The organism is Halosimplex halobium (assembly GCF_051414055.1).
Taxonomy (GTDB): domain Archaea; phylum Halobacteriota; class Halobacteria; order Halobacteriales; family Haloarculaceae; genus Halosimplex; species Halosimplex halobium.
Genome location: NZ_JBLKNX010000019.1, coordinates 53,513 through 106,472, shown reverse-complemented (window position 1 = coordinate 106,472; position 52,960 = coordinate 53,513). Strand labels below are relative to the sequence as shown.

60 protein-coding genes and 1 pseudogene (2 of these 61 cut by a window edge) are annotated in these 52,960 nt (G+C 70.4%); 35 read left to right on the top strand and 26 right to left on the bottom strand.

The genetic code is table 11. The features are described from left to right. Nucleotides 1-1,917 carry the 5' portion of a 3-hydroxyacyl-CoA dehydrogenase/enoyl-CoA hydratase family protein gene (locus ACMGFG_RS19360; RefSeq protein WP_436931954.1) on the bottom strand. It extends 48 nt beyond the left edge of the window, so 1,917 of the gene's 1,965 nt are visible here — the first part of the coding sequence; the start codon lies at nucleotides 1,915-1,917; its stop codon lies off the left edge, out of view. 114 nt (nucleotides 1,918-2,031) lie between these two features. Here ACMGFG_RS19360 and ACMGFG_RS19355 point away from each other — a divergent pair, with 114 nt between their 5' ends. The 5 genes from ACMGFG_RS19355 to ACMGFG_RS19335 all read left to right on the top strand — a co-directional run bounded on the left by ACMGFG_RS19355 (nucleotide 2,032) and on the right by ACMGFG_RS19335 (nucleotide 5,677). Next, a complete protein-coding gene (locus ACMGFG_RS19355) occupies nucleotides 2,032-3,240 on the top strand; it encodes an acyl-CoA dehydrogenase family protein (RefSeq protein WP_436931953.1) in 1,209 nt (402 codons plus the stop codon). A 276-nt stretch (nucleotides 3,241-3,516) separates the two neighbouring features. Next, entirely contained in the window at nucleotides 3,517-3,882 is a 366-nt protein-coding gene (locus tag ACMGFG_RS19350) for a hypothetical protein (protein WP_436931952.1), read from the top strand. Further along, nucleotides 3,879-4,220 (top strand): 2Fe-2S iron-sulfur cluster-binding protein, encoded by a 342-nt coding sequence (locus ACMGFG_RS19345; RefSeq protein ID WP_436931951.1) that lies wholly within the window; start codon nucleotides 3,879-3,881, stop codon nucleotides 4,218-4,220. The genes ACMGFG_RS19350 and ACMGFG_RS19345 overlap by 4 nt, the downstream gene beginning before the upstream one ends. 7 nt (nucleotides 4,221-4,227) lie before the next feature. After that, the gene (locus ACMGFG_RS19340) at nucleotides 4,228-4,530 is read left to right on the top strand and encodes a hypothetical protein (RefSeq protein ID WP_436931950.1); all 303 of its coding nucleotides are present in this window, start codon (nucleotides 4,228-4,230) and stop codon (nucleotides 4,528-4,530) included. A 61-nt stretch (nucleotides 4,531-4,591) separates the two neighbouring features. Continuing rightward, the gene (locus tag ACMGFG_RS19335) at nucleotides 4,592-5,677 is read left to right on the top strand and encodes a S66 peptidase family protein (RefSeq protein ID WP_436931949.1); all 1,086 of its coding nucleotides are present in this window, start codon (nucleotides 4,592-4,594) and stop codon (nucleotides 5,675-5,677) included. A gap of 41 nt (nucleotides 5,678-5,718) precedes the next feature. Here the strand turns inward: ACMGFG_RS19335 and ACMGFG_RS19330 are convergent, their stop codons facing one another. The 5 genes from ACMGFG_RS19330 to ACMGFG_RS19310 all read right to left on the bottom strand — a co-directional run bounded on the left by ACMGFG_RS19330 (nucleotide 5,719) and on the right by ACMGFG_RS19310 (nucleotide 8,621). Further along, nucleotides 5,719-6,084 (bottom strand): TFIIB-type zinc ribbon-containing protein, encoded by a 366-nt coding sequence (locus ACMGFG_RS19330; protein ID WP_436931948.1) that lies wholly within the window; start codon nucleotides 6,082-6,084, stop codon nucleotides 5,719-5,721. Nucleotides 6,085-6,156: 72 nt separating this feature from the next. Continuing rightward, nucleotides 6,157-6,987: a 3-methyl-2-oxobutanoate hydroxymethyltransferase gene (gene panB / locus ACMGFG_RS19325; RefSeq protein ID WP_436931947.1), complete on the bottom strand. Its 831-nt coding sequence runs from the start codon at nucleotides 6,985-6,987 to the stop codon at nucleotides 6,157-6,159. A 294-nt stretch (nucleotides 6,988-7,281) separates the two neighbouring features. Beyond that, nucleotides 7,282-7,836: a GNAT family N-acetyltransferase gene (locus ACMGFG_RS19320; RefSeq protein ID WP_436931946.1), complete on the bottom strand. Its 555-nt coding sequence runs from the start codon at nucleotides 7,834-7,836 to the stop codon at nucleotides 7,282-7,284. Then, a complete protein-coding gene (locus ACMGFG_RS19315) occupies nucleotides 7,833-7,997 on the bottom strand; it encodes a hypothetical protein (protein WP_436931945.1) in 165 nt (54 codons plus the stop codon). Before ACMGFG_RS19315 ends, ACMGFG_RS19320 begins: the two co-directional genes overlap by 4 nt. 114 nt (nucleotides 7,998-8,111) lie before the next feature. Further along, nucleotides 8,112-8,621, bottom strand: coding sequence for a hypothetical protein (locus ACMGFG_RS19310; RefSeq protein WP_436931944.1), 510 nt, complete (start codon nucleotides 8,619-8,621; stop codon nucleotides 8,112-8,114). 214 nt (nucleotides 8,622-8,835) lie between these two features. Here ACMGFG_RS19310 and ACMGFG_RS19305 point away from each other — a divergent pair, with 214 nt between their 5' ends. Next, the gene (locus tag ACMGFG_RS19305) at nucleotides 8,836-8,979 is read left to right on the top strand and encodes a hypothetical protein (protein WP_436931943.1); all 144 of its coding nucleotides are present in this window, start codon (nucleotides 8,836-8,838) and stop codon (nucleotides 8,977-8,979) included. Between the two features lie 3 nt (nucleotides 8,980-8,982). On the opposite strand, the gene ACMGFG_RS19300 is transcribed toward ACMGFG_RS19305, so the two are convergent. Then, nucleotides 8,983-9,144 (bottom strand): hypothetical protein, encoded by a 162-nt coding sequence (locus ACMGFG_RS19300; RefSeq protein ID WP_436931942.1) that lies wholly within the window; start codon nucleotides 9,142-9,144, stop codon nucleotides 8,983-8,985. Nucleotides 9,145-9,266: 122 nt separating this feature from the next. Here ACMGFG_RS19300 and ACMGFG_RS19295 point away from each other — a divergent pair, with 122 nt between their 5' ends. Further along, entirely contained in the window at nucleotides 9,267-9,998 is a 732-nt protein-coding gene (locus ACMGFG_RS19295) for an HFX_2341 family transcriptional regulator domain-containing protein (RefSeq protein WP_436931941.1), read from the top strand. Between the two features lie 115 nt (nucleotides 9,999-10,113). After that, complete coding sequence (locus tag ACMGFG_RS19290; protein WP_436931940.1) at nucleotides 10,114-10,665, top strand: protein-tyrosine phosphatase family protein; 552 nt, start codon at nucleotides 10,114-10,116, stop codon at nucleotides 10,663-10,665. Nucleotides 10,666-10,739: 74 nt separating this feature from the next. Here the strand turns inward: ACMGFG_RS19290 and dgoD are convergent, their stop codons facing one another. Continuing rightward, entirely contained in the window at nucleotides 10,740-11,867 is a 1,128-nt protein-coding gene (dgoD, locus tag ACMGFG_RS19285; RefSeq protein WP_436931939.1) for a galactonate dehydratase, read from the bottom strand. Between the two features lie 190 nt (nucleotides 11,868-12,057). Between dgoD and ACMGFG_RS19280 the strand changes: the two genes are divergently transcribed. From ACMGFG_RS19280 to ACMGFG_RS19265, 4 genes are all read left to right on the top strand, one after another. Further along, nucleotides 12,058-13,281, top strand: coding sequence for an HD domain-containing protein (locus tag ACMGFG_RS19280; RefSeq protein WP_436931938.1), 1,224 nt, complete (start codon nucleotides 12,058-12,060; stop codon nucleotides 13,279-13,281). Nucleotides 13,282-13,383: 102 nt separating this feature from the next. Further along, nucleotides 13,384-14,415, top strand: a complete 1,032-nt coding sequence (locus ACMGFG_RS19275) for an amidohydrolase family protein (RefSeq protein ID WP_436931937.1) — start codon at nucleotides 13,384-13,386, stop codon at nucleotides 14,413-14,415. Between the two features lie 93 nt (nucleotides 14,416-14,508). Further along, nucleotides 14,509-14,865 (top strand): four-helix bundle copper-binding protein, encoded by a 357-nt coding sequence (locus tag ACMGFG_RS19270; RefSeq protein WP_436931936.1) that lies wholly within the window; start codon nucleotides 14,509-14,511, stop codon nucleotides 14,863-14,865. Nucleotides 14,866-14,991: 126 nt separating this feature from the next. After that, entirely contained in the window at nucleotides 14,992-15,489 is a 498-nt protein-coding gene (locus tag ACMGFG_RS19265) for a universal stress protein (protein WP_436931964.1), read from the top strand. 33 nt (nucleotides 15,490-15,522) lie between these two features. Here ACMGFG_RS19265 and ACMGFG_RS19260 read toward each other — a convergent pair whose 3' ends face one another. The 4 genes from ACMGFG_RS19260 to ACMGFG_RS19245 form a co-directional block, all read right to left on the bottom strand. After that, nucleotides 15,523-16,482, bottom strand: a complete 960-nt coding sequence (locus ACMGFG_RS19260; protein ID WP_436931935.1) for a biotin--[acetyl-CoA-carboxylase] ligase — start codon at nucleotides 16,480-16,482, stop codon at nucleotides 15,523-15,525. A gap of 72 nt (nucleotides 16,483-16,554) precedes the next feature. After that, nucleotides 16,555-17,388: a hypothetical protein gene (locus tag ACMGFG_RS19255; RefSeq protein WP_436931934.1), complete on the bottom strand. Its 834-nt coding sequence runs from the start codon at nucleotides 17,386-17,388 to the stop codon at nucleotides 16,555-16,557. Beyond that, the gene (locus tag ACMGFG_RS19250) at nucleotides 17,385-18,716 is read right to left on the bottom strand and encodes an outer membrane protein assembly factor BamB family protein (RefSeq protein ID WP_436931933.1); all 1,332 of its coding nucleotides are present in this window, start codon (nucleotides 18,714-18,716) and stop codon (nucleotides 17,385-17,387) included. The genes ACMGFG_RS19255 and ACMGFG_RS19250 overlap by 4 nt, the downstream gene beginning before the upstream one ends. Before the next feature lie 60 nt (nucleotides 18,717-18,776). Further along, nucleotides 18,777-20,624, bottom strand: a complete 1,848-nt coding sequence (locus tag ACMGFG_RS19245; RefSeq protein ID WP_436931932.1) for an acetyl-CoA carboxylase biotin carboxylase subunit — start codon at nucleotides 20,622-20,624, stop codon at nucleotides 18,777-18,779. 192 nt (nucleotides 20,625-20,816) lie between these two features. Between ACMGFG_RS19245 and ACMGFG_RS19240 the strand changes: the two genes are divergently transcribed. The 5 genes from ACMGFG_RS19240 (at nucleotide 20,817) to ACMGFG_RS19220 (ending at nucleotide 25,908) form a co-directional block, all read left to right on the top strand. After that, the gene (locus tag ACMGFG_RS19240) at nucleotides 20,817-22,670 is read left to right on the top strand and encodes an L-aspartate oxidase (RefSeq protein WP_436931931.1); all 1,854 of its coding nucleotides are present in this window, start codon (nucleotides 20,817-20,819) and stop codon (nucleotides 22,668-22,670) included. Nucleotides 22,671-22,730: 60 nt separating this feature from the next. Further along, nucleotides 22,731-23,873, top strand: coding sequence for a pyruvate dehydrogenase (acetyl-transferring) E1 component subunit alpha (gene pdhA / locus ACMGFG_RS19235; protein ID WP_436931930.1), 1,143 nt, complete (start codon nucleotides 22,731-22,733; stop codon nucleotides 23,871-23,873). Between the two features lie 111 nt (nucleotides 23,874-23,984). Next, nucleotides 23,985-24,143, top strand: coding sequence for a DUF1059 domain-containing protein (locus ACMGFG_RS19230; protein WP_436931929.1), 159 nt, complete (start codon nucleotides 23,985-23,987; stop codon nucleotides 24,141-24,143). 101 nt (nucleotides 24,144-24,244) lie between these two features. After that, nucleotides 24,245-24,916, top strand: coding sequence for a DUF4166 domain-containing protein (locus ACMGFG_RS19225; RefSeq protein ID WP_436931928.1), 672 nt, complete (start codon nucleotides 24,245-24,247; stop codon nucleotides 24,914-24,916). Next, nucleotides 24,913-25,908 carry a YndJ family protein gene (locus ACMGFG_RS19220; RefSeq protein ID WP_436931927.1) on the top strand — a complete coding sequence of 332 codons (996 nt, stop codon included), beginning with the start codon at nucleotides 24,913-24,915 and terminating at the stop codon, nucleotides 25,906-25,908. Before ACMGFG_RS19225 ends, ACMGFG_RS19220 begins: the two co-directional genes overlap by 4 nt. 7 nt (nucleotides 25,909-25,915) lie before the next feature. Here ACMGFG_RS19220 and ACMGFG_RS19215 read toward each other — a convergent pair whose 3' ends face one another. From ACMGFG_RS19215 to ACMGFG_RS19195, 5 genes are all read right to left on the bottom strand, one after another. Further along, a complete protein-coding gene (locus tag ACMGFG_RS19215; protein WP_436931926.1) occupies nucleotides 25,916-26,041 on the bottom strand; it encodes a hypothetical protein in 126 nt (41 codons plus the stop codon). 62 nt (nucleotides 26,042-26,103) lie between these two features. Beyond that, nucleotides 26,104-26,244: a DUF5615 family PIN-like protein gene (locus ACMGFG_RS19210; protein WP_436931925.1), complete on the bottom strand. Its 141-nt coding sequence runs from the start codon at nucleotides 26,242-26,244 to the stop codon at nucleotides 26,104-26,106. Next, nucleotides 26,241-26,546: a DUF433 domain-containing protein gene (locus ACMGFG_RS19205; protein ID WP_436931924.1), complete on the bottom strand. Its 306-nt coding sequence runs from the start codon at nucleotides 26,544-26,546 to the stop codon at nucleotides 26,241-26,243. The genes ACMGFG_RS19210 and ACMGFG_RS19205 overlap by 4 nt, the downstream gene beginning before the upstream one ends. Before the next feature lie 104 nt (nucleotides 26,547-26,650). After that, nucleotides 26,651-27,946 (bottom strand): hypothetical protein, encoded by a 1,296-nt coding sequence (locus ACMGFG_RS19200; protein ID WP_436931923.1) that lies wholly within the window; start codon nucleotides 27,944-27,946, stop codon nucleotides 26,651-26,653. A gap of 132 nt (nucleotides 27,947-28,078) precedes the next feature. Then, nucleotides 28,079-29,629, bottom strand: coding sequence for an acyl-CoA carboxylase subunit beta (locus ACMGFG_RS19195; protein ID WP_436931922.1), 1,551 nt, complete (start codon nucleotides 29,627-29,629; stop codon nucleotides 28,079-28,081). A 141-nt stretch (nucleotides 29,630-29,770) separates the two neighbouring features. Between ACMGFG_RS19195 and ACMGFG_RS19190 the strand changes: the two genes are divergently transcribed. Both ACMGFG_RS19190 and ACMGFG_RS19185 read left to right on the top strand, forming a co-directional pair. Further along, nucleotides 29,771-31,111: a DUF7537 family lipoprotein gene (locus ACMGFG_RS19190; protein WP_436931921.1), complete on the top strand. Its 1,341-nt coding sequence runs from the start codon at nucleotides 29,771-29,773 to the stop codon at nucleotides 31,109-31,111. Nucleotides 31,112-31,210: 99 nt separating this feature from the next. After that, nucleotides 31,211-31,837, top strand: coding sequence for a uracil-DNA glycosylase family protein (locus tag ACMGFG_RS19185; RefSeq protein WP_436931920.1), 627 nt, complete (start codon nucleotides 31,211-31,213; stop codon nucleotides 31,835-31,837). A gap of 15 nt (nucleotides 31,838-31,852) precedes the next feature. Here the strand turns inward: ACMGFG_RS19185 and ACMGFG_RS19180 are convergent, their stop codons facing one another. Beyond that, complete coding sequence (locus ACMGFG_RS19180) at nucleotides 31,853-33,220, bottom strand: sodium-dependent transporter (protein WP_436931919.1); 1,368 nt, start codon at nucleotides 33,218-33,220, stop codon at nucleotides 31,853-31,855. 79 nt (nucleotides 33,221-33,299) lie between these two features. Between ACMGFG_RS19180 and ACMGFG_RS19175 the strand changes: the two genes are divergently transcribed. Continuing rightward, nucleotides 33,300-33,527, top strand: coding sequence for a hypothetical protein (locus ACMGFG_RS19175; protein WP_436931918.1), 228 nt, complete (start codon nucleotides 33,300-33,302; stop codon nucleotides 33,525-33,527). An 18-nt stretch (nucleotides 33,528-33,545) separates the two neighbouring features. Next, a complete protein-coding gene (locus ACMGFG_RS19170; protein WP_436931917.1) occupies nucleotides 33,546-33,932 on the top strand; it encodes a hypothetical protein in 387 nt (128 codons plus the stop codon). A gap of 26 nt (nucleotides 33,933-33,958) precedes the next feature. Here ACMGFG_RS19170 and ACMGFG_RS19165 read toward each other — a convergent pair whose 3' ends face one another. Then, the gene (locus tag ACMGFG_RS19165) at nucleotides 33,959-34,684 is read right to left on the bottom strand and encodes an SDR family oxidoreductase (RefSeq protein ID WP_436931916.1); all 726 of its coding nucleotides are present in this window, start codon (nucleotides 34,682-34,684) and stop codon (nucleotides 33,959-33,961) included. 87 nt (nucleotides 34,685-34,771) lie between these two features. Between ACMGFG_RS19165 and ACMGFG_RS19160 the strand changes: the two genes are divergently transcribed. Continuing rightward, nucleotides 34,772-35,419 carry a glycerophosphodiester phosphodiesterase gene (locus ACMGFG_RS19160; protein ID WP_436931915.1) on the top strand — a complete coding sequence of 216 codons (648 nt, stop codon included), beginning with the start codon at nucleotides 34,772-34,774 and terminating at the stop codon, nucleotides 35,417-35,419. Between the two features lie 3 nt (nucleotides 35,420-35,422). On the opposite strand, the gene ACMGFG_RS19155 is transcribed toward ACMGFG_RS19160, so the two are convergent. After that, nucleotides 35,423-36,526 (bottom strand): aminotransferase class V-fold PLP-dependent enzyme, encoded by a 1,104-nt coding sequence (locus tag ACMGFG_RS19155; protein ID WP_436931914.1) that lies wholly within the window; start codon nucleotides 36,524-36,526, stop codon nucleotides 35,423-35,425. A 611-nt stretch (nucleotides 36,527-37,137) separates the two neighbouring features. On the opposite strand from ACMGFG_RS19155, the gene ACMGFG_RS19150 reads away from it, so the two are divergent. From ACMGFG_RS19150 to ACMGFG_RS19140, 3 genes are all read left to right on the top strand, one after another. Further along, nucleotides 37,138-38,223, top strand: a complete 1,086-nt coding sequence (locus ACMGFG_RS19150; protein ID WP_436931913.1) for a glutamate--cysteine ligase — start codon at nucleotides 37,138-37,140, stop codon at nucleotides 38,221-38,223. A 161-nt stretch (nucleotides 38,224-38,384) separates the two neighbouring features. After that, nucleotides 38,385-39,056 carry a winged helix-turn-helix transcriptional regulator gene (locus ACMGFG_RS19145; protein ID WP_436931912.1) on the top strand — a complete coding sequence of 224 codons (672 nt, stop codon included), beginning with the start codon at nucleotides 38,385-38,387 and terminating at the stop codon, nucleotides 39,054-39,056. An 82-nt stretch (nucleotides 39,057-39,138) separates the two neighbouring features. Then, a complete protein-coding gene (locus ACMGFG_RS19140) occupies nucleotides 39,139-39,723 on the top strand; it encodes a phosphopantetheine adenylyltransferase (protein WP_436931911.1) in 585 nt (194 codons plus the stop codon). Nucleotides 39,724-39,755: 32 nt separating this feature from the next. Here the strand turns inward: ACMGFG_RS19140 and ACMGFG_RS19135 are convergent, their stop codons facing one another. After that, nucleotides 39,756-40,064 carry a cyclin family protein gene (locus tag ACMGFG_RS19135; RefSeq protein WP_436931910.1) on the bottom strand — a complete coding sequence of 103 codons (309 nt, stop codon included), beginning with the start codon at nucleotides 40,062-40,064 and terminating at the stop codon, nucleotides 39,756-39,758. 513 nt (nucleotides 40,065-40,577) lie between these two features. Between ACMGFG_RS19135 and ACMGFG_RS19130 the strand changes: the two genes are divergently transcribed. From ACMGFG_RS19130 to ACMGFG_RS19115, 4 genes and pseudogenes are all read left to right on the top strand, one after another. Beyond that, nucleotides 40,578-40,784 (top strand): DUF7331 family protein, encoded by a 207-nt coding sequence (locus tag ACMGFG_RS19130; protein ID WP_436931909.1) that lies wholly within the window; start codon nucleotides 40,578-40,580, stop codon nucleotides 40,782-40,784. Between the two features lie 78 nt (nucleotides 40,785-40,862). Then, nucleotides 40,863-41,324, top strand: coding sequence for a DUF7322 domain-containing protein (locus ACMGFG_RS19125; protein ID WP_436931908.1), 462 nt, complete (start codon nucleotides 40,863-40,865; stop codon nucleotides 41,322-41,324). A 77-nt stretch (nucleotides 41,325-41,401) separates the two neighbouring features. Continuing rightward, nucleotides 41,402-41,854, top strand: coding sequence for a DUF7346 family protein (locus tag ACMGFG_RS19120; RefSeq protein WP_436931907.1), 453 nt, complete (start codon nucleotides 41,402-41,404; stop codon nucleotides 41,852-41,854). Between the two features lie 118 nt (nucleotides 41,855-41,972). Beyond that, a pseudogene (locus ACMGFG_RS19115) lies at nucleotides 41,973-42,272 on the top strand (YihY/virulence factor BrkB family protein); the annotation flags it as partial. Nucleotides 42,273-42,276: 4 nt separating this feature from the next. On the opposite strand, the gene rad50 reads toward ACMGFG_RS19115, so the two are convergent. The 3 genes from rad50 to ACMGFG_RS19100 all read right to left on the bottom strand — a co-directional run bounded on the left by rad50 (nucleotide 42,277) and on the right by ACMGFG_RS19100 (nucleotide 46,769). Continuing rightward, complete coding sequence (rad50, locus tag ACMGFG_RS19110; protein ID WP_436931906.1) at nucleotides 42,277-44,976, bottom strand: DNA double-strand break repair ATPase Rad50; 2,700 nt, start codon at nucleotides 44,974-44,976, stop codon at nucleotides 42,277-42,279. Beyond that, entirely contained in the window at nucleotides 44,973-46,361 is a 1,389-nt protein-coding gene (mre11, locus tag ACMGFG_RS19105) for a DNA double-strand break repair protein Mre11 (RefSeq protein ID WP_436931905.1), read from the bottom strand. Before mre11 ends, rad50 begins: the two co-directional genes overlap by 4 nt. A gap of 141 nt (nucleotides 46,362-46,502) precedes the next feature. After that, nucleotides 46,503-46,769: a MarR family transcriptional regulator gene (locus tag ACMGFG_RS19100; protein ID WP_436931904.1), complete on the bottom strand. Its 267-nt coding sequence runs from the start codon at nucleotides 46,767-46,769 to the stop codon at nucleotides 46,503-46,505. A 262-nt stretch (nucleotides 46,770-47,031) separates the two neighbouring features. Between ACMGFG_RS19100 and pan1 the strand changes: the two genes are divergently transcribed. Beyond that, entirely contained in the window at nucleotides 47,032-48,243 is a 1,212-nt protein-coding gene (pan1, locus tag ACMGFG_RS19095; RefSeq protein ID WP_436931903.1) for a proteasome-activating nucleotidase Pan1, read from the top strand. 58 nt (nucleotides 48,244-48,301) lie between these two features. Then, entirely contained in the window at nucleotides 48,302-48,769 is a 468-nt protein-coding gene (locus tag ACMGFG_RS19090; protein ID WP_436931902.1) for a hypothetical protein, read from the top strand. 39 nt (nucleotides 48,770-48,808) lie between these two features. Here the strand turns inward: ACMGFG_RS19090 and ACMGFG_RS19085 are convergent, their stop codons facing one another. Both ACMGFG_RS19085 and ACMGFG_RS19080 read right to left on the bottom strand, forming a co-directional pair. Continuing rightward, nucleotides 48,809-49,510: a metallophosphoesterase family protein gene (locus ACMGFG_RS19085; RefSeq protein ID WP_436931901.1), complete on the bottom strand. Its 702-nt coding sequence runs from the start codon at nucleotides 49,508-49,510 to the stop codon at nucleotides 48,809-48,811. A gap of 67 nt (nucleotides 49,511-49,577) precedes the next feature. Further along, the gene (locus tag ACMGFG_RS19080; protein ID WP_436931900.1) at nucleotides 49,578-50,195 is read right to left on the bottom strand and encodes a GNAT family N-acetyltransferase; all 618 of its coding nucleotides are present in this window, start codon (nucleotides 50,193-50,195) and stop codon (nucleotides 49,578-49,580) included. A gap of 121 nt (nucleotides 50,196-50,316) precedes the next feature. On the opposite strand from ACMGFG_RS19080, the gene ACMGFG_RS19075 reads away from it, so the two are divergent. The 4 genes from ACMGFG_RS19075 to ACMGFG_RS19060 all read left to right on the top strand — a co-directional run. After that, on the top strand, nucleotides 50,317-50,472 hold the full coding sequence (locus ACMGFG_RS19075) for a hypothetical protein (RefSeq protein WP_436931899.1): 156 nt from the start codon (nucleotides 50,317-50,319) through the stop codon (nucleotides 50,470-50,472). A 125-nt stretch (nucleotides 50,473-50,597) separates the two neighbouring features. Further along, nucleotides 50,598-51,761 carry a thiolase family protein gene (locus ACMGFG_RS19070; RefSeq protein WP_436931898.1) on the top strand — a complete coding sequence of 388 codons (1,164 nt, stop codon included), beginning with the start codon at nucleotides 50,598-50,600 and terminating at the stop codon, nucleotides 51,759-51,761. Between the two features lie 144 nt (nucleotides 51,762-51,905). Further along, entirely contained in the window at nucleotides 51,906-52,613 is a 708-nt protein-coding gene (locus ACMGFG_RS19065) for an SDR family NAD(P)-dependent oxidoreductase (protein WP_436931897.1), read from the top strand. A 48-nt stretch (nucleotides 52,614-52,661) separates the two neighbouring features. After that, nucleotides 52,662-52,960, top strand: the 5' portion of a protein-coding gene (locus ACMGFG_RS19060; RefSeq protein ID WP_436931896.1) for a DoxX family membrane protein. 133 nt of this gene lie beyond the right edge of the window; only the first 299 of its 432 coding nucleotides appear in the window; the start codon lies at nucleotides 52,662-52,664; its stop codon lies beyond the right edge, outside the window.

Genomic DNA, 52,960 nt, shown 5'->3' with positions numbered 1-52,960 from the left:
GCCCTCCCACACGTCGTCGGTGGTGAACAGCTGGCCGAAGGCGGAGGCCTCGTACTCCAGGCCGGCGTCGGTGTCGTCGCGGCCGGCGAGCATCGCGCGCTTGGTGAGCTTCTGGGCGATGGGCGGCCCGGCCGCGAGGTCGCGGGCGAGTTCCCACTTGCGGTCGTCGTACTCGTCCGGACTCACGACCTCGTTGACGAAGCCGTAGTCGGCCATCGTCTCCGGGTCGTAGTCGTTCTTCGCGGTGAAGATGATCTCCTTGGCGCGGCCCTCGCCGACGATCTCCGCGAGGCGCTGCGTACCGCCCCACCCCGGGATGAGCCCGAGGTTGTGCTCGGGCTGGCCGAACTGGCCGCTCTCGCTTGCGATCCGCATGTCGGCCGCGGTGGCGAGTTCCATCCCGCCGCCGAGGCAGTAGCCGTCGATGGCGGCGACGACGGGCATCCCGACCTCCTCCAGGCGGCCGAAGACGCGCTGGCCCTTCCGGGACATCTCGCTGGCGTCGAGGCCGCTCTCGGGCGCGGCGCTGGCGGCGTCGAACCCGGCGGAGAACGCCCGGTCGCCCGCGCCCTCGAGGAGCACCGTCCGGATCTCGTCGTCGGCCTCGAACTGGTCGAGCGCGGCGTCGAGCTCGTCGATCATGTCGACGGTGATCGTGTTCATCCGCGCCGGGCGGTCGAGCCGGATGTGGCCGACAGCGCCGTCGGTCTCGACGACGATCTGCTCGTACTCGACGGTCTCGCCCTCGTCGTCACTCCCGTAGAAGCCGCCCTCGTCGGCGGCCGCGCGGAGGCCGTCCGAGACCTCGTAGCGAGCCGCGCCGGTCTCCTCGTGGAGGTCCTCGAGCGTCTCGACGAGGTCGTCGAGCCCGTAGGCGTCGGCGCGCTTGCCCGGCCCCTCCGGGAAGCCCGCGCCGAGCATCATCGCCTCGTCGACGTCCGAGACGGGCGCAACGTCGTTCTCGACGAGCTTGCCGACCTCGTTGGCCATGACGGCCAGGAGTCGGGCCTCCACGTCGTCGCGGCCCTCGTCGGCCGGGATCTCGACGCCGCCGTCCTCGTAGTCGTAGAAGCCCTTCCCGGTCTTCTTGCCGAGTTCCTCGGCCTCGACCTTCTCCTCCAGCAGCGGGCACGGTTCGTAGGCGTCGCCGAGCACCTCGTGGAGGTATTCGAGGACGTGGAGGGTCACGTCGTGGCCGACCTGGTCGCCGAGTTCGAACGCGCCCATGGGCAGGCCCATGTCGAAGGAGGTGGTCGAGTCGACCTCGGCGACGGTGGCCACGTCGTCGTGGACGAGCCAGCAGGCCTCGTTCATCTGCGGGACGAGCACCCGGTTGACGATGAACCCCGGCGAGTCCTTGCGGACGCGGACGGGCGTCTTGTCGAACGCCTCGGCGAGTTGCTCGACCGCGTCGAGCGTCTCGTCGGCGGTGTGGTCGCCGCGGATGACCTCGACCAGCGCCATCCGGACCGGCGGGTTGAAGAAGTGCATCCCGCAGAACTGCTCGGGCCGCTCGGTCACCTCGGACAGTTCGGTGACCGAGAGGCTGGACGTATTGGTGGCGAAGATGGCCTCGTCGGGCGCGTACTCCTCCAGCTCCCCGTACACGTCCTTCTTCACGTCCATCCGCTCGGGGACGGCCTCGATGACCACGTCGGCCTCGGCGACGGCGGCCTCGAAGTCGACGAGCGGTTCGACGCGGTCCAAGGCGGCGTCGGCCTCGTCCTCGGAGATCTGGCCGCTCTCGGCGAGCTTGCCGAGCGACCACTCGATGTTCTCGTAGCCGTCCTCGACGAACTCCTCCTTGATGTCCCGCATCGTCACGTCGTAGCCCGCCAGGGCCGCGACCTCGGCGATCCCGTGGCCCATGTTGCCGGCGCCGAGTACCGCGACCTGCTCGATGTCCTCGAAGTTCATGACGTGTGCATCCTCGCTCGGCTCCCGTTTCAAGGTTTCTCTCGGCCGTAAACGCTCGACTAGTTGATCGTTGATTACGAAGGGTTATGTATGCGAGACGATGACAAACAGGGTATGGACTTCGCACTCACAGACGAGCAAGAGCAGGTCCGCGACGAAGTCCGTCGGTTCGCCGACAACGAGATCCGGCCGGTCGCCACCGAGTACGACACCGAGGAGAAGTTCCCCCACGACCTGGTCGAGGAGGCCGCCGAGTTGGGACTCGTGGGCGCCAACGTCCCGCTGGAGTACGGCGGCGTCGGCTACGACTACCTGACCAACATCCTCATCGTCGAGGAGCTGTTCGCCGCCGACCCCGGGATCGGTCTCTCCATCTCGTCGGCGGCGTTCGGCGCCGACGCCCTCGTCGAGTTCGGCACCGAGGAGCAGAAGGAGGAGTATCTCCGCCCCGTGGCGGAGGGCGAGGCCATCATGGGCTCGGCCATCAGCGAACCCGACGTGGGGTCGGACGTGTCCAGCGTCTCCACGAGCGCCGAGAAGGACACCGCTGAGCAAAGCTCAGCGAGCTCTGGGACGCCCGAGGCGTCCCAGAACGGCGACGAGTGGGTCATCGACGGCAACAAGATGTGGATCACGAACGGCTCCGTGGGGGACTTCTTCGTCGTCCTCTGCGAGACCGACCCCGACGCCGAGGGTCGCTACAATGGCTTCTCGCAGATCATCGTCGAGTCAGATCGGGAGGGGTTCGAGGCCGAGAAGATCACCGGGAAGCTCGGGATCCGGGCTTCCGACACTGCGGAGCTGCTGTTCGACGGTGTGCGCGTCCCCGAGGAGAACCTGCTCGGGACTCGCGGCGCGGGGTTCCTGCAACTCATGCAGTTCTTCGACGAGACCCGCACGGCGGTGGCAGCCCAGGGCGTCGGCATCGCCAGGGGCGCCGCCGAGCGCGCGCTCGACTACGCCCAGGAGCGCGAGCAGTTCGACCGCCCCATCAGCGAGTTCCAGGCCATCCAGCACAAGCTCGCGGACATGCACACCAAGACGGAGGCCGCGCGCCAGCTGACCTACAAGTCCGCCTGGAGCGTCGACCACGCCGACGACCAGCTCACGAAGCTCGCATCGATGGCCAAGGAGTACGCCTCCCGGATCGCCGTCGACGTGGCCGACGAGGCCGTCCAGATCCACGGCGGCGCCGGCTACGTCAACGACTTCGACGTCGAACGGTTCTACCGCGACGCCAAGATCACCCAGATCTACGAGGGCACTACCGAGATCCAGAAGAACATCATCGCCCGCGAACTGCTCGGCAAGGGCATGGTCTGACTCCCCGACCCCCGGTGACTACCGAGAAACTTCCCGAATGGCGCGCGCTGTCGCGCGCTTTCATGCGCGCGACTGTAACCGCGCGAGGGATGAGAGAGCGAGCGGAGCGAGTGAGCGAATCGGCTGGGGAGGTTCGTGGCTGTCTGCGGTGCTGTGGGGGCGGTGCAGTCGCTGTGCGGGTGCGGTCCCTGGCGGACTGAAAGGGCGAGGCGCGCTCGCGCTTGTGTAGTCGCCTGAGCGACCGCTATCCGCGCGGGCGGTGCCGAGAGCGCGGATATGTCGCTCAGCGACCGCGAGCGCGGCGAGGGCGTTCAGCGCCTGCTGTCCCTGGCGGTCGAGTCTATGCAGAGCGAGCGCGGCGAGGGCGTTCAGCGCCTGCTGTCCCTGGCGGTCGAGTCTATGCAGAGCGAGCGCGGCGAGGGCGTTCAGCGCCTGCTGTCCTCTGCGATAGACACAGCAGCTAGCGAGCGCGCCGAAGGCGTTCAGCGCACACCGTCGACTGCCGTCACTATCGTACCCGTCTCTTCCAGGACAAACCTACCAGAGACACCCGTTCAGCTCGCCACTCGGGTCGAGCGCCGTCGTGGCGCCGTACGCCGGCATAAAGAGTTTAGGCGGAGAGTGTCGAATCGGGGGCCATGACCGAGTACACCGTGGAGTTCGCGGGGACCGGCGAGGAGATCACGGTCTCCGACAAGGAGACCATCCTGAGCCGGTGCATCGAGGAGGGCATCGCCCAGGAGTACTCCTGCCGCGTCGGGATGTGTCTCGCCTGCTCGGCGAGGATCGAGGAGGGCGAAGTCACCCAGCCCGCGGCCCGCGGGCTCACGGAGGAGGAAGCGGAGAACTACGCGCTGACCTGCATGGCCCGCCCGCAGTCGGATCTCGTCCTCGACCGGGGCAAGTACCCGCCGAGCATCGAAGACGACGTGGCCCGGGCCGCGGGCGCCGACCCCGACGCCGCCTCCGCCGACGACTGACCGTCCCATGAAGGTCCTCCGCGTCGTCGGCGTCGCCGTCCTCAGTATCGTCGACGCGCTCGTCCCCTCCGTCGTCGCCGCGCTCACCGTCCTCTTCGTCTCGGCGGACCCGTGGGTCGACGCCGCGAACCCCTGGGTCCTGTCGGCCGGTGCCGGCGTCGTCGCCTTCCTCGGCACGCTCGCCGTCGGGTTCTCGATGACGCTGCTCGGTCACGGCCCGTTCCCGGTGACGCGCCTCACGAAGCGGCTCTGGGAGTGGTGGCACCGCCCCTGGTTCGCCGGTCGCAACCGGCGCGGCCGCGGCCGATAGCCGTGCTAACGTGTCCCACAACAGCGCAAACGGTTTTCCCGTCGCACCCGGGGAGTCGGATATGAACAGCGACGCTCCCGGGGAGTTCGTCACGCCGCCGCCGGCAAAAGCGGGCGACCGGGTCGCCGTGGTCGCGCCCTCCGGCGGCGCGGCGACGGTGTTCCCGGACGTGCTGGACCTGGCGCTCGAACGCCTGCGCGACCGCTTCGACCTCGACCCGGTGGTCTTCGAGACCGCAGAGGCCGACCCCGGCGAACTCCGCGAGCACCCCGAGTTGCGCGCCGCGGACGTACACGAGGCGTTCCGCGACCCCGACATCGCGGCCGTCTTCGCCACCATCGGCGGCGACGACCAGGTCCGGGTGTTGCGACACCTCGACCCCGAAGTCCTGCGGGCGAACCCGACCCGCTTCTTCGGCATGAGCGACAACACCTGCCTCGCCAGCTACCTCTGGACGCAGGGGGTCGTCTCCTACTACGGCGGGCAGTTGCTCAACAACGTCGCGACCGCCGGGGACGTCCCCGAGTACACCGAGCGATACCTCCGCCGGGCCCTGTTCGACGAGTCGCTGGGCGAACTGGAACCCGCCGAGGCGTGGACCGACGACGTAGTCGAGTGGGGTAGCGACGCGTTCCCCGACGCCGAACCCGAGTACGAGGACAGCGACGGCTGGCGGTGGGAGGTGCCGGACGGGCGGGAGGAAGACGCGGTCTCGGGCCGGCTCTGGGGCGGCTGTCTCACCGTCCTCCAGTGGTTGCTGGCCGCCGACCGGGCGGTTCCCGACCCAGCGGATCTGGATGGGGCCGTCCTCGCGCTGGAGACTTCCGAGGAACTCCCGAGCGCCGACGACGTGCGGCGGATCCTGACCTGCTTCGGCGAACGTGGCCTGCTGGAGCGGTTCGACGCCGTCCTCGTCGGCCGCCCGCAGACCCGCAGTCGCGAGGCCGACCGGACCGACGCGGAACGCACCCGCTACCGCGAGGACCAGCGCGCGGCGGTCCGCAAGTGGGTCCGCGAGTACAACCCCACCGCGCCGCTCGTCTTCGACCTCGACTTCGGCCACACGAACCCCAGCGTGCCGATACCGATGGGCGGGCGCGTCACGGTGGACGCGGCCGACCGGACCGTCGAGTTCACCGGCCGCTGACGGTCCCGTGGCTCCGGACGCCGCCGGACCGCGGTCGCCGGTCAGAACTCCTCTTCGCCCCCGCCGAACTCCTCTTCGCCGCCCCACTCCTCTTCTTCTTCCCATCCCTCCTCGTCTTCCCACTCTTCGTCCTCGCCGCCGCCCAGCGCCGAGGTCACTGCGCCGAGCAGGCCCTCTTCCTCCTCTTCCTCGTACTCCTCCTCGTCGTCCAGGTCCACGTCGATGTCGTGGTCGGAATGACTGTGGCCGTGTTTGTGGTGTTTCGATCCGGTCAGCTCCTCCAGTTCCCCGGGGTCGAGCCAGACGCCGCCGCAGTCCGGGCAGTAGTCGACCGTCACGTCGTGTTCCTCGCGCTGTTCGAACTCCGCGCCGCACTGGGGACAGTCCAGCGAGCGGTCGAGCACCATGGCAGCGACTATCATGACGGAGAACCAAACAGTTTTCGCCCGTGATACGACCCCGGAGAGGGGGGTGGGGGCTCACTCCTCGTCGACGGGGTCGAAGGCGTTGTCCCGCGTCGGGAACTCCCCGGTCTCGACCTCGTCGACGTACTGTTCGACGGCGCGGCGGATCTCCGAGTCGAGGTCGGCGTACTCCTTCGCGAGGCTGTACCCCGCGCCGCCGAGCCCGAGCACGTCCGAGACGACGAGCACCTGCCCGTCCACGTAGCGGCCCGAGCCGATGCCGATCGTCGGGACCTCGACGGCCTCGGTGACCTCCCGGGCCACCCCCTCGCTCACCGTTTCGAGGACGATCGAGAACGCGCCCGCCTCCTCCAGTCGCTTCGCGGTCTCGACCAGCGCCTCGCCCGGCGACGAGGTGTCGGTGTCCCGACCCTGGACGTAGGCGCCTCCGATCTGGTGTTTGCGCTGGGGCGTGAGGCCGACGTGGCCCTGAACGGGAATGCCGAGTTCGGTCAGCCGGTCGACGATATCGACCGTCGTCTCGCCGTAGGGCGCGGTCTCCAGTTTCACGGCGTCGGCGCCCGCCTCCTTGAGGAAGCGGCCGGCGTTCTCCACCGACTCCTCCATCGACGTGCCGTAGGTGAGGAAGGGCAGGTCCGCGATCACGAACGCCTCCTCGGTGCCGCGGACGACCGCCGCGGTATTCGACAGGGCCTCCTCCAGGGTGACCGGGAGCGTGTCGTCGTAGCCGAGGTGGTTGTCCCCGGCGCTGTCGCCGACGAGGATCATGTCGACGCCCGCGGCGTCGACCTGTCGGGCGATCGGCGCGTCGTAGGCCGTCAGCATCGTCAGGGGCGTCCCGTCCTCGTACTTCTCGTAGAGGTCCGGAATTGTCGTGCGAGACATCGCGATTGGTCGCTCTTCGACGGCCAGCGGCTTATCAGTTGCCGGAGTCGGAACGGCGGCGTCCGGTTCGTAGTGCGCGTTGAGTAGCCGTCTCCGTCCGACGTGTCGTGAAGGTCGTAGGGCGACCGGAAGACAGCGAGTGCTGAACGCCCTCGGCGCGCTCGCACCGCCGCCGACGAGGACGCCCGCAGGAACCGGAGGGACCGACGCACACCCGGGGGTGGGGCGGGTCGGGAGAAACACCCACCGGGACCGGCGGCGAGCCCGCTCGTCACCGGACGACACGCCGTCCGGTCACGCGTCGACGCGGCGCCAGTACAGCGCCAGGTCGAGCGTCACGTCGTCGAACTCGACGGTCTCCTCGCCGACGCAGGCGTAGCCGAGCGACTCGTAGAACCCGCGGGCCTGCTCGTTGTCCGCGCCGGTGTTGAGGACCAGCGCGCGGTAGCCGCGCCGGCGGGCCCGCCGGGCGAGTTCCTCGACGATCCGGGTCCCGATCCCCCGGCCCTGCATCGAGGGGTCGACCCGGACGCGGGAGAGTTCGCCGGTGCCGGCCGCCGCGTCGAAGCGTTCGGCCATCCAGCCCGCCAGCGGCTCGACGGCGCCGGTGGCGACGATCTCCCCGTCGTCTACGTCTGCATCGCCCGCTCCGCCGGCGAGTTCGGCGACGAGGAACTCACCGCCGGCGTCGAGGTAGTGGCCGCGCACGTCCGCCAGGTCCGTGTCGGGCGCGTCGACGACCCACTCGGGCGTCTCGGCCATCGCCTCGCGGTTCAGCTCGCGGACCCGCTCGCCGTCGCCGGCGCGGTACCGGCGGACCGTCAGGTCGGCGGGCTCGACCATGCTCATGCCGAGGCGACCGCCGCGTCGCCGTAGACGGGGAACCGCTCGCACAGGTCGGCGACCGTCTCGGCGGCGGCGTCGGCGACCGCGTCGTCGTCGGGCGAGTCGAGCACGTCGGCGAGGTCGTAGACCGGTACGTCGTCGACCGGTGAGAGATCCGTCGGCATGTCCGAGTGGTCCGGCGGTCCCGGCTTAGCTACTGTGCTGACACGGACCGGTTCGACGCGATAGGCGACACAGTCGATACAGTCGACACGGCGAGTCGCCCGACCGCGGCCCGGTCACTCCAGGAAGTACTCGATGTCGTCGACGGCGTCGCCGTGGGCGTGGTAGGCGTCGTCGGGCACCTCGGCGAACCACGCCAGGTCGAGGTCGGACCACTCGCCGAACGTCGGGTCGTCGGCGACCGGTTCGCCCGTCACGGGCTCGGTGCCCACGACGGCGTCGTAGCTCGTCGCCGTCCGGTCGGTGTCGCTCCGCAGCTCGTGGGTGACCGCGCTGACCCGGAGCACCTCGGCGGCCGCGGGTTCGCGGCCCGTCAACGCCGCGGCGATCTCCCCGGCGCGGTCGAGCCAGTCGGCGCCGCCCGGAACCGCCCCGTAGGGCAGCCGCCAGCCGTGCGGGCTGTCCATCAGCAACACCGCGCCGGCGTCGTTCGTGACGCCGACGGCGACCAGCCCCTCGACTGCCGAGAAGTACTCGAAGGCGTCCGCGCCGTCGGTCGTCCTCGCTTCCGTGTACTCCACGTCGGGGTCGTCGCGCAGCGTCGACGGGTCGCGCAGCTCGTCCATACCGCGGCGTTGTCGGGCGGGGTATTTGGGCGTTGGTACCGCCGCCGGAGAACCCTCGTCGGACCGCAAACGACCGGAGCGGCGCTGCACGACCGGAGCTAACTGGTAACAACCGACAAGGCAGACCAGCCCGTACCCACCGTCGGAACCAGACGTATGGCGACACACCGGGAGCCACGAACCACGAATCGAGGCGGAACTCGGAGCGGTCGCGATGGCTGAAGTGACCGAACTGACGGGGGAGCGGGGGAGGACCTACGTCTGTCGGACCTGCGAAGTCGAGTTCGTCATCCCCAGAGACGAGACCGCGGTCTGCTGTCCGATCTGCCGGATGAACCGCATCCGGGCGGTCGACTGACCGTCACTCGACCTCGGCCAGCGAGTCGAACGCGCCCCAGCACTCGCAGTCCAGGTCCTCGATCGAACTCACCTCGTCCGGCAGGTCCGAGATCGGCATCCCGTCGTCGAATCGGTCGCAGTCGTCCGTGTGGACCGAGAAGTCGTCGCTCGACATGACCGGCATACAACGGACTGAAGCGCCATCTCGTCAAGAATCCCGCGTATCGTTATCAGTCTGTGTAATAGCCACTTCTATGTCGACTGTGTCGGGACAATCGTTTTGAGGGCGGGGCGAGACACCCGGGTATGGAAGTCGCGGAGCGGGTCCACCTGATCCCGGTGGGCTACGAGAACGACCGGATCGTCCTGCCGGCCGTCGAGTTGCGCGCCGACCGCGTCGTCCTCCTGCGCTACGAGGACGAGACGGACCACCCCTCCTACGTCGAGACGGTCCGCGGGCGGCTCGACGACGAGGGTATCGACCACGAGACGGTGTCGTGCAACATCTTCGACTTCTACGACTCCATCGGGACCGTGGCGGAGCTGGCGACCCGCTTTTCCGACCACGAGGTGTACGTCAACCTCGCCTCGGGGTCGAAGGTGACGGCCATCGGCGGCATGATCGCCTGCATGGCGACCGGCGCGACCCCCTACTACGTCCGCGCCCAGCGCTACGCCGCGGAGACCGACGGCGACGTGGCCGAGGGCATCCGCGAGATTACCGAACTGCCCACCTACCCGATGCAGAGCCCCGAGCCACAGCACGTCGCGGTCATGGATCACCTCGACCGCGAGGACGGCGCCCGGAAGCGCGACCTCATCGACTTCGGCAAGAACGAGGGGCTTCCGTTCATCGCCGAGCGCGACGCCGCCAACCGCAAGAGCGAGTACCGCCTGCTCGACAGCCACGTCCTCGGGCCTCTGGCCGACAACGGCTACGTCGCCCTGGAAGAGGTCGGCCGCTCGACCCGCGTGTCGCTGACCGAGAGCGGCCGCAACACGCTCCGTGCGTTCCGCTATCTCGTCGAGGACGACTGATCCGTCCGACCGCCGCCCGCCACCCGGCCTGTCACACCGGCGCATGCAGTTGTCAGACGTGAGAATTGCACCGCGCAACTCAAGAGGGGGTGACGAGTGGTACGACTACGACCAGATGCCAGACGTTCACAACCGCGAGTCCGGGTCGGACGCCCACCGGCTCGCCCCCGCTGCACCGGACGAGGAGCACGTCTTCGGTGCCTGCAGCCCCGGCTGGCACACCGCGGCCGACCGGAGCGACGCCCTCGCCGACTGGATCGCCGTCGTCCGCGCCAGGGACATCGAACGGGTCTGCTCGCTCCTCCCCGGGGACCACTCGCCCGCCGACGCCGAGGTCGACGGGTACGCCGACGCGTTCGGCGCGGAAAACGTCCTCCACGCGCCGATCCCGGACGGCCGGCTCGCCTCCCCCGCCCGCCTGAAACAGGAAGTGCTGCCGTTCCTCGACGAGGCCGTCGCGGCGGACGAGCGGGTCGTCGTCCACTGCCTCGACGGGACGGGGCGCACCGGCCAGGTGCTCGCCGCCTGGCTCGCCCACGACCGCGGCTACGAGCCCGAACGAGCCGTCGAGACCGTCGAGGAGATGGGCCGCCAGCCCCGCGAACCCGTCCGCGAGGGTAACGCCTCCGAACAGGAACTGCGCGACCTGTTGGCGGTCGTCCGCTGAGCGGCCGGGCGCAGATCCCACCGACCCGTCCCAGAGGTGATGTCAGTTAAATCTCGTAACGGTGAGCACCCGGGCTACCACTCGGAAATACTCCCGTCCTCACGGCGCACGACCGGCGCGTCCCACGCGTCCTCGGTCGCCATCTCGCGCACGAAGTCCTCGTCGACCTCGATGCCGAGTCCCGGGTCGCTGGGGAGGTCGACGTACCCCTCGTCGTCGTGCTCGAAGACGCTCATGTCCGTGAGGTAGTTCGGTACGTCCTCGTTCAACACGATCTGCTCCTGGACGATCGCGTTCTGCGTGCAGGCGTCCACCTGGAGGCTCGCCGCGAGCGCGACCGAGCTCAGCGGCGAGTGCGGCGCCAGCGCCACGTCGTACGTCTCGGCCATACTCGCGATCTTCCGGAGTTCCGTGATCCCACCGGCGTGAGAGATGTCCGGCTGGATGACGTCGACGGCGCCGCTCTCGAGGAGGTTTTTGAACTCCCAGCGTCCGTACAGCCGTTCGCCGGTCGCGATGGGGACGGCCGTTCGCTCGGCGAGGTCCGGAAGCAGGTCGTTCTTCTCCGGGCCGAGGAGCTCCTCGTAGAACATCGGGTCGAACTCCTCCAGTTCGCCGACGAGTCGCTTCGCCATCGGTTTCGACGGCTTCCCGTGGAAGTCCAACATCAGATCCACGTCGTCGCCGACGGCTTCGCGCATCGTCCGCACGTTCTCGCGGGCCTCCTCGACGGCCGGGGTCCGGTCGATGTGTTCGAGGTCGACGCCGGGCCCGCTCTTGATCGCGCTGAACCCCTCCTCGACGCGGCTTCGCGCGGCCTCTCCGAGGTCGTCCCCGCCGACGTGGGCGTACAGTTTGATCCGTTCGCGGGCCTTTCCGCCGAGCAGTTCGTAGACGGGCTCCCCGAGCGCCTTCCCCTTGATGTCCCAGAGCGCCTGATCGATGCCCGAGAGCGCGCTCATCAGGACCGCCCCGCCGCGGTAGAAGCCGCTGCGGTACATCTGCTGCCAGAGCAGTTCGATATCGTAGGGGTCCGCACCGAGGACGTAGCTGTCCATCAGTTCCCGAACGGCCTCGGCGGCCGTCTGCGCCCGCCCTTCGAGAACCGGCTCACCCCACCCGGCGAGGCCGTCGTTCGTCTCGACCTTCAGCAGCAGCGAGCGCGGCGGGACCTCGAACAGCTCGTAGTCCGTCACTTCCATACGTCGGACCCGGAGTGGATCCCTAAATAGCTACGTGCTGTCGGTCCCGTTTACCCAATCAACCACCGGGAGACTGTGGTCGAGGGACACGTCCCCGCGGAGCCTGACTGTCGTCGAGGGACACGTCCCCGCGGGGCCTGACTGTCGTCGAGGCGGACCCTTATGTCCGATGGCGCACAACTCCGGAGCGATGACGACGATCAAGGACAGCGTCCACGACCACATCGCGGTCGAGGGCGTCGCGGCGGCGCTGCTGGACACGCCGCCCGTCCAGCGGCTCCGGCGGATCAAGCAGCTCGGGACGGTCACGTTCGTCTACCCCTCCGCCAACCACACCCGCTTCGAGCACTCGCTGGGCGTCTACCACCTCGCCAGCGAGGCGCTGGCCCACCTCGGCATCGAGGGCCGGCAGGCCGAACGGGTCCGCGCGGCGGCGATGCTCCACGACGTGGGCCACGCCCCCTACAGCCACAACATCGAGGGCATCATCCACCGCCGGACCGGCAAGTACCACGACGACGTCCACGACCTCGTCGCCGACGGGCCCGTGGCGCGAGCGCTGAGCGACCACGACCTCGACCCGGGCGCCGTGGCCGACCTCGTGGCGGGCGACGGCGAACTCGGCCAGATCGTCTCGGGCGAACTCGATGTCGACCGGATGGACTACCTCGTCCGGGACGCCCACCACACGGGCGTCTCCTACGGGACCATCGACGCCGAGCGGCTGGTGCGCGCGCTGCGGTTCGTCGACGGCGACCTCGTCCTGGACGAGGGCAACGTCCAGACCGCCGAGAGCCTCCTGCTCGCCCGGGCGCTGATGAACCCGACCGTCTACAGCCACCACGTCGCCCGCATCGCCAAGGCCATGCTCCGGCGGGCGACCCAGCGGCTGCTCGCCCACACCGACATCGACGCCGAACAGTTGCGGCGGATGGACGACTGCGAACTGCGCGTGGCGCTGCGGGAGTGCGACGCGACCGCCGCGCTCGCCCACCGGCTCGACCGCCGTGACCTGTACAAACGGGGCGTCTGGGCGGAGATGGAAGCCGTTCCCGAGGACCTGCTCGACGCCGACCAGGAGGCCGTCCACGACCACGAGCGCGCGGTGGCCGAGGCGGCCAACGTCGACCCGGACGCCGTGATCCTCGACGTGCCCGGCCGCCCGTCGATGAAGGAGTCGTCGAGCCGCGTCCTCGTCAACGGCGAGGTGCGCCGGCTGAGCGAGCAGTCGACGCTGGTCGGCGCCCTGCGGGCCGCCCAGCGCGACCAGTGGCGGCTGGGCGTCTACGCCCCCGCCGAGACGGCCGAACGGGTCGGCAACGCCGCCGTCCGGACGCTCGGGCTCGACCTCGACGACACCCGGGTCCGCGACGTGCGCCCCGGCGTCCACGCGACCCTCGACGATTTCAATTGACGGTGTCGCCGTCCGCGGATCCGCCCGCGCCGACCCGCCCCGACCCGCCCCGACCCGACCCGCCCCGACGGCTTTAACTGACGCCTCGGGCGACTCACAGTTATGAGTTCCACGACGTTCGAGGGCACGGTCCTCCGCGGGCGCGAGTTCGAGCCCGTCGAGGGCCGTGTCGTCGTCGAGGACGGCGAGATCACCGCTATCGAGGAGGCTCCGACCCACAGCGACGACGTCGTCCTCCCGGCGTTCGTCAACGCCCACACCCACATCGGCGACTCCATCGCCAAGGAGGCCGGTGGCGGCCTCTCGCTCGAGGAGCTGGTCGCGCCGCCCGACGGCCTCAAACACCGGCTGCTCCGCCAGGCCAGCACCGAGGAGAAGGTCGAGGCGATGCGCCGATCGCTGGAGTTCATGGTCGACGCCGGGACGGCGGCCTGCATCGAGTTCCGCGAGGGCGGCGTCGCGGGCGTCGAGGCGTTCGAGCGGGCAGCCCACGGGCTGTCCATCGATCCGATGGTCATGGGTCGGGAGACGATCGAGGCGATGGAGGCCGCCGACGGGTTCGGCGCCAGCGGCGCCAACGACGCCGACTTCTCGCGCGAGCGGACGGCGACCGCCCGCGCCGGCAAGCCCTTCGGCATCCACGCCGGCGAGGTCGACGCCTCCGACATCAACCCCGCACTCGACCTGGACCCGGACTTCCTCGTTCACATGGTCCACGCCGGGGAACTCCACATGGACCGCGTCGCCGACAGCGAGATCCCGGTCGTCGTCTGCCCGCGATCGAATCTCGTCACCGACGTGGGGTTCCCCCCGATCGAGGAACTGCTCGAGCGGACGACCGTCGCGCTCGGGACGGACAACGTCTTCCTGAACAGCCCGTCGATGTTCCGCGAGATGGAGTTCACAGCGAAGCTCGCCGACGTGAGCGCCAGCGAGGTGCTGCGGATGGCGACGGTCAACGGGGCCGAGATCGCCGACCGCAACTGCGGGCTGGTCGAGCCCGGCCGCGACGCGAAACTGCTGGTGCTCGACGGCGACTCCGACAACCTCGCCGGCGCACAGGATACGGTCCGTGCCGTCGTCCGCCGCGCCGGCGTCGCCGACGTGACAGACGTGTACCTCGCCGGGGAGTGACCGGCCGACAGCTGCCCCGGACGCCACCGACCCGGTCGCCTTTGAGATTCAGGCACCGGACTGACACGGGATTCGGCCGTAGTCCCGAACGCAATGTCACTTGCCGACACCGTCTCCAGGATCGACCGGCTGAGCGACGAGCAGCGCGAGTGCATCGAGAACTGCAACGAGGCGACCGAGGTCTGCGAGTGGTGCGCCGACGAGTGTCTCGGCGACGCCGACATGGAGGAGTGCGCCCGGCTCTGCCGGGACGTGGCCGACCTCGCGTCGCTGCACGCCCGGTTTCTGGCGCGGGACTCGCAGTTCAGTAGCACGCTCGCCGAGGCCTGTGCCGACGCCTGCGAGGCCTGCGCCGAGGAGTGCAGCCAGCACGACGCCGACCACTGCCAGGTCTGTGCCGACGTGCTACAGGAGTGCGCGGAGTCCTGCCGGAAGCTGGCCGGCGCCTGACCGCCGGACAGCGAGTCGCCCTCTCGCCGTTCTCGTTCTCCCGACCGCCCCCGCCGCGCTTCCCGACCGTAGCCTCGACCCTGCCGAAGTGTTATACCGCCGTATGTGGTACGTACTATCATGGGGATGTACGACACGATCCTGCTGCCGACGGACGGCTCGGCGGGCATCGAGCGGGTGGTCGACCACGCGGGGGAACTGGCGCGGGTCCACGACGCGACGATCCGGGCGCTGTACGTCGTCGACGCGACGAGTTTCACCGGGCTCCCGATGGAGACCTCCTGGGAGGGGGTCCGCAACGTCCTGGAGTCGGAGGGCGAGACGGCGCTGGAGGGGGTCCAGCGGCTAGCGCCGGACGACGTGCCCGTCGAGGCCGAGACCGTCGAGGGCACGCCGAGCACCGAGATCGTCCGCTACACGCGCGACCAGCCCGTCGACGTGGTGGTGATGGGCACCCACGGCCGGGGCGGGATCGACCGTTTGCTACTGGGGAGCGTCGCCGAGCGGGTCGTCCGGAAGTCGGCCGTGCCCGTCGTGACTGTGCCGGTCAGCGAGGGCACCGTCGAGGCCGACGAGGTCGTCGAGGCCGACCCCGACCCCGCGGCCGGCGTCGAGAGCTCCTGAAGCGGCCGGCGGGACCGCCCGTCCGTCTCCCGCTCACTCTTCGACCGGGCGCAGGTGCTCGCAGTCGCCGGCGGTGACCGTCACTCGCTCGTCGCCGGTGTCGACGACGAGCGCCCCCGGGAACTCCACGTCGACGGCCTCGCCGACGATCTCGCCGCCGGGCGTGTCGACGCGGACGCGCTTGCCGAGCGTCGTCGCGTGCTCGCGCCAGGCGGGGACGACCGACTCCAGGTCCGCGCGCAGGTCGTCGAACTCCTCCAGCACGCGCTGGGTGAACACCCGCCGGTCGACGTCGCCCACCTCGGCCGACAGCGTCGTCGGTCGCGCGTCGCCCGGCAGGTCCCCGGGGTCGACGTTGGCGTTGATCCCCATCCCGACGACGACCCACGAGACGCGGTCGGCCTCGCCCTCCATCTCCGTGAGGATCCCCGCGAGCTTCCGCTCGGTCTCGGCGCCGTCGGCGTCCTCGCCGGGCACGACCACGTCGTTGGGCCACTTGATCCGCGCGTCGACGCCCGCCTCGCGGGCGGCCCGTGCGACGGCGACGGCGGCCGCGAGCGTGAACGCGGGCGCGTGAGTGGCCGGCACGTCCGGCCGCACCAGCAGGCTCAGCCAGACCCCGCCGCTCGGCGATGACCACTCGCGGTCGAGCCGTCCCCGGCCGCCGGTCTGCTCGTCGGCGAGGACGGCCACGTCGGCGGCGCCCTCCCCCGCGAGGTCGCGAGCGCGGGCGTTCGTGCTCGGGATCGACTCGTGGAACTCCACGTCGAAGGGGGCCGCCAGCCCGTACTCGACGGCCGCACCGCCGAACTCGGGGACTGCAACCAGTTCGTAGCCCGCGTCGCCGCTCGCGACCTCGAAGCCCGCCTCCCGGAGCGCCTCGACGTGTTTCCAGACGGCAGCCCGCGACACGTCCAGCCGCTCGGCCAGCTCCGGCCCGGTGACCGGCCCCTCGCTCAGCGCGTCGAGGACCCGCTCGCGCGTCTCCTGCATGGCCGTCACTCTCTCGGGCGCGACCGTAAGTGGTCCGGAGGCAGATCCGCCCCGACCGCCACACCCCGGTCGTCACGCCGCGGCCGCCCGGTCGACTCGCCGGGCACGCCGGACGAACGCGGCGACGGTCCCGGCCTGGACCGCCGCGACGCCGCTCGCCAGTACCGGTCCGCCGACGGGGGCGCTCGCCGCGAGGTATGTCGCGAGGCCGAGAACCGCCACGACGCCCGCCAGCGCCCAGCCGTGGCCGGTCGCCAGCCGCCGGCTCCGCCCGACCGCGCTGGGAACTGACGCGCCCTCGACGAGCAGCGCGGGGAGTGCGACCAGGTGAACGACGACGTAGAAGTACAGCGCGACGAACGGGAGCCCGACGAGCAGCGACACCTCGCCCGCGGGGGCGACCGCCCGGAGCAGCGCGAAGATGCCGAAGACGAGCCCGTAGCGGGCCGTCGCCGTCCGGTCCGGTTCGGCGTCGAGCAGCGTCGCGAACGCGTAGACGCCCGCCGCCGCGAGCGCCGCGGCCCGGAACAGCTCCAGCGCTCCGAGCCAGACCAGCCAGCCGGGCTTCAGCCCGGCGAGTGCCGAGAGCGGCGTCGTCACGTCGGCGGGAACGCTCACCATCACCCCGTAATGAACGGTCACGCGGCCAGCGGTGATACCCTCGAACGCGGCGGTCGGGACGGGGTCGGCCAGGCGAACCCAGTCGACGACCGCGACGGTCAGCCCTGCCAGGAGCATCGCGAGGAAGGCGCTCGGGTGCCTGCGCAGGCGGGCGAGTCCGTCGCGGAGCAGGCCGGTTCCCGTCAGAACCGGCCCGTCGTCGCGCTCGACGCCCGAAGCGGTCGGGTAGCCGCCGTCAGTCGCGCTCGCCGTCTCATCGGTCGTCACGTCGCGCTCGTCGCTCATGGTTCCTCCAGGGCGTAGAGGTGTGCGTTCGCGACGACGTACACGGCGTCGCCGGCGATCGCGGCGGGCGAACACGGTTCCGCGCCGGGGTCGAACCGCCAGCGGACCGAGCCGTCGGCCGCGTCGACTGCTGCCAGCCCGCCCGCGTCGGTGGGCACGTACACCGCGTCGTCGGTCGCCGCCGGCAGGAACGCCGCATCGCTCGGTGTTACGTCCTCGCAGATCCAGCGGATCGAGCCGTCGCTCGCGTCGAGGGCACAGAGCCGCGTCGCCGTCATGTCCGCGCGCCGGACGTAGACCGTCCCGTCGGCGACGGCGACCGGCCCGACCGGCACCGACGCGCCTTCGGGGAACGTGGCCCGCCAGTCGTCCGAGCCGTCGAACGAGTGCGCGCTGACCCATCCCTGGCCGGCGACGTACAGCCGGTCCGGGGTCGCCGCGAGGTACATCGGCCGGTCCGGCAAATCGACCGACAGGTCGGTGCTCGCCCCGGTCGCGAGGTCGTAGGCACGGACGCCGCGGTCCGGGCCGACGACGTACGCGGTACCGTCGCGGACGGCCGGGCGCGTGGCCGGCAGCCCCTCGTCGCTCGTCCACCGGACCGCCCCGCTGCTCCCGTCGACCACCGCGAGGATACCGCGGAAGTACGTCACCAGCGTGTCGCCAGCCGCGACTGGCGGGGGCGCCGTGGTCCCGCCGAAGTGGACCCTGCTGTAGCTGTCCGAGTCCACGTCGACCGACGCCGTCCACCGGGCCGTGTCCGTGCCGGTCCACGGGTCGGACACGTTCCCGCCGAGCCACCCGCCCGAACCGGCGTCGGGACTCGGAAGCCCGACCAACCCGTAGGAGTCGAACGTCGGCGTCTCCAGCGTCCCGACGGTCCGACCCCGGTAGGCGCGAGCGGGCGCGACGGCCGGCGCGGTTCCGGCGGACCGCCGAGCGCGCGCGAGCACGTCCCCGTCACTCGCCGCCGCGGCGAGCAGTTCGGGGCCGGCGGGCGTGTCTTCGGACCCGAACGGACCCACGGCGTAGACGACGCCGCCGGCCACGACCGGCGCGGGTCGCTCGTCCGCCTCGGCTCCCGCGAGGATCCCCCGCCGCCAGCGCACGCTGACCCCGTCGGTCGGCGGGTCGGCCTCGGGCGCGTAGGCCGTCCCGCCGGGGTCGCGAGCGGCCATCGGCCACCCGCTCGCACCGCCGACTGTCGTCGGTACGCCCGCCGCCGTCCGAAGGTATCGCCGCGCGAGGGCGCCGCCGCCAAGCAGCGCGCTCGCGGCGCCACCGCTCGCGAGCAGCCGTCGTCTGGAGAGCGAACCGTCGGGGACCATCCACCGGATCGTCCAAACGCACTGTCAAAAGTCTTCTACTCCGGGCGTCGGCCCTACCGGTCAGTCCAGCACGAACATCGTGTCGCCCATGTCGACGGACTCGCCCTCGCTGACGGCGACGGCGGTCACGGTCCCGGCGCTCTCGGCGACGATGTCGTTCTCCATCTTCATCGCCTCCAGCACGCAGAGCACGTCGCCCGCGGCGACCTCGTCGCCCTCCGAGACGTTCACTTCGAGGATGGTGCCCTGCATCTCGGCGGTGATCTCCTGGCCCTCGGCGGAGACGCCGCCGGAGTCGCCGTCGCCCGACCCGCCGCCTCCGCCCGGCTGTGGACGCTGGGCCTGCTGGCCGCCGTCCGCGCCGTCGCCGCCGGTCGGGATGGCGGGCGCGCCGCGCTCTTCCAGTTCCACCTCGAAGCGCTTGCCGTTGACCTCGACGGTGAACTCCCGCTCGACGACTTCCTCGTCTTCGTCGTCGCCCCCCGTCGATTCGGTGCCCCACCGCTCCTGGGCCGCCTCGATGCGGTCGTGGTCCAGGTCCTCGTCGAGGTACTTCGTGGTGTGCCGTCCCTCCAGGAACGGCTTGTCGGTGAGCATCATGCGGTGGAAGGGGATGATCGTCGGGAAGCCCTGGACCTCGTAGTCGGCGAGCGCGCGCTTGCCGCGGGCGATGCACTCCTCGCGGTCCTCGCCGTGGGTGATGAGCTTCGCGATCATCGAGTCGTAGTCCGTCACGAGGTCGTCGCCCTGCCGGTGGGCGTCGTCGACGCGGACCCCGATGCCGCCCGGCGGGTCGTACACCTCGAGTTCGCCGCCCGTCGCCGGCGCGAAGTCGTTGGCGGCGTTCTCGGCGTTGATCCGGAACTCCATCGCGTGGCCCTCCAGCTCCACGTCGTCCTGCGCGAAGGTGATCTCCTCGCCGGCGGCGACGCGGATCTGCCACTTCACCAGGTCGATGTCCGTCAGTTCCTCCGTGACGGTGTGCTCGACCTGGATGCGCGTGTTCACTTCGAGGAAGAAAAAGTCCGTGTCTGCGTCGAGCAGGCCCTCGTCGTTGCGCTGTTCGTCTTCGACGAGGAACTCGAACGTGCCGGCGTTGTAGTAGTCGCCGGCGTCGGCGCCCCGGCGGGCCGCCTCGCGGATCTGTTCGCGGAGTTCGTCGGTCAGCGCCGGGCTGGGCCCCTCCTCGATGACCTTCTGCTGGCGGCGCTGGAGCGAGCAGTCCCGCTCGCCGACGTGGCGGACGTTGCCGTGTTTGTCGGCGATGATCTGCACCTCGACGTGGCGGGCGTTGTCGAGGAAGCGCTCGATGTAGACCGAGGCGTTCGAGAAGTACGCCTCGCCCTCGCGCTGGGCGGTCTCCAGGGCTTCCTCGGCCTCCTCGGCGCTCTCGACGACCTCCTGGCCCATGCCGCCGCCCCCGCCCTCGGCCTTGATGAGGACCGGGAAGCCGTGCTCCTCGCCGAACTCGACGATCTCCTGGGGATCCTCGACGGGTTCGGTGGTGCCGGGGACGATCGGCACGTCGGCGTCGCGCATCACCTTGCGGGCGTGGGTCTTCTCGCCGAGGCGTTCCATCGCCTCGCTGGCGGGGCCGATCCACGTGATCCCGTCGGTCTCCTCGACGCGGGCCGCGAAGTCGGCGTTCTCGGCCATGAACCCGTAGCCGGGGTGGATGGCGTCGGCGCCGGCCTTCTTGGCGGCCTCGATGACGGCCTCCCCGTCGTTGTAGGAGTCGGCCGCGCGGGCGGGGCCGACGTTGTACGCCTCGTCGGCGTAGCGGACGAAGCCGGCGTGTTTGTCGGCCTCGCTGTAGACGGCGACCGTCCCGACGCCGAGCTCCTCGCAGGCCCGCATCACACGGACGGCGATCTCGCCGCGGTTCGCGACGAGGACCTTCTCGAACATACTCCCCTGTACCGAGCGTCACCTTTTAAAATTGATTGGAGTTCGCGGTGTGGCCGTAGACGGGGCCGTCCGCTCGGACACGCCGTTCCACATCGATCGTTGATGGGAAATTACGCCCATCGATGGGTCGAACCGTCCGTTTTCGGCGAATCGGTTTGTTGGTGTTAAGTCGCTACGGTCCCGAGTTTCGGTATGGAGAGTTCCCACTGGACAGCCGCCGGTGCGTCGCCCGAATCGACCGACCGCGAGCGCGTCGGCCGCGACGACTACGAGACGGTCGAACGGCGAGTGCTGGTGGTCGGCGCCGGTGCCGCCGGCGCGCGGACGGCCATCGAACTGGTCGAGCAGGGCGTCGACCCCGAAGACCTGCTGGTCGTCGGCAAGCGGGGCCACGGCGACGCCCACACGACGTGGGCCCGCGGCGGGATCAACGGCGCGCTCGGGACCCACGACCCGGAAGACGACTGGACGGTCCACGCCGCCGACACGCTGAACGAGGGCCACCACGTCAACGACCCCGGAAAGGTCGAGACCGTCACGAAGCGCATGCCCGCGCTCCTGCGCGAACTCGACGAGTGGGGGATGGCGTTCAGCCGGACCGAGGACGGCGAGATCGACCAGCGCTACTTCGGCGCCCAGTCGTTCCGACGGACGGCCTTCGCCGGCGACCACACCGGTGAGTCGCTGCTCGACACGCTCGTCGAGCGCGCCCAGGACCTGGCGATCCCCTACCGCGAGGACCTGTTCGTCTCCGACCTGGTCACCGACGGCGACCGGGTGCTCGGCGCGGCGGCCGTCGATATCGACTCCGGCGAGTTCGTCGCCGTCGACGCCGAGGTCGTCGTGCTCGCCGCGGGCGGGTACACGAGTCTCTACAGCCGCCACTCCTCCCGGGACGACGAGAACACCGGCGACGGGCCGGCGCTGGCCTACCGCGCCGGCGCCGATCTCCTCGACATGGAGTTCGTCCAGTTCCACCCGACGGGGATGGTCGGCGCACGCTACGGCGACGAGTGGGACGGCCGCCTCGTCACCGAGGCCGTCCGCGGGGAGGGGGGCCGGCTGTACAACGCCGAGGGCGAACGGTTCATGGAGCGGTACTCGCCCGACCAGATGGAACTCGACGCCCGCGACGTGGTCGCCCGCGCCATCGCGAAGGAGATCGCGGAGGGGCGTGGCACCGACAGCGGCGGCGTCTACCTCGACATCTCTCACCGCGACCGCGACTTCATCGAGGAGCGACTGCCGCGGATGTACGAGCGGTTCGCGGACCTGAGCGTCGACATGGCCGAGCAACCGGTCGAAGTCGCGCCGACGGCCCACTACGGGATGGGCGGGGTCGTCGTCGACGACGTGGGCGAGACGGCCGTCGACGACCTCTACGCCATCGGCGAGACGATGGCGGGCGTCCACGGCGCCAACCGGCTCGGGGGCAACTCCCTCGCCGAGACCATCGCGTTCGGCGAGGTGACGGGGCAGGCCGTCGCCGAGCGGCTCGCGGCAGGCGACGACTCCCGTGGCGGAGGCGACACCGGCGCCGCCGAGGACCGCGCGGCCGACCTCCACGCCCGCGTCGGCGCGCACTTCGCGGATCTGGCGGCGCTGTCGGACAGCGACGGCACCCACGACCCCGAGGCGCTGCTCGACGAGGTGCGCGAGTCGCTCTGGACCCACGCCGGGATCCTCCGGGAGGGCGAGGGGCTGGCCGCCGCGCTGGACGAGCTAGACGACATCCGCGAGCGCGCGGCGGATCTCGCGGTCGGCGACCGGACCGACCGCTCGTTCGAGTTCGCCCTCGACCTGGGATTCGCGCTGACCGTCGCCGAGGCGATACTGCGCGGCGCGCTCGAACGCGCCGAATCCCGCGGCGCCCACGTCCGCACCGACTACCCCGAAACCGACCCCGACTGGCGCCGCTCGGTCGTGATCGGCCGCGACAGCGTCGGCGCGATGCGCGTCGACACGGCCCCCGTCGGCACGCCGAGCGAGGCGGTGCAGGAGGCACTCGACGCCGGCTACGAGCTGGACTACCACCAGCTCGAGTAGCCGGCCGACGCCGCGTCCCGCCGGCCCCGCCGCCGAAGCCACCCGACCGGGAAAACGATTATGCGCTTGCTGGCCGTCGCTCCACGGGTGAGCGACAGCGAACGCGTCGCGCGGACCGAGGACGGGCTGGCGCAGGTGCTCGACGCCGACGGCCGCGTCCGCGAGGCGGCGACCGTCCCCGACCTGTCCGACGAGCGGCTCGTCCGGCTGTTCCGCGAGATGAAACTCGCCCGCCACCTCGACGAGCGGGCCGTCTCGCTGCAACGGCAGGGACGGATGGGCACCTACCCGCCGCTGGCCGGCCAGGAGGCCGCGCAGGTCGCGTCGACCCACGCGCTCCGCGAGGACGACTGGATCGTCGACCAGTACCGCGAGCACGGCGCCGTCGCCGTCCGCGGGCTCGAACCGGAGTACCTCCTCTACTGGATGGGCCACGAGGTCGGCAACGAGTGGCTGGCCTCGAAGCACGTCTTCCCGCTGAACATCTCCATCGCGAGCCACCTCCCCCACGCCACAGGGATGGCCTGGGCCGCACGCCTGCAGGGCGACGACTGCGTCGTCTGCTGTCACTTCGGCGACGGCGCCACCTCGGAGGGGGACTTCCACGAGGCGCTCAATTTCGCCGGCGTCTTCGACGCGCCCGCCGTCTTCTTCTGCAACAACAACCAGTACGCCATCTCGGTCCCGCGGAAGCGCCAGACCGCCAGCGCGACCATCGCGGGGAAGGCCGACGCCTACGGCTTCGCCGGCGTCCGGGTCGACGGGATGGACCCGCTCGCGGTGTATCAGGTGACGAGAGGGGCCGTCGAGAAGGCCCGCGACCCCGGCGAAGACCAGTCGCGGCCGACGCTGGTCGAAGCGGAGATGTACCGCTTCGGCGCCCACACGACCGCCGACGACCCCTCGCGGTACCGCACCGACGAGGAGGTCCAGCGGTGGCGCGAACGGGACCCGATCCCGCGGCTGGAGACCTTCCTCCGCGAGCGTGGCCTGCTCGACGACGAGCGGGTCGACGCCATCGAGGAGCGCAACCGCGAGCGGGTGGCCGAACTGGTCGAAGCCGCCGAGGCCTACGAGCCCGAGGTCGAGGCGTGGTTCGAACACGCCTACGAGGAACCGACGGCACGCGTGCGGGAAAGCCAGGCGTACCTCCGCGAGCTGCGCGAACGGCACGGCGACGACGCGCTCCTGCGCGACGAGTGACCGGGACAGGCCGTCGATACTCGCGGATGCGTCGGGTTACCGACTCGCGGGGGCGACCTACCGCCCGGAAGCCGCCGTATAGCAATACCGGCTCCGCCCGTCGAGTCCCGTATGGCCTACCAGGTCGAATGCAGCCAGGACGACGAGTTCATGATCAAGTCCGACGACGAACACGAGGTCATCGAACACGTCAAAGAGCACGCCCGGGAGAAACACGACATGGACATGAGCGACGACGAGGCGCGGGACATGGTCCAGCAGGCGTCCTGACGCCGGCTCTCCGTTTCCCGGTCGCCGTTCTGCGAGCGCCCACACCGTTTAGTGACGCGGACTGCCAGTTCCCGCATGGACAGAGTGTCGGCGGTGGTCGCGTGACGGGCGTCTACGAGTACGCGCTGGGCGAGGCGGCCGACGACCTGCACCCGAACGTGCGCGAGCGGTACGCGCTCGGCCCCGACGACGCGTTCGCGACCGTGGGTCGCGGGCTGATGGACATCACGCGCGGCGCGGTCGCGCTGCCGGTCCTGTACGCCATGCCCGCGCGGAACCTCCTCTTTCCCGAGTCCGGCGAGGACGTGCCGTTCTCGGTGACGACGGTCGGGTGGCGCGACCCGGCGGGCTACGAGGCGCTGACCACCCGCCGGGAGTTCGACTTCGACGGGAAGACCCGACAGTTCGACTCGACGACGGTGTGGGACGCCGACCGCGAGCGGCTGTTCGACTTCCTGGGAACCGGCGGCCACGTCGTCTCGGAGCTCCACCCGCGCGTCGAGGACGGCGCTCTCGTCGTCGAGGGCGGGAAGCAGTGGACCCGCGTCGGCGGCCGCTATCTCCCGACGCCCGGCCCGCTGGCGGTCGACGTGACCGTCCGCGACCGCTACGACGAGGACGACGAGCAGTTCCACGTGACCGCGACAGTCGAGAGCGGGCTCGTGGGACACATCCTCGGCTATCGCGGGTCGTTCACCCAGGAGCGCCGGGAGATGGAGCGAGTGCCCGACGACCTGAAACCCGTTACCGGGGTCGACCCGCTGCCGCCATGAGCGGTCCGGAAGCCGTCGAAGAGACCCCCGACGGTGCCGACTCGGACCCATTCGCCCGGCTCGTCGTCGGCGTCACGCTCGCGGACCTGAGCGCCGCCTTCGGCGCCGGTCTGTGGGTCGTTCTCGCCGCCGCCGCCGGCCTCTCACAGGTCGAGCGCGCGCTCGCGCTGGCGCCGCTGGTCGTGGTCCCGCTGGGCGTCGGGCTGGCCGCCCGCGGAGAGTTCACTGGTCTTCCGGGTCGACTGCTCGGCGCAGCGGTCGCACTGCTGCCCGTCGGTGCGGCGCTGATGGCCCTCTCGCTCGTGGTCGACGCCGGACCGGTCGCCGCGGGGCTGGCCGCGCCGTGGGTGTTCGTGACGAGCCTGCTCGCGCTCGCCGGTGTCTCGCGAGCGGTCGAACGAGGGACTGTCCGGCCGCTACACGCCGCGCTCGTCGACGCCGGCCTGGCGTACGTCCCGGTCGCCGCCGTCGCGCTGGTGCTCTCGCACCTCGGTATCACTTTCTGGTTCGACCCGACGATCATCCTGCTCACGGCGGTCCACTTCCACTTCGCCGGGTTCGCGCTGCCGGTCCTCGCGGGCGTGACGGGCCGACACCTCGGCGGCTTCGAGGGCGCGGCGCGCGCTGTCGCCGGCGTGATCCTCGTCGGTCCGGCGATCATCGCGGTCGGTATCTCCTTCTCGCCGCTCGTGGAGGTGGTCGCCGTCGGCGCGTTCACGCTCGCCGTGGTGGGGTTCGGGCTGCTGGCCCTCGTTCGCGTGGTTCCGTCGCTGGACGCGTTCCCGGCCGCGCTCGTGGGCCTCTCGGCGCTCGCGCTCCCGGCGTCGATGGCGCTGGCGCTCGGCTACGGGGTCGCCGCGTTCTCCGGGACGAACCCGCTCGGGCTGAGTATCGACCGGATGGTGACTCTGCACGGGTCGCTGAACGCGTACGGGTTCGCGCTGTGTGGCGTCCTCGGGTGGCGGTTCGTCGACGGCCGAGTCCACGAGTAGCTTCCACTCACTCCGTCAGGAACGTGACCCGTCCGAGGTCAGACGGATCCGGGACAAGCGACTCCAGCTCGTCGACCCTCGCAGCGAGCGCGTGACTGTCCGTCGCGTTGTCGGGGTAGTAGAGAACTGTCACGTCCGGATAGGCCGACTCGTCGAGGAAATCGTCGTCGTTGGTCAGAAGCAGTCGGTTCCGCTCTACGCGAACCGAGCCACCTGTCCGTCGCTGCTTCCCGCTCCCGGCCGGTCCGAGACGTGGACCGCGTCGATCCCGAATTCGGCGAGCTGCCCGACGGTTCGCTCCGGGACGTTCTCGTCGCACAGCACCCGGTAGCTCATTCACGGTCGGCTCTGATCTCGTCGAGCGTCTCCGCACCGCCTTCACGCGCCGACGCCTCGCGGTCACGGCGTCGGTCCCGCACCGCGTCCATCTCGTCGGGGTGGTCGTGGTAGTACGTCAGCGCGCGGTACACGTCGGCGACCGCCAGGTCGTACTCGTCGGCGACTTCCCTCGGATCGCGGTCCGCACCTTCGACCCGTTCGACGACCTGCAACACCGTGATACGACGCCCCTCGATGTGCGGCTCGTCGTGGATCGCCGACTCCTCGCCGGAGACGATCCGGCCGGTCGCCTGTGCCATAGCCCGAAGTAGCGCATGTTCGTATTTGAATGTACGGCCGCCCACTCGGCCAGCGAGTCGTCGAATTCGCGGCTTTCGGATCTTCACGGCGGCGATCCCGGACCTTAGCCCGCGGCGAGACGCCGCGGGCCCTCCGCCGATACCGTCGCGTTCGCTCCGGGCGCGACGACCCGGACCGACTCGTTGGTTCCCGTCGCCGCGGCGCCCTCGACGAACGTCTCGTTGCCCGCGAAGACCGTGACCGTCTCGGGCGCGACGCGGTCGGAGGAGAACCGCAGCGACGAGTTCGCGGCGCGGCGATCGGCGAAGCGGTCGAACGCGGCGGCGAACTCGTCGGCCTCCGTAGCGTTCTCCCACCGGAGCGTCCACGCGACGCCAGTCCCGTTCCCGTCGGGAGCGACCAGCGAGAGACTCCGGTCGTTGTCCCAGCCGTTCGCGGCGGAGTCGGCGACCGGGCGGTCGAGTTCGAGCCGCAGGAGTTCGCGGACCAGCAGTTCGCCCCGGCGGTCCGAATCGGAGGAGTAGTGGCCGGGCACGGCCGACCAGTTCCCGTCGGCCGTCGCGACGGTCAGGTTCCCGACCGAGACGTTCCGGTCGGGGTGGAGGATCCCTTCGGTTGTCTCGGGCGGATCCCGCAGGATCGAACCGAGTTCGCTCGGCGAACCCGCGCGCGAGTGTACGTACCCGGCGCCGGCGAGGTAGGGCGCGCTGTTCAGTCGGTACGGGGCGTTGCCGGCCTCGTAGCCAAGGCGTATGTAGCGGGTCCCGGAGATCACGTCCCCGTCGTATCGCGCCGCGTAGACGTCGCCGACGTACGTCGCCGCTCCCTCCCCGACGCTCCTTGCAGCGACCCACTCGTCGTACGTGACGCTGGAGAGACCGGTCGGTCGCCAGCGCTGTTGCTGGTGGACGATGTGGGCGAACTCGTGGACGAGTACCGCCTCGGGAGAGGGGTTGTCCGCGTTCAGGACTACGTCGGTGCCACCGCTGGCGACTCCCCCGAGCGTGACGTTCCCGGTCAGTCCCAGCGCGCGGAAGAACGGCGCGGTGTACACCCGGCGCGTCGGCGCGCCCTCGCCCCCGTCCACGACCGAGACCGTCGGCCGGTCGGCGTCGACGCCGTGGAGTCGCTCGACCCGCTCGAAGACCAGCGTGGCGTTTATCGTGCGATTCCCCGCGACGGTGACGACATGCCCGTCGCTCGCGGCTGGTGTCGTAGCGGCCGACGGCTCGGCGTCTGTCGGCGTCGCAGTCGACTCCGCGGTCGTCGTACCGTTCGCTCCGCTCGCGGTCGGCGGCGTCGCCGATTCGGCCCCGCCTCCGGCCAGAAAGCCGCAGCCGGCGGTCGCGGCGAGCAGTCCCAGACAGACGACGATCAGCGCGTGTCTCGCGTGGTCCATGTGAGCGCTCCCGCGCCCCACCCGACCGGCGACCGCGTCCCACCACGGAACCGGGGCGCAGTGCCGGAAATGTCAACTGAAAACATCTAAACCTTGCGGTCACGCCTTCGCGATCGGTCCGACCCGACACCGCTACAGCGGGATGTTGCCGTGCTTCCGGTCGGGGTGGTCCTTGCGCTTGGTCCGCAGCGTCTCCAGGTCGCTGATCAGTCGCGAGCGCGTCTCGGGAGGTTCGAGTACGTCGTCGACGTAGCCCCGTTCGGCGGCGGTGTAGGGGTTGGCGAACTCGTCGCGGTACTCGTCGATGAGTTCCTGGCGTTTCTGTTCGACCTGGTCGGCGGCGTCGAGTTCGTCGTCGTAGAGGATGTTCACGGCACCCTCCGGCCCCATCACGGCGATCTCGGCGGTGGGCCAGGCGTAGTTCACGTCGCTGCCGACGTGCTTCGAGGACATCACGTCGTAGGCGCCGCCGTAGGCCTTCCTCGTGATGACGGTCATCAGCGGCACCGTGGCCTCCGAGTAAGCGTACAGCAGCTTCGCGCCGTGTTTGATGATGCCGCCCTTCTCCTGGTCCTTGCCGGGCATGAACCCGGGCACGTCGACGAACGTCAGGAGGGGAATGTTGAACGCGTCGCAGAAGCGGACGAACCGCGACCCCTTCAGCGAGGAGTCGATGTCCAGCGTGCCGGCGTTGACCCGCGGCTGGTTGGCGACGACGCCGACCGTGTGGCCGTCGAGGCGGGCGAAGCCGGTCAGCAGGTTCCGCGCGTAGCGCTCGGCGACCTCGAAGAACGAATCCTCGTCGACGACGCCGTCGATGACCCGGTGCATGTCGTAGGGCTTCTGCGGGGCCTGGGGCACCACTTCCCGGAGTTCCTCGTCGGCGCGCTCGGGGTCGTCCCACGGCTCGACCCGCGGCGGGTCCTCGGCGTTGTTCGCGGGCAGGTACGAGAGCAGGTATCGGATGTCGTCCAGCGCCTCCTCCTCGGCGGCGGGCGCGAAGTGGGCGACCCCGGACTCACCGGTGTGGGTGGCCGCGCCGCCGAGTTCGTCGAAGGTCACCTCCTCGCCGGTGACCGTCTCGATCACGTCCGGCCCGGTGATGAACATGTGGCTGGTCTCCTCGACCATGAAGATGAAGTCCGTGATGGCCGGGGAGTAGACCGCGCCGCCGGCGCAGGGGCCCATGATGGCCGAGATCTGCGGGACGACGCCGGAGGCGAGCTGGTTGCGGTGGAAGATGTCGGCGTAGCCCGCCAGCGCGTCGACGCCCTCCTGGATCCGGGCGCCGGCCGAGTCGTTGAGCCCGACGATAGGCGCGCCGGTCTCCATCGCCTTGTCCATCACCTTGCAGACCTTCTGGGCGAACGCCTCGCCCAGCGAGCCGCCGAGGACGGTGAAGTCGTGGGCGAACACGAAGACGGTGCGGCCGTCGACCTCGCCGTAGCCGGTGACGACGCCGTCGCCCGGGAACTCCTTCTCTTCCATGTCGAACTTCGTCGAGCGGTGCTCGCGGAGCGCGTCGATCTCGACGAAGCTGTCGTCGTCGAGGAAGTAGTCGATCCGCTCGCGGGCGGTCATCTTCCCGCGGTCGTGCTGGGCCTCGATGCGCTCCTCGCCGCCGCCCTTGCGGGCGGACTCCTTGCGCTCGCGCAGGTCCTCGATGTCCTCCTCGCGGGTCACGCCGGATCACCACGGGTCGGCGTCGGGCGATTCATGGGGGGAACATCGCGAGTCCGATAAAAAAGCGTTGCCCGCGGGACCGCAGTCGTGCGGTCTTCCGAACCGGAACGTTGATTGTTCGTTCAGTCTCCGACACAGGATATGGGTCTGACAGTCCAGCGGACCGCGGTGCTCGCCCTGGTGGGGGCGCTCGCGGTGACTGCGGGGTGTTCAGGTGTGATGGACGGGACGACTGCGACGCCGGAGGTGACGGACACGGCCGCGTGGACGCCCACAGAGAGCGCGGCGTCGTCGACCGCTACCGGAGCGACGGGGACGGCGCGGACCGCCACCGCGAGGGCGACGGCCACCGCTCCGAGTTTCCTCGACCAGCACATCGCACGGCTCCGGGCCGCCGGGAACGTGACGGTGCGGACGACCACCGAGCAGACGGTCAGCAACGGTGACCAGAGCGTCACACAGACCCAGTCCCGGGACGTACAGATCGACTTCGAGAGCGGCCGCGTCCTCTCGAAGTTCGAGCCCCTCGCCGGGGACGGCCGGGAACGGTACCGCAACGCGAGCGGCGCGACGTTCACTCGGCTGGGCGGGGACAGCTTCCTCGGGCCCGAGCGCAGCGAGGAACTCGGAACCGAGACGTACGCGGGCATCGTCGCCGGGGACGCCGACGCGCTCGAACGCAACGGCACGGGGAGGGTCGACGGTGTCTCCGGGACCGTCTACACGGTCGACTCGATCGCCGCCGCCGGCGAGGGCTACAGCAACCTCGACCCGGAGAACGTCACCGCCTTCGAGGTGACCTACGTCGTCGACGACGAGGGCTACGTCTCCTACCAGCGGGTGAACGTCACGTTCGCCGCCGAGGGGCGGACCGTCACCTACAGCAGCCGCCGGCGGTTCGTCGACGTGGGCGCGACGACGGTCCCGCGGCCCGACTGGGTGAGCGAGGCGCGGGCCGTCGCCGCCCGGCCCGACCCCGACGACGTGGTGACTCGCACCTACGAGACGACCGGCGAGGACGGCCGGGTAGAACTCGACGTGACCGCGACGGCGGGCGAACTCGACGACACCGCCGCCCTCGGCCCGGAGGTCAGCGAGAACCCGCTGTTCCGGAACGACCTTCTCAATCGCTATCGCGCCGGCGAGATCGCACAGTACTACTTCCTGCTCGACACCGTCGAGTCGGTCACGATCCGGGTCCACTACGACGACGCCGCCGTCGACGACGCCAACGAGTCGAAGCTGCGGCTCGTCACGCGGAACGTGACGACGCGGGAGCTCGTCCCGGTGAACTCGACGGTCGACACCGCCAGCGACACGGTCTCGGTGACGTTCACGAGCGAGGCGGCGCTCGACCGACACCAGGGCAAGACCTTCCTCGCGGTGCGGTGGTCCCAGTACCGGTCGGCGGTGGCCGAGTTGCTCGGGGAGAGCGACGACGGCGACGGCTCGCGGACCGCTCCGCGAGTCGGTACCGACTGAACCGCTCGGTCCCCGAGCGGACGCGGGTCCCGACGGTCACCGCTCGGCGCCGCCGCCGAAATCGGCGGAGTTTTGACCGGCCCGCCACTGCGGCCGAACGTGAAGAACGTCACGGCCCGCGAGTCGAACCCCTTCGGTTTCACGCCGCCCTGCGAGCGGTTCGTGCCGGGGTTCGGCGACGCCAACGCCGACTTCCACGTGATCGGCGACCACCCCGGCGTCCACGGGGGCGGGGAGTCGGGCTACCCGTTCACGGAGTTCGCCGCCAGCGAGCGCCTCCAGCGCGCGCTCGCCGAGGGCGGCCTGCTCGACGAGACCGGCTCACCTCCGGTCGTCGAGAAGACCTACTTCTCGTATCTCTACCCCTGCGTCCCCGAGGGCGTGCCGAGCGCGCAGGACTACGCGGACGTGGAGAACATCTTCGACTCGGAGGTCCGTGCGATCACCGCCCACGTCCTTCTGCCGGTCGGCGAGCGCGCGACGCGGCACGTCTTCGCCAACATGACCGCCCGACCGCCGGAGGAGGTCGACATGGACGCCCAGCACGCCACGGAGATCCCGGGCAGCGGCTGGCTCGTCGTCCCGGTGAGAGACCCCGCGCAGTGGTCAGAGGAGGACGAGCGGGCGTTCGTCGACGCGCTCGTGGAGCTTCGCCAGCGCGACTACGTCCGCCGGGCCGACCTGGGGCGATTTTTGCCGGACGACGACCCGTACATGGTGCGGTAGGTCGCCGCCTGGATTCTACGGGGAGAGCGCACCCGCGATCAGCGGTGGGACCCCTGTTGGGTCGTTCTGGAAGAACAGCTCGGTGATACCGAAATAGAGCGTCGCGACGACGCCGACGACGACGACGAGCCGGAGCGTCCACAGCCAGAGCGGGCCGAGGGATCCGAGCCCGCCGGTGCCGCGGCGGAGTTCGTCCACCGCGTCGCGGCCGATCACCCAGCCGACGAAGATCACGACCGCCAGCACGGACACCGGCAGGAAGAGGCTGTAGGCGAGGTTGTCGAACCACGTCAGCCAGGCGGTATCCCACGCGGAGGGGAGCCCGAGGACGAACAGACCGAGGCCGACGGTGACCGCCAGCATCGGCCGCGAGACGTCGAAGTTGTCGACGGCCCACGAGACGGTGACCTCCATCAGGCTGATCGCCGACGACAGCGCCGCGATGAGCACGACGGCGAAGAACACGGCGCCGAGCCACCGCCCCAGCGGGAGTTCGGCGAACCCGGCCGCGACGGCGACGAACAGCGCTGACGCGCCTCCACCGCCCGTCAGCGCGAGGTCGATGTCGTTGGCGAAGAGGATCGGGAAGACGACGAGCCCGGCGAGGATGCCGACGAGCGTGTTCGTGACGACGATGACGCCCCCGTCGAAGGGGAGGCTGTCGTCCTCGCCGACGTACGACGAGTAGGTGATCATGATCGCCATCCCCAGCGAGAGGGTGAAGAAGGCCTGCCCGACCGCGAAGGGGATCGCCGTTCTCGCGTTGTCGATCATCGCGTCGAGACTCGGCGAGAGGAAGTAGGCGTAGCCCTCGCCGGCGCCGCCGAGCGTCGCCGCCCAGCCGGCCAGCACGACCATTATCACGACGATGGAGGGGACCATTACCTTCGTCGCCTTCTCGATGCCGTTCTCGATGCCGAGCGCGACGATGGCGACGACGATACCGAGGAACAGGGCCTGCGCGAGGACCGCCTCGGGGCCGGCCGAGACGGCGCCGAAGTACTCTCCGGGCGCGTCGAAGTACGCCCCCGTCGCGCTCCCGAGGATGTACCGGAGGACCCACCCGCCGACGACGTTGTAGTACGAGAGGATCCAGAAGCCGGTCGCGACGGCCAGCCCGCCGACGACCCGCCACCGGCGGTGCCCGAGTTCGGCGAAGGCGTCGACGGCGTTGACGTTCGTGCGTCGACCGACGACGAACTCCGCGAGCATCGCCGGGAACCCGATCAACACCACGGCGATCAGGTAGAACGCGACGAACGCCGCCCCGCCGTTCGCGGCCGTCTTGAACGGGAACTGCCAGAGGTTCCCCAGGCCGACTGCGCTCCCGATGGCGGCGACGAGGAAGCCGACTCTCGTCGCCCAGGTCTCTCGTTCGACCATACGCCGGGTTCGGCCGCTGGCCGTGAAAACGGCTACGACCACAGACGCTAAGTCGCGCGCGAGCGACAGGAGAGACGCCATGCCCTCCCTACTGGAACGGCTGCTCGGCGACGACTCGACCGCGGAAGGCGTCGACCTCCAGGAGCGCGAGGACGACGCCCACGAGGCGCTCCGGAACCGGATCACGCCCGAGACGTACGGTATCGACGACTGCGCGGTGACCGGCGTCGCGGTCGTCAACGAAGGCCCGGACGAGGAACCGATCACGGTGCCCATCGCCCGCTTCTCGCTCGGCGAGGACGTGTAGTCGCCCGACTACGACCGCGTGTGGGAGCTCGCGGGCGAGGCGGTCCGCGCGATGGTCCCCGCCTTCGACGGCGTGTTCGTCCGCCACTACGACGTGCAGTTCACCTTCGACGGGGACGGCCTGTTCGAGGCCGAGGAGTGTCGCCGGATCGCCGTCACGCCCGAACTGGCCGACCGGCTGGTCGCCGAAACGGGGTTCGACGCCGCCGCGTTCAAATCGGCGATGCTGGAGGCCGACGACATCGACGACCACATCGCGCCCGTCGCGTGGGGCGAGTGCGTCGACTACAGCAGCAACGACGACGCCGCCGTGGTGACCGGCGCGGCGGCCGCCGCCGCGGGTGCGAGCGCCGCCGGTGCCAGCTGTGCGGGTGCCGGAGCCGCAGGCGGCGCGGGCGGCTGTTAGGACGCATCCCGAACGTTCGGGACTCCTCAGGCCTCCCCGTACACTGGCACGGCCGCGCCGCTGGTGACGCTGGCGGCGTCCGAGCAGAGGTACACGATGGTCTCGGCGATGTCGGCCGGGTCGACCCACTTCTCGTGGTCGGCGTCGGGCATCATCTCGCGGTTCATCGGCGTGTCGATGACGCTCGGCATGACCGCGTTGGCCCGCACCTCGCCGGTGTTCTCCTCGGCGATCGTCTCGGTGAGGATCCTGACTCCCGCTTTCGACGCGCGGTAGGGGCCGTCGCCCTCGCCGCCCTCCAGCGACGAGCGCGCGGAGACGCTGACGATGGCGCCCTGGCCGGCGAGATCCGAGTCGCGGAGGTGCGGGATCGCGTGTTTCGAGGCGAGGAACATCGTCTTGAGGTTCACGTCCAGCAGGAAGTCGAAGGTGTCGGCCCCGGTCTCGTCGATCGGCGTCCCGCCGCGCCAGGTGCCGGCGATGTTGGCGAGCGCGTCGAGGCCCCCGTGGTCGTCGACGACGGCCTCGACCGTCTCGGCCACGTCGTCCTCGTCGGTGAAGTCGCCCTGGTAGAACTCGACGCGGTCGCGGTCGGTGTCCAGTTCGAAATCGTCGTCGTCTGGCCCGACCACGTCGGCGCCGCAGACGGTCGCGCCCGCGTCGGCGAACGCCTCGCAGACCGAACTGCCGAGCGTCCCGCCGGCGCCGGTCACGAGCACCACGCTGTCCCCGAAGTCGAAGTCGGCTGACATGGTCGTCGATTGGGGCCGGCGGCGGTTAAAGGTGCGTCGCGGGCCGGCGGCCCAAGACCTACCGGACGGCCGGGCCAACACCGGGCCATGGACTGCATCGCCCACCGCGGCTTCCCCGGCGTCAACCCCGAGAACACCGTCACGGCCGTCGCGAACGCCGCAACGCGGGCCGACGCCGTCGAGGTGGACGTGCGGATCTGCGGATCCGGCGAACTCGTGGTCTGTCACGACGAGACCGTCGACCGGACGACCGACGGGAGCGGCCCCGTCTCGGCTCACACCGCCGAGGAACTGGCCGCGCTCTCCGTCGAGGGATCGGACCAGGGAGTCCCGACCTTCGAGGACGTGGTCGAGGCGGTCCCCGGCGACGTGACGCTCTACGCGGAGCTGAAAGAACGGGGGACCGGCGAGGCCGTCGAGCGGGTCGCCGCCGACGCGGCCCCCGAGGTCGTCGTCTCGTCGTTCGACCCGGGGGCGCTGACCGAGGTGACGGAGTTGCCCACCGCGCTCGTCCAGTGGGAGGGCGAGGGGCTGGTCTCGCGGGCGCGGGAGCTGGGCTGTTCGGCCGTTGCCCCGAACCTGGACGCCTGCGACGCGTCGCTCGTCGAGCGGGCCCACGGCGCCGGCCTCGACGTGACCGCCTGGACCGTCACCGACCCCGGGGAGACCGAGGAACTCCAGGAGGCGGGCGCCGACGGCGCGATCACGGACTTCCCCGACTGCTGTCCGTCCTGACGGTCAGAGTGCGTCGAGGAGGGCGTCGATATCGTCGGCCGTGTTGAAGACGTGGACGGAGACGCGGACGGTGCCGGTCGGCGGGATGTCGCGGACGCGGATACCCGCGTCGTCGAGGCGTTCCGCGGTCTCGATCGGGTCGTCGGCGGCGAAGGCGACCAGCCCGGACTCGTAGCGCTCGGGGGAGACGAGCCGGTCGCCCAGCCCCGCCTTCAGCCGGTCGGTCAGTCGCTCGATGCGGTCGGTGACGGTGTCGTAGCCGACGTTCTCGACGGTGGCGACCCCCTCGCGGAGGCCCGCGTAGGGGACCGGCGAGACGCTGCCGGTCTCGAAGCGGCGCGCGTCGGGTTTGAGGTCCCAGTCGTCGGCTTCGGGGTCCTCGACGCCCATGTAGCCGACCTGGGCGGGGTCGAGGTCGCGGGCGAACGCGTCGGTGACGTGGAGGAAGCCGGTGCCCGTCGGGGCGAGCAGCCACTTGTGGCCGGCGGCGGCGACGGCGTCGGCGCCCCACGCGTCGAAGTCGACGGGGCGCTGGCCCACTGACTGGACGGCGTCGACGAGGACGCGGGCGCCGGCGTCCTGTGCGATATCGGTGAGTTCCCCGACCGGGAGCCGGCAGCCGTCGGTCCAGCACAGCGAACTGAAGACGGCGAGTTTCGCGCCGTCGACGGCGGCCTTCCACTCCTCGCGGTCGACCTGTCCGTCCGCAGCCTCGACGACGCGGACCTCGACGCCGTGGGTCTCGCGGAGCCGCTCCCAGGGGAGGATGCCGGCGGAGTGCTCCTGGTCGGTGCGGACGACCACGTCGCCGGGTTCCCAGTCCATCGCGGCGGCGACCCGACCGATGCCGTCGGTCGTGCTCTGGGTCAGCGCGACGGACTCGGGGGCGACGTTCACGTGGTCGGCGACGACCTCGCGCGTCTCCTCCAGCGCTTCGAACAGTGCACCGTAAGTGCCGGCGCCGGTCGGAGCCTCGTACTCGTGGAATTCGAGCGCGTCCTCGGTCGCCTCGACGACGCGGCGGGGGCTGGGTCCGCCGGCGCCGGTGTTGAGGTAGACGCCCCGGTCCAGCGCAGGCATCTCCGCACGGAGTTCCTCGGGAGTCATGCCCGAATCGACGGACCGGCTCCGGTTAAACCGTCCGCCACGCGGCTCTCGTCCTCGCGACCGGACGTGTGCGAAGCGGTGAAGGCTGTTGTGGTGCGGTCGGCGCGCGCTGTCGCGGCCTCCGTGCCGCGACAACACCGCGCGAGGGATGAGAGAGTGAGTGGAACGAACGAGCGAATCGGCTGGGGAGGCTCGTGGCCGTCTGCGGTGCTGTTCGGTGGCGGTCCCTGGCGGACTGAACGGGCGAGGCGCGCTCGCGCCTGTTCAGTCGCCTGAGCGGGCACTATCCGCGCGGGCGGTGCGGAGAGCGCGGATATCCCGCCTCAGCGACCGCGAGCGCGGCGAGGGCGTTCACCGCTCGCTGTCGAGTGCAGTCGATCCGATTCAGAGCGAGCGCGGCGAGGGCGTTCACCGCTCGCTGTCGAGTGCGGTCACCAATACTGCTAGCGAGCGGGGCGCGGGCGTCCAGCAACCGCCCACAGGTGCAGCCACGTTTGATCGCCCCCTTCGAGCCCAACCGACCGGGAACACTCGCTTCGCGCGAGAGATCGGTCCTCGTCGCCGTGCCGCGAAGGGAAATTTTTAGCGCCGTCGGTCCGTCGTAGGGAGCGATGGACGAGCGGGGCTCGCGCGAGGCGTTCAGTCGGATGGGTACCATCGGGATCGAGGAGGAGTACTACGTCGTCGACGACGAGGGCCGACCCACCTCGGGCACGGACGAACTCGTCTACGAGTCCGACCCCCCCGAGATCCTGGCGGGACGGCTCGACCACGAGCTGTTCAAGTGCGTCATCGAGTCCCAGACGCCGGTCATCGAGGACCTCGCCGACGCCCGCGAGCAGTTGCTCGCGGTCCGCGAGGCGCTGGTCGACCACGCCACTGCCCACGGCTTCGACATCGCCGCCGCCGGGCTCCACCCGCTCGCGAAGTGGCGCGAGCTCGAACACGCGGAGAAGCCGCGCTACAGGAAACAGCTCGACCGCATCCAGTACCCACAGCACCGCAACACGACGGCGGGGCTGCACGTCCACGTCGGCGTCGACGACGCGGACAAGGCGGTGTGGATCGCCAACGAGCTGCGCTGGCACCTCCCGGTGATGCTCGCGCTCTCCGCGAATTCCCCGTACTGGAACGGCTTCGACACGGGGCTCCAGTCGGCGCGGGCGAAGATCTTCGAGGCGCTGCCGAACACCGGGATGCCGACCCGCTTCGAGGATTACGACGCCTTCGACGACTACGAGCGGCGGATGCTGGAGACCGAGAGCATCGACGACCGCGGGGAACTGTGGTTCGACGTGCGCCCTCACTCCGGCCACGGCACCGTCGAGGTCCGGACGCCGGACGGCCAGGCCGACCCGGACGTGGTGCTGGCGTTCGTCGAGTACACCCACGCCCTCGTCGAGGACCTGGCCGCTCGCTACGAGGACGGCGAGTCGGGGACCGACGCCCGGCGGGAGCTGTACGACGAGCACAAGTGGCGCGCGATGCGCCACGGTCACGACGCCGCGCTGCTCGATCGCGCGTTCGAGTCGACGGTCGACCTCGGCGAGGTCGTCGACCGGGAGGCCGAGCGCCTCGGGGTTTCGGGCATCCGCGAGGTCTACGACGCCGAGAGCGGCGCCGAGCGACAGCGCCGGCTGCGCGAGGAAGAGGGCGTCGACGCGCTGTGTGACGCGCTGCGGCTGCAGTACGAGTAGGCGCTCCCGCGGCGCGTGTGGGACCGGGGGCCGGGACCGACCGTCACCGGGGGGTACGACGCCGGCTCGGCGAGTGGAGCGCTCGCCGGGAATTTCGGGTGCGTGGGAACGTCGGCAAGATTTTTACCCGGCAGGGGCTTTCGTCCTCGTAGAGGCGACGTATGTCTACAGACGATCCTGCGGACGACGGCGAGGGGAGCGACGAGCCCGACGCGGACCCACAGGACGGCGGCAACGTCCGTGAACGGCTGGAACAGGAGGCCGACAGGGCGGTGACGGGCTTCGACGAGGGGATCGTGGACATGCTCTCGTGGGTGCTTGAGACCGAGACCCGCGCCCGCATCTACGTCTTCCTCCGGCAGCACCCCGACAGCACGAGCGACGAGATCGCCGAGGGGACGGGCCTGTACCCGAGCACTGTCCGGGAGGCCCTCGCGGAACTTCACGAGGAGGGGAAGGTCTCGCGGGGGAAACGCGAGAACGACGGCGCCGGCAACAACCCCTACGAGTACGCGGCGATGGCGCCGAGCGAACTCGTCGGTAACGTCGTCGACGACGTGCAGGAGGAGCTCAACACCGTCTTCAACCTCGACGAGATCCTCGGCAGCGACGACGACCACCCGACCGTCGACTCCGAACCCGTCACGATCACCGTCGAGGACGACCCCGGGGCGGACGAGGAGGGCGACGCCGCCGACGGGAGCGGCGAGGGACGCGACGACGAGGCCGACGAGTGGGGCGCCACGGGCGAAGCCGGGGACACGGACGAGGGACCGACCGACGCGGACGGCGACGAAGCGGACGGGGACGGCGACAACGCGACCGGTAGCTGACGCTCGGAGACCGTTCCGTTCGGTGGTGTGGTGGGCACCGGAAGCCGAAGGCACTTTACCGGCCTGGCCCGACTGAGCCAGTATGAAGGTCGCGCTGGGTGGCACCTTCGACCCGGTTCACGACGGGCACCGCGCGCTGTTCAGGCGCGCCTTCGAGCTGGGCGACGCGACGGTCGGCCTGACGAGCGACGACCTCGCGCCGAAGACTCGCCGCGAGGACCGCTACGTCCGCCCGTACGACCGGCGCCACCGCGACCTCGACGCCGAACTCGCCGAACTCGCCGAGGAGTACGACCGCGACTACGAGATCCGACGGATCGACGACCCGACCGGCTTCGCCCCCGAACCGCAGTTCGACGCCATCGTCGTCTCCCCCGAGACGGTGACCGGCGCCAAGCGCATCAACGAGATCCGCCGCGACGAGGGGAACGAACCGCTGGACATCGAGGTCGTCGACCACGTCCACGCCGAGGACGGCGAGATCATCTCCAGCACCCGCATCGTCCGCGGCGAGATCGACGAACACGGCAACCTCACCCCTGACCGCGACGGCCGCGACGCCCCCGGGGAAACCGACGCGGAAACCGCCAGCGGCGCCGTGGACACGACAGACGCCACGGACGCGACCGCCGACGGCGGCCCGGGCGCGGAGTCCGACGACGCCTGAGTCGCGGGGGCGTCGCGGGCGTCCGATTCCGGCTACCAGCCCGGCGCGTCCAGCCCCTGGCTCTCCAGCATCTCCTCGTAGCGCTGGGAGATGGTGAGCCGGGACACGTCCGCGACCTCGGCGACGCGCTGCTGGCTGCGGCTGTCGCCCTCGACGAGCCCGGCGACGTAGACGCTCGTCGCGAGGACGGCCCGCTTCGACCGGTCGGTCTCCGGGACGTTCGAGAGAAAGAGGTCCGCCGCGCGCGACCGGGCGGCCTCGTCCATATCGAGGCGCTCCGCCGTCGCCTCGATCTCGTCGAGCCACTCGCTGTTCTCCACCTGGTCGCGGGCACTGTACATCACCGCGGTGTACGCGTTCGGTGTACATAAATGCACGACGCGACCCGAACCGTTCGATTCGTATCGTGAGTCGAGTCGTTGGTTCTGGTGAGTCTGTCGTGGAAGGAAGCTGTTCGAGAGCGACCGCGGGAGACAGCAAGGGATGAACGCCCTCGGCGCGAGCGCGCCTCGCCCGTTCAGTCCACCGGGAGAGCACGCTCTCCCGAGCCCGCGCTCACGCGTTCGCGCGGACGCCAGGGACCGCGACCGCACCAGCAACCGCCCCGCACAGCACCGCAGACGGCCACGAGCCTCCCCAGCCGATTCGCTCCTGGCGTCGCTCATCCCTCGCGCGACTGTTTCGAGCGGCCCGCCAGGAGGCGGGCACGCTCGACAGCGCACGCCGACCGCACCGCGACCGTTCACTGTAACAGGTCACCGCGACAGCTACTGTCCCTACCGAACGCGGGACCGGTCAGTGTTGGTGCAGGCAGAAGATACTTGATACGGTGTACCAAACCCGGTCGTGGAGCCATGACGGACCACGCGACGCGACGCGGCGAGGCGGACAGTGCCGAGAGCGAGCCGTCCGCGGACGTGCGGGTCGGACCGGCCGACACCGACGGCGTCGCCGCCACAGACGCCTACGAGGTCGACGACGGCGTGGTCCTGTTCGACACCGAGAACCCCCTCGCGTGGATGGAGGCCGACGACGCGCTGTCGCTCGGGCAGATGGTCTGAGCGGCCCGGGCGACCGGCTGGGGTCCGGTTTTCCGCCGAGTGGGAACCCTTTTGTCCGCCAGCGCGTAACTCGGCGGTGTGTCCGAGGACGGCGCGGACGACGAGCGCGGCCTGCTGGGCGACGACGAGCGCTTCGAGCACGCGCTCGGCCCGGACGTGCCGGCCGTCGACGTCCCGTCGGTCTCGATCCCCGGCGAGGACGACGCGGACGGGAGCGAGGACGCGGGCGCGGTCGACGAGTCCGACGCGTTCGACGCGGACGTGGACCCCGAAGTGAGCCGGACGTTCTGGCGGCTCGTCCTCGTCTTCGACGTGGCGCTGTTCTCGATCGCCGTCGGTCCGATGTTCGTCTACTTCTGGGGCGACTGGAGCATCGGCGGTCCGCTGATCGCGCTCGGCACGGTCACGTTCGGCTACGGCGTCCGCGAGTACCGCGCGTTCCGCCGCTCCAGGGCCGCCGACTCCCCGGAACCCGCCCCCGACGGCGGGACCGAAACCGGCGTCGACCTCGAAACTGACGCCGAAGCCGACGAGGGCTGAGAGCGACCGGCGACACCGGGTCGACCCTCGTCGCCGCGACCGGAACCGCTAACCCCGCGAGGCCGCTACCGCCGACCATGCGAACGGTCCGCGACGAGTCCGGCCGCCGCCTGGTCCTGCTGAAGGAGTCGGACGACGCCTCGCTCGTGCGCGACCCCGAGACCGGGGAACGCCGCCACGTCGCCAACGAGGATCTGGAGCCCGTCGACGGCGAGTCGCCGCTGGAGACGGCCAGCCGCGCCGTCTCCGAGCCGGTCCGGGCCGTGGCGAGCGCCATCCGCGACGACCGCTCGCTCGGCCTCCTGCTGGAGATCGACGCCCGCTCGCCCGTCGACGTGCGGACGCTCACCGGTGCGGTCGACCTCTGCGAGAGCGACCTGCACGGCCTCCTCTCGGAGTTCCGGGCGGCCGGACTGGTGACCGAGGCCGACGTGGCGGGCGTCCGCGGCTACGAGACGACCGACCTGGCCAGCGCCGGGCTGGCCGCGATGCGGGGCGAAACGGACGGTCCGACCGAACCCGATCACTGACAATCGATTTACACCTGTGCTCGGAACGGACGGTACGGTCCGGGAACGACTGCGGCGACACGCCGTCGGCGAGCGCCCGAAGTTGATCCCGCTGGAGATCCCGCTCGTCAACGTCTTCGGGACCCTCATCCCGGTCGCCGTGCTCGCGCTCGCCTTTCTGCCGATATACTACGTGCTCCCGCCGGTCGAGGTGTCCGTCTCGGAGGTGCTCCCCGGCGCGGTCGTCGCCGCAGTCGGCTGGGTGCTCCTCCAGGTCGGGTTCCGCCTCTACGCGTCGAACGCCGGCCGCTACGCCGCCTACGGCGCGATCGGCGCCGTCCTCGTGTTCGTCACCTGGCTGTACTTCGCCAGCACCGTCGTCCTGCTGGGCGCGGCGGTCAACGCCGGCCGCCGCGGGCGGCCCGTCGAGGCCCCATAGGCGGTCAGTCGTCGGCCTCGACGGCCTCGGCGAGGCGGTCCTCGGGTCGTTCGCGGCGGACCGACGAGCGGTTCGTCGTCGAGTCCTTCTCGACGCGGACCAGGTCGTCGGCGGCCCCGACGAGTTCGTCGTCGTGGGAAACGACGAGGATCTGCTCGACGCCGTACTCCCGCATCGCCTCGACGAGCTCGACGAGCTGGGAGACGTGGCCCGAGTCGAGGAAGACGGTCGGCTCGTCGAGGATGAGCGGCGGCATCGGCGCGGCACCCTCGATGCCCTCGGCGAGCAGCCGGTAGATAGCGCAGCGGAGGCTGAGGTTGAACAGGGCGCGTTCGCCGCCCGACAGCTGCTCGGGGTCGAGCGGCTCGCCGTCCTTCTGGTAGACGGTGAGTTCGTACTCCCCGGAGAGCTCGATCCGTGCATACGAATCGTTCTGGTACACCAGGTCGAAAATTTCGTTGAGCATCGCCTCCAGGCTCTCGACGTTGCGCTGGCGCAACTCCGCGCGCAGGTCGCCGTACATCCGCTGGAGCTGCTCGGCCTCCTCGTACAGCGAGTCGAGCCGCTCGACGCGCTCGGCGAGTTCCTCCCGGCGCTCGCGCAGCGATTCGAGCTCTTCGATTTCGTTCTCGACGCCACCGATCGCGCTCTGTAGCTCGTCGCGGCGCTCGCGCAACTCCTCCAGCTTCGCGTCCGCCTTCTCGATGTAGTCGACGGCGTTGTCGTGTTGCTCGCGGGCCTGCTCGATCCGGTCGTCGTCGAACTCCGCCTGTAGCTCCGACCGGCGCTCGCGCTTCTCGGCGAGGCGCTCGCGGCGCTCGTCGTTGGTCTCCTCAAGCTGTTCGCGCCGGTCGCGCAGCCGCTCGATAGCGTCGGTCGCGTCGGCGACCTCGTCGAGCAGTTCGTCGACCCGCTCCAGACGCTCGCGGCGCTCGCGGATCTCGCCGCGCTCGGCGTTGATCTCGCCGACTCGTTCGCGACACTCCTCGGCATCGGTCTCGTGGTCCTCGGCCGCCGCCCGCTTCTCCTCGGCCTCGGTTTCGAGGTCGCCGGCCTCCTCGCGGAGCCGCTCGGCCTGTTCGACCTTCTCTGCGAGGGCGTCCTCGCGCTGGTCGACCAGCTGTTCGACGTTCGAGCGGTTCGTCCGGCACTCCTGGAACTCCGACTCGACCTCGACGAGCTCCTCGGCGCGCTCCAGGCGGTCTTCGAGGTCGTCGCGGCGCTCACGGGCGGCTTCGAGGTCGGCCTCCAGCTCGGCGAGGCGCTCGCGGTCGTCGTCGATGGACTCGACGTGGGGGGAGCCGTCCACGTCCTGGCCGCACTCGGGACACTTCCCCTCGTCCAGCAGCGCCTCGGCCTCCTCGATCCGCTCGCGCTGGTTGGCCACGTCGGATTCGAGGCTGGCGACCCGCTCGCGGACCTCGCTCAGCTCGTCGGCGAGTTCCGCGCGGAACGATTCGGCCTCGCCGAACTCGACGGGCGCGTCGTCGAACTCGGCCCGCAGGGATTCGATACGTTCCTCCAGCTCCTCGATCTTCTCGCGGCGGTCGGCGAGTTCCTCGCGCGTCTCGGCCACCTCCGATTCGAGGGCGTCGGCCTGCTCGCGCTTGGCCCCGGCCTGGGATTCGAGGTCGTCGGCCGTCTCCCGCAGGTTCTCGGCCCGCGTGCTGTGCTGGGACACGTCGGCGGTGACCTCCTGCAGCGTCTCCTGTAGCTCGTCGTCTCGTTCGGCGAGGTCGTCGAGCAGGTCGTCGACGGCCGCCGGCTCGGGCGGGTCGTCGGCGCTCCCCGCCAGTTCCGTCTCGGGGAGCAGGTCGCCGAGTTCCTCGCGACGCGCCTCGCGTGTCTCCCGGTGGTCGGCGATCTCCTCGGCCAGCTCCTCCCGGTCGCGCTCGGTATCGGAGATCGCCTCGCGCAGCTCCTCGATGTCCGATTCGACCTCGTCGAGTTCCTCGCGTTTCTCCTCGTAGCTGTCGAGGACGTCCCGGGCCTGGTCGCGGGTCTCGACGGCCTTCTCGCGCTGGTCCTCGAACCGCTCGATGTCGGACGTGACCGACTCCAGGTCCGTCCGGAGCTCGTTGAGCCGGGCGTGCAGGTCGTCGTCTTCCTTGGCTTCGATCTGGTCGTCGAGCTGGGAGAGCGAGCCGCGCTTGTCCCGGCGGACGCGGTCGACGCCGACGCGGGCGTCGCTGGCGCGCTCGCGGTACTCCTCCAGTTTGCCCAGCTGGAGCAGCGAGTCGAGCATGTCCTGGCGCTCGGCGGGCGAGGCGTTGATGAGCTTGTTCACCTCGCCCTGGCGGACGTACGCGCAGTTGACGAACGCCTCGGCGTCCATTCGCAGCAGCTCCTCGACGTAGCCGCGCACGTCGCGGGCGCCCTCGACGGTCCCGTCGGGCCCCTCCAGCACGCACCTGGCCGTCTGGGCCTGCTCGCCGGTCGCGCGGACGCGCCGCTCGATGTGATACGACTCGCCGCCGTGGGCGAACCAGAGTTCGACCTCGGCGTCGTCGGCGCCGATGGTGACCACCTCGTCGAGGGTGTTGTCCAGCGCCTTCGCGCCGTACAGCGCGAAGAAACAGGCCTCCAGCAGCGAGGACTTGCCGCTGCCGTTGAGCCCGTGGATGACCGTCACGCCGCGGTCGAGTCGCACGTCCGCGTCGTCGTAGCACTTGAAGTTCGAGAGCCTGACGCGCTCGAACCTCACTGGAACTCACCCCACGTCGCCTGGCCGTCCCCGTCTTCCGCGGGCGCTCCGTCTTCCGAGGGCGCTCCGTCTTCCGGGGGCGCTCCGTCCTCCCGGGCGTCCGGTTTGGCGTCGACTTCCGATCCGCCGCCGGCGTCGTCGGACTCCTCGGCGGGGTCGCCGCCGTCGGCCGCCGCACTCGCGGTGGCCGTCTCGTTGTCACCTGCCGGGGCAGCTCCACCGTTATCGCCTTCCGTCGGGTCGGGCTCGCCCCCGCCGCCCTCTCCTGGGTCGACCGACTCGAAGGCCGCGGGGTCGCCGTCCTCGACGAGGTCGGCGACCCGGTCTTCGACCACGTCGTCGACGTTGGAGTCGGCGACCTTGCTGGCGCGGACGGTCTCGTCGAGGGACCGCGCCGCCTCGCTGAGGCCGAGTTCGCGGACCCGCTCGCGGACGGCGTCGTCGGGGTCGGCGAACGACACCTCCCGCTCGCTCTCCTCGGCCGTCTCCCGGCGGTCGGTGACGCGGGCCACCAGCGCCCCGCGGTCGAGGGCGAACTCCTCGACGGCGGCCGGGGTGACCGGTTCGCCCTCGCCGTCGATGGTGACGACGACGACCGCGTCCTCCAGGTCGTACTCGCCGACGCGCTGGCGGACGCGCTCGACGCCCTCGCCCTCGCCGAGGTCGAGGTCGACGAAGACGAACTCCCGGGTGTCCAGCCCCCGGCGGCGCACGTCCACCTCGCCGTCGAACTCGACGACGTTGTACCCCCGCTCCTCGCGCTCGGCGGCGCTGGTGCGCTCGGTCGACCCGCAGTAGGTGACCCAGGTGTCGTCGACCTGCGCGGTCTCGGCGTGGTGGTTGTCCCCCAGCAGGAGCGCGTCGAACTCCACGTCCGTGGTCGCGAAGATGTCGCGAGGATCCCACTCGCCGAAGTCGAACGGCTCGAACAGCCCGTGCGTGACCAGGGCGGCGTGGTCGGAATCGTGGGACTCCAGATCCAGTTCGAAGCCATCGCGCTTCGAGCGCGGGACGAAGTCCAGCCCGTAGAAGGCGGTCGAGCCCAGTTCGACCGGCTCGGGGCCCAGGCGGGTAGCGAGCCCGAGCGACTCGAAGAGATCGAGCCACTGGCCCTCGCGTTTGGCCTCGTGGTTGCCGACGACGGCGAGGAAGGGGACGCCGGCGTCGTCGAGGGTCCGCAGGACCGAGAGGGTGCCCATGATGTCGTCGAGGGTCGGCCGCCGGTCGTGGAACAGGTCACCGGCGTGGACGACCGCGTCGACGTCCTCGGCAACGGCGTCGTCGACCACCTGCCGGAACGCGTCGAGATAGTCTCGCTTGCGCTCCGGCCGGTGGTACTGCCGGTAGCCGAGGTGGGTGTCTCCCGTGTGTATCACGCGCGTCATCTACGGCGGGGTACGAAACCCCGGCCTAAAGAGGTGTCGCGAGCGCGGTGAAAGTGTTTCCGTCGGGTACGGTCGACCTACCTCGCGGTCCGGCGAACGCCGCCGCGGGCGGGGAGAACGGGAACGAAACGCGGCGCGCGATCACTCGATGTCGAGCGTGTAGATCCGCTTGCGGGCGTCGGCGAAGGAAAAGCGCGAGCTGACGACGCCCACGTCTTCGAGCCGGTTCAGCGCGTAGCGGACGGTCCGCGGCGGCAGCAGCGTCTCCTCGGCGAGCTGGCTCTGGGTCAGCGCGTCGTTGTACTCCAGAGTCTTGGCCACCAGCTTCGCGCTGGGGGGCAGGTCGCGAACGGCGTCCCAGCCGTCTTCGGCCGTCGATTCCGCCTCCGCAGTCTCGGACGTGCTCATCGTGACTGTCGCTTTCGGATACAGACTAATAATATTTCCCGTTTCGAATAATTACCTCCGAGAATCTATCGGCAAGAACCGCGCCGCGGCGTCGCCCTCCGAAGTCGCGTGCTCGAGGACCGGTATGTCAAGAGATGACACACAACACAGCCGATCACCCGAACCCGCGCGAGAGTGCGCGAGCGGGCCGAACGCCGCCGGGTCGGCAAGTGACCCGCTCGACCCGAAACCTCTTATTATCCCATCCGCTAGCAGGGGTGTAATGACCGACACCGTGGACGAGGTGGACCTGCCGTACGACGACGACGCCTCCCAGCAGGAGAAGATCGAGGCCCTGGAGGAGCGCCTCGAGGTGCTCGAATCGCAGAACGAAGAGATGCGGGACAAGCTGCTGGACGCCAACGCGGAGAACAACAAGTACCAGCAGAAGCTGGAGCGGCTGACCCACGAGAACAAGAAGCTCAAGCAGTCGCCGCTGTTCGTCGCCACGGTGCAGGAACTGACCGACGACGGCGTCATCATCAAACAGCACGGCAACAACCAGGAGGCCATCACCGAGGTCACCGAGGAGATGCGCGAGGACCTCGAACCCGACTCGCGGGTGGCCGTCAACAACTCGCTGTCCATCGTCAAGAGCCTCGAGGACGAGACGGACGTGCGCGCCCGCGTCATGGAGGTCGAGGAGTCGCCGGACGTGACCTACCAGGACATCGGCGGCATCGAGGACCAGCTCGAGGAGGTCCGCGAGACCGTCGAGATGCCGCTGCAGAACCCCGACATGTTCGAGGAAGTCGGCATCGACCCGCCGAGCGGCGTCCTGCTGCACGGCCCGCCGGGCACCGGCAAGACGATGCTCGCCAAGGCCGTCGCCAACCAGACCGACGCGACGTTCATCAAGATGGCCGGGTCGGAGCTCGTCCACAAGTTCATCGGCGAGGGCGCCAAGCTCGTCCGCGACCTGTTCGAGCTCGCCCGCCAGCACGAGCCGAGCGTGCTGTTCATCGACGAGATCGACGCCATCGCGGCCAAGCGCACGGACTCGAAGACCTCCGGCGACGCCGAGGTCCAGCGGACGATGATGCAGCTGCTCTCGGAGATGGACGGCTTCGAGGAGCGCGGCGAGGTCCGCATCATCGCCGCCACCAACCGCTTCGACATGCTCGACCGCGCGATCCTCCGTCCGGGCCGGTTCGACCGCCTCATCGAGGTGCCCAAGCCCGACGTGGAGGGCCGCGAACAGATCTTCAAGATCCACACGCGCAGTATGAACCTCGACGAGGAGCTGGACTTCGCGGAGCTGGCCGAGCTGACCGGCGAGGCCTCCGGCGCCGACGTGAAGGCCGTCTGCACCGAGGCCGGCATGTTCGCCATCCGCGACGACCGCACCGAGGTCCGCATGCAGGACTTCCTCGACGCCTGGGACAAGATCCAGGCCGAAGACGAGGACGAGGACGTCTCGCGCACGTTCGCCTGACGTTCCGGTCGTCGGTCACGACCGCAATCATTTTTTCGCGTTCGCTGTCAGTTTCGGTATGCCCTCCAGACGGAAGATACTCCGCACCCTGCCGGGTGCAGTCGCGCTCTCCGCGACCGCCGGCTGTCCGGCGACGGGTCCGTCCCACCCGGTACTCAACTGCGTGAGCGTGACCAACGACGCCGCACAGGCTCGGACCGTCCACGTCATCGTCGAGCGCGCGGACGAACTCGTCGCGTGGGACGTGCTCGAGCTGGCCGGACACGACGAGTCGGGCGTCCCCCGGAAGTGGATCGAGCGGACGTGGCCGGCCGAGCCGGCGCCGTTCCTCGTCAGGGCGCGCGTCGAGGGCCGCGACGGCTGGGAGCAGGTCGATTCCGAGGGACTGGCGAACGGGAACTACATCCACTACGACCTCGAAGTCGACGAGGAGTCGGCGGTATTCTGGAAGAACTCGGTCCCGGAGCCCGACGAGCAGTGCCCGGGAGCGCCGGTCGCAACCGGGACGCCCGAAACGACTGATTGAGAGGGGTCCGACGAGCGCCCCGGGTAGCAGGCGGCCCGGTCACAGCATCCGCGAGAACTGTCCGAGCGGCGGGAACCGCAGCGTCTCCTCGCTCTCCGCGTCGAACACCACGGGGCGGTACTGCGAGACGCCGGTGACGACGGGGGATAGCTCCGGGCGGGCGGTCCCGACCCGCCCGTTGACCGAGACGCCCTCGACGAGGCGGTTGAACGAGGGGACGACGAGCACGTCCGAGCGGCGGTAGGCGCCGTCGCCGACGAGGAAACAAGGTCGTTTCTGCCCCTCGATCTCGATGGCCGGGTGGTCGTGGCCGATGACGTAGGCGTCCGCCGTGGTGTCGGGTTCTTCGTGGCCGTGGGTCACCACGACGGTCTCGTCGCCGTCCGTATCGAGTTCGTACTCGTCGTGGAGCTCGCCCGAGTACGTCGCGCCGAGCATCGTGTCGTGGTTGCCCTCGACGACGACGAGGCGCGCGCCTGCCTCGCGGACCGCGCGCCGTACACCGGACAGCGCCTCCTCGGCCGAGTCGGGGACGTAGTCGAACGAGTGGAACACGTCGCCGGCCAGCACGACCTCTTCGAGGTCGAAGCGGTCCAGCAACTCCGCCAGGCGCTCGACGCAGTCCTCGCCGGCGCCGACCGGGAACTCGACGGTCGAGGCCTCGCCCTTCCCGAAGTGGGTGTCCGCGACGACGAGCGTCCCGTCGAGATACGCCGCCCGGTCGCGGTACTCGGGGTCCATCGTCCGCCTCTCGGCGCCCGGCCGACAAATGCCTGACGCACCGCCGGGGTCGCCGAATCGTCGCCCGCTACTCGCCGTCGTCGTCGGTCGCCGCCCGGTACTCCGCGGCGGTGACGGTGAACCGGTGTACGTCGGCGACGGAGCCGTCCTGGTTCACCTCGAAGCGCCGGAGCAGGCCCTCGCGGTGGCCGCCGTGGGCCTCGACGTACCGAGAGACGGCTTTGCGGGACTTCTCGTTGTCCTCGTGGACGCAGACGACGACGGCGTCGAGGTCGAGCCGGTCGAACGCGACCCCCATGAGCGCCGCCGCGCGCTCGCCGGAGTAGCCCCGTCCCCAGAAGCGCTTGCGGAGCCACGTGCCGAACGTCGCCGTCTTCGCGTCCCAGTCGACGGAAAAGCCCGTCAGCCCGGCCAGTTCGCCCGCGCCGTCCTCGCCGGGTTTCGGCCGGACCACGTACGTCGCGCCCTCGTCGTTCTCGCGCTCCTCGGTGACGAGTTCGAGGAACTCCGCGGTCTCCCTGGGGGTCTCGTGGGGGTCCCAGGTGACGTGTTCGGTGATCTCGTCGACGTGCGGTGCGCCCTCGCGGACGTGTTCGTACAGGTCCAGCGGGTCGAGCGTCTCCGTCGTCGCCGCTTCGAGGACGAGTCGCTCGGTCTGGACGCGATCGGGGAACAGATCGGACATACTCCGATGGGACCCGGCCAGCGGAAAAGCGCTTGCCTTCGTTCGTGAGGGAGTACCACGGTCCGGCAGTCCCGCGGTCGGTTCTCGGGTATTTATCCGCCCGCCGGCCGGAGGGAGGGGTATGTCCGACGACCTGCACGCCGCCGTCGAGGAGTTCCTCGACGGGACCGACGCAGCGCTCTCCGAGTACGACGACGGCTACGCCGACGCCGACGCGACCCTCCGGGTCGTCCGGAACCACCTCGCGGACCTCCGCGAGGCCGCCGAAGACGAGTGACCGCTGGCGCGCGACCGCGTTCCCGGCTCTGGACAGCGCCCCCGTAGTGTCGGCTCCGTCCGCCGACCGCGGTTCCGGCCACTCCGGGGAAACACCGATGACGGAGCCGCGCGAACCGTTGACACATGGCAGACGTAGTGATAGTCGACGGAGCGCGGACCGCCCACGGTGCGATGCTCGGGTCGCTCTCGGACGTGCGCGCGCCCGACCTGGGCGCGACGGTGCTCGAAGACCTGGTCGACCGCTCCGGCGTCGACGCCGGGGACATCGACTGGGTCGGGCTGGGCAACGCCGTCCAGGCGGGCGTCGGGCAGGTCCCCGCGCGGCAGGCGGTCACGCGCGCGGACCTCCCCGAGGACACGCCGGCGACGACCGTCAACGAGGCGTCGGGCTCGGGACTGCGCGCGATCACGCTCGCGGCCGACCGCATCGCGGCCGGCCGGGCCGACATCGCAGTCGGCGGCGGGATGGAGTCGATGTCCAACGCGCCGTATCTCCTCCGGGACCTCCGCGAGGGGCGTCGCCACGGCAACACCGAGCTGGTCGACGCGATGATCTACGACGCGCTGTGGGACGTGGGCTACGACGCCCACATGGGCGAACTCACCGAGCGCCTCGCCGAAGCGCACGACATCACCCGGGAGGCTCAGGACCGCTACGCCCTGCGGAGCAACCGCCGCGCCGCCGAGTCGATCGAGGAGGGTCGTTTCGACGAGGAACTCGTCCCCGTCGAGGTCGACGACCGGCTCGTCACCGAAGACGAGGGGCCGCGGGACGACACCTCGCTGGAGCGGCTCGGAGGACTCTCGCCGGCGTTCCGCGACGGCGGGACCATCACGCCGGGGAACGCCTCGAAGCTGGCGGACGGGGCCGGGGGCGTCGTCCTCGCGGGCGCCGAGGCGGCCGAGGAACACGGGCTCGGCCCGATGGTCCACGTCGAGGACTACGCCGTCGCCTACCGCGACCCCGCGGAGTTCTCGCAGGCGGTCGGCGACGCCATCGAGAAACTGCTCGACCGGAACGACCTGACGGTCGACGACGTGGACCACTACGAGGTCAACGAGGCGTTCGCCGCCCAGACGGTCTACGTGCGGGACAGGCTCGGGATCCCGGAGGAACGGCTGAACCCGCTCGGCGGTGCGGTGGCGCTGGGCCACCCCATCGGCGCCAGCGGCGGGATCCTGGCGACGACGATCGCCCACGCGATGGTCCGGGAAGACCACGATTTCGGAGTTGTGGGGATGAGCGTCGGCGGCGGCGGTGCGGTGATGGCGTTGTTCTCGCGGTGAGTCGTGGGTCCGCCGGCGGCGACGGGAGTGAGCGTCGGCGGCGGCGGTGCGGTGATGGCGTTGTTCTCGCGGTGAGTCGTGGGTCCGCCGGCAGCGTCGTCGACCGTCAGAGCCCCTTAGTCGCTGGCGTCCCTCTCGCCACCCATGGCACGAACAGCGGTGATAGCCGGCGTCGGTCCCGGACTCGGGGAATCGCTCGCGCGCAAGTTCGCGGCGGAGGGCTGCCGTGTCGCACTCCTCGCGCGCTCCGGGGAGTATCTCGAAGACCTCGCCGCGGACCTGCCCGAGCCGGGCGACGGGCTGGCGGTCCCGACCGACCTCGAACGCCCCGGCGAGATACGCGAGGCGTTTCGAACTGTGCGCTCCGAGTGGGGGGCGGTCGACCTGCTGGTCAACCACGCGAGCGCGGGGTCGTGGTCGGGACTGCTCGACGCCTCCGTCGAGGACGTGGACCGCGCGTGGGCCGTCAACGGCCGGGGCGCGTTCGTCGCCTCCCAGGAGGCTGCCGAGGACATGGTCGACGGCGACGGCGGGACCATCATCTTCACCGGCGCCACGTCGGCGCTGCGCGGCCGGGACGGTGCCATCGGCTTCTCGGCGGCCAAGTTCGCCGCCCGCGGGATGGCCGAGAGCATGGCCCGCGAACTCGGTCCCGAGGGCGTCCACATCGCCCACGTCGTGATCGACGGGCAGATCCTCACGCCGAGCGCTGCCGAGGCGAACCCTGACAGCGACGAGGAGACGTTCCTCGACCCGGCGGAGATCGCCGAGAGCTACTGGCACCTCGTCGAACAGGACCGCTCGGCGTGGACGCTCGAACTCGACCTGCGCCCGCACGTCGAAGAGTTCTGACCCGGTCGACCCCTGCCGTTTTGACCGGGCGGTCCCAACGACGCGTCGATGAGTACCCGTCACCGCGCCGAGGCCGCAGCGAGCGCGCTCGGCGACCGTGTGCCCGCGCCGCTGTCGGTCGCTCGCGTCGGCCTCGGCGCGATGGTGTTGCTCGCCGGCGTCCACAAACTACTCGCGCCGGGCGTCTGGGCGGCGTACGTCACCGACTGGCTGGCGCCGTGGCTGGTCGTCTCGCCGGTCGCGTTCATGCTCGTCAACGGGGTCCTCGAAGTGGGGTTCGGCGCGGCGATCGTCGCCGACAGGGCGACCGCTGTCGCGGCCGGCGTCGCCGCCGTCTCGCTGTCGGC

Coding starts and splice junctions, on each gene's coding strand:
- ACMGFG_RS19355 (WP_436931953.1), top strand. CDS start 2,032: ATGGACTTCGCACTCACAGACGAGCAAGAGCAGGTCCGCGACGAAGTC.
- ACMGFG_RS19350 (WP_436931952.1), top strand. CDS start 3,517: ATGTCGCTCAGCGACCGCGAGCGCGGCGAGGGCGTTCAGCGCCTGCTG.
- ACMGFG_RS19345 (WP_436931951.1), top strand. CDS start 3,879: ATGACCGAGTACACCGTGGAGTTCGCGGGGACCGGCGAGGAGATCACG.
- ACMGFG_RS19340 (WP_436931950.1), top strand. CDS start 4,228: ATGAAGGTCCTCCGCGTCGTCGGCGTCGCCGTCCTCAGTATCGTCGAC.
- ACMGFG_RS19335 (WP_436931949.1), top strand. CDS start 4,592: ATGAACAGCGACGCTCCCGGGGAGTTCGTCACGCCGCCGCCGGCAAAA.
- ACMGFG_RS19330 (WP_436931948.1), bottom strand. CDS start 6,084: ATGGTGCTCGACCGCTCGCTGGACTGTCCCCAGTGCGGCGCGGAGTTC.
- panB (WP_436931947.1), bottom strand. CDS start 6,987: ATGTCTCGCACGACAATTCCGGACCTCTACGAGAAGTACGAGGACGGG.
- ACMGFG_RS19320 (WP_436931946.1), bottom strand. CDS start 7,836: ATGAGCATGGTCGAGCCCGCCGACCTGACGGTCCGCCGGTACCGCGCC.
- ACMGFG_RS19315 (WP_436931945.1), bottom strand. CDS start 7,997: ATGCCGACGGATCTCTCACCGGTCGACGACGTACCGGTCTACGACCTC.
- ACMGFG_RS19310 (WP_436931944.1), bottom strand. CDS start 8,621: ATGGACGAGCTGCGCGACCCGTCGACGCTGCGCGACGACCCCGACGTG.
- ACMGFG_RS19305 (WP_436931943.1), top strand. CDS start 8,836: ATGGCTGAAGTGACCGAACTGACGGGGGAGCGGGGGAGGACCTACGTC.
- ACMGFG_RS19300 (WP_436931942.1), bottom strand. CDS start 9,144: ATGCCGGTCATGTCGAGCGACGACTTCTCGGTCCACACGGACGACTGC.
- ACMGFG_RS19295 (WP_436931941.1), top strand. CDS start 9,267: ATGGAAGTCGCGGAGCGGGTCCACCTGATCCCGGTGGGCTACGAGAAC.
- ACMGFG_RS19290 (WP_436931940.1), top strand. CDS start 10,114: ATGCCAGACGTTCACAACCGCGAGTCCGGGTCGGACGCCCACCGGCTC.
- dgoD (WP_436931939.1), bottom strand. CDS start 11,867: ATGGAAGTGACGGACTACGAGCTGTTCGAGGTCCCGCCGCGCTCGCTG.
- ACMGFG_RS19280 (WP_436931938.1), top strand. CDS start 12,058: ATGACGACGATCAAGGACAGCGTCCACGACCACATCGCGGTCGAGGGC.
- ACMGFG_RS19275 (WP_436931937.1), top strand. CDS start 13,384: ATGAGTTCCACGACGTTCGAGGGCACGGTCCTCCGCGGGCGCGAGTTC.
- ACMGFG_RS19270 (WP_436931936.1), top strand. CDS start 14,509: ATGTCACTTGCCGACACCGTCTCCAGGATCGACCGGCTGAGCGACGAG.
- ACMGFG_RS19265 (WP_436931964.1), top strand. CDS start 14,992: ATGTACGACACGATCCTGCTGCCGACGGACGGCTCGGCGGGCATCGAG.
- ACMGFG_RS19260 (WP_436931935.1), bottom strand. CDS start 16,482: ATGCAGGAGACGCGCGAGCGGGTCCTCGACGCGCTGAGCGAGGGGCCG.
- ACMGFG_RS19255 (WP_436931934.1), bottom strand. CDS start 17,388: ATGAGCGACGAGCGCGACGTGACGACCGATGAGACGGCGAGCGCGACT.
- ACMGFG_RS19250 (WP_436931933.1), bottom strand. CDS start 18,716: ATGGTCCCCGACGGTTCGCTCTCCAGACGACGGCTGCTCGCGAGCGGT.
- ACMGFG_RS19245 (WP_436931932.1), bottom strand. CDS start 20,624: ATGTTCGAGAAGGTCCTCGTCGCGAACCGCGGCGAGATCGCCGTCCGT.
- ACMGFG_RS19240 (WP_436931931.1), top strand. CDS start 20,817: ATGGAGAGTTCCCACTGGACAGCCGCCGGTGCGTCGCCCGAATCGACC.
- pdhA (WP_436931930.1), top strand. CDS start 22,731: ATGCGCTTGCTGGCCGTCGCTCCACGGGTGAGCGACAGCGAACGCGTC.
- ACMGFG_RS19230 (WP_436931929.1), top strand. CDS start 23,985: ATGGCCTACCAGGTCGAATGCAGCCAGGACGACGAGTTCATGATCAAG.
- ACMGFG_RS19220 (WP_436931927.1), top strand. CDS start 24,913: ATGAGCGGTCCGGAAGCCGTCGAAGAGACCCCCGACGGTGCCGACTCG.
- ACMGFG_RS19210 (WP_436931925.1), bottom strand. CDS start 26,244: ATGAGCTACCGGGTGCTGTGCGACGAGAACGTCCCGGAGCGAACCGTC.
- ACMGFG_RS19205 (WP_436931924.1), bottom strand. CDS start 26,546: ATGGCACAGGCGACCGGCCGGATCGTCTCCGGCGAGGAGTCGGCGATC.
- ACMGFG_RS19200 (WP_436931923.1), bottom strand. CDS start 27,946: ATGGACCACGCGAGACACGCGCTGATCGTCGTCTGTCTGGGACTGCTC.
- ACMGFG_RS19190 (WP_436931921.1), top strand. CDS start 29,771: ATGGGTCTGACAGTCCAGCGGACCGCGGTGCTCGCCCTGGTGGGGGCG.
- ACMGFG_RS19180 (WP_436931919.1), bottom strand. CDS start 33,220: ATGGTCGAACGAGAGACCTGGGCGACGAGAGTCGGCTTCCTCGTCGCC.
- ACMGFG_RS19175 (WP_436931918.1), top strand. CDS start 33,300: ATGCCCTCCCTACTGGAACGGCTGCTCGGCGACGACTCGACCGCGGAA.
- ACMGFG_RS19165 (WP_436931916.1), bottom strand. CDS start 34,684: ATGTCAGCCGACTTCGACTTCGGGGACAGCGTGGTGCTCGTGACCGGC.
- ACMGFG_RS19160 (WP_436931915.1), top strand. CDS start 34,772: ATGGACTGCATCGCCCACCGCGGCTTCCCCGGCGTCAACCCCGAGAAC.
- ACMGFG_RS19155 (WP_436931914.1), bottom strand. CDS start 36,526: ATGACTCCCGAGGAACTCCGTGCGGAGATGCCTGCGCTGGACCGGGGC.
- ACMGFG_RS19150 (WP_436931913.1), top strand. CDS start 37,138: ATGGACGAGCGGGGCTCGCGCGAGGCGTTCAGTCGGATGGGTACCATC.
- ACMGFG_RS19145 (WP_436931912.1), top strand. CDS start 38,385: ATGTCTACAGACGATCCTGCGGACGACGGCGAGGGGAGCGACGAGCCC.
- ACMGFG_RS19140 (WP_436931911.1), top strand. CDS start 39,139: ATGAAGGTCGCGCTGGGTGGCACCTTCGACCCGGTTCACGACGGGCAC.
- ACMGFG_RS19135 (WP_436931910.1), bottom strand. CDS start 40,064: ATGTACAGTGCCCGCGACCAGGTGGAGAACAGCGAGTGGCTCGACGAG.
- ACMGFG_RS19130 (WP_436931909.1), top strand. CDS start 40,578: ATGACGGACCACGCGACGCGACGCGGCGAGGCGGACAGTGCCGAGAGC.
- ACMGFG_RS19120 (WP_436931907.1), top strand. CDS start 41,402: ATGCGAACGGTCCGCGACGAGTCCGGCCGCCGCCTGGTCCTGCTGAAG.
- mre11 (WP_436931905.1), bottom strand. CDS start 46,361: ATGACGCGCGTGATACACACGGGAGACACCCACCTCGGCTACCGGCAG.
- ACMGFG_RS19100 (WP_436931904.1), bottom strand. CDS start 46,769: ATGAGCACGTCCGAGACTGCGGAGGCGGAATCGACGGCCGAAGACGGC.
- pan1 (WP_436931903.1), top strand. CDS start 47,032: ATGACCGACACCGTGGACGAGGTGGACCTGCCGTACGACGACGACGCC.
- ACMGFG_RS19090 (WP_436931902.1), top strand. CDS start 48,302: ATGCCCTCCAGACGGAAGATACTCCGCACCCTGCCGGGTGCAGTCGCG.
- ACMGFG_RS19085 (WP_436931901.1), bottom strand. CDS start 49,510: ATGGACCCCGAGTACCGCGACCGGGCGGCGTATCTCGACGGGACGCTC.
- ACMGFG_RS19080 (WP_436931900.1), bottom strand. CDS start 50,195: ATGTCCGATCTGTTCCCCGATCGCGTCCAGACCGAGCGACTCGTCCTC.
- ACMGFG_RS19075 (WP_436931899.1), top strand. CDS start 50,317: ATGTCCGACGACCTGCACGCCGCCGTCGAGGAGTTCCTCGACGGGACC.
- ACMGFG_RS19070 (WP_436931898.1), top strand. CDS start 50,598: ATGGCAGACGTAGTGATAGTCGACGGAGCGCGGACCGCCCACGGTGCG.
- ACMGFG_RS19065 (WP_436931897.1), top strand. CDS start 51,906: ATGGCACGAACAGCGGTGATAGCCGGCGTCGGTCCCGGACTCGGGGAA.